Below are 54,461 nucleotides of genomic sequence, written 5' to 3' on the forward strand. Positions count from 1 at the left end.
GTCCATGAGGTGCGTCCTTTCGATGCCTGTGGGCCGGTCGCACGACCGCCCGCACAGGGAGAGAGCGCCCTCCCCGCCATCCATTACGCGACTTCGGGAAAAATATTTCGGGGTGCCCGGAAAGTGGCCCAAACACCGGGACCGGCCCGGTGACAGGCGGGTGTCTGATAGATGTGGACCCTTGTATGAGGACCGGCCGTTCCCCCATTGCCGGCCGGTCCAACGCCTCGAAGAGATACGGGACCACGGTGATGAGCGCCCCAACCCCGGCACCCGGTGACGACCGACCCCGCGAGGGGTACTACCCCGACCCGTCCATTCCCGGATATGTCCGGTACTGGAACGGCGCTTCGTGGGTGCCCGGCACCAGCCGGCCCGCCCCGCAGCAGGGCGAACCCATGCCCACCGCACCCGCCGAGGACGAGGCCGCGCCGCACGCCCCCGCATCCGGCCCCGCCGCGGTGGACGAGACCGGACCGGTCTTCTTCGACGAGGAGCCGTACGAGGGCAACCGCCCCGAGCCCGCCACCGCCTGGCAGGCCGACGCCTCCCGGCAGACCGGCTTCGGCGGCGAACGCGACCGGCGGGTCTCCTGGGGCGGACAGCCCGAACCGCAGGGCGGGCCCGCCGCGACCAATCCGCGGACGCCCGCGGCCGGTTCCCCCGACACCGCCCCGGCGGACCGGGCCCCCGCAGACCCCCGCCGACCCGCACCCGCGGATCCCACCGGCGGGGCGCTGCCGGGCATGCGCGACGGCGGCGGCCAGGCACCCGAGAACACCGTCGCCATCCGGATCGGCCGCCCGGGCCGCCCCGACGCCGGGAGCGGCGACAAGCCGGAGCCACCCTCCGACGGCACCGTCACGATGCGGGCCGTGGGACCCGGCGGCAGGGCGCCCGCCCCGCGCGACGCGCAGCAGCCGCCCGCCGACGGCACGATGACGATCCGTGCCATCACCCACGACTCGGCGCCGGCCGCCCCACAGCCCGCCGCACAGCCCTCCACGCCCGCCGCACAGCACACCCCGCCCACCCCGGCCCCCGCGGAGCTCAACAGCCCGCTCACGCCCGGCCCCGGCGGCGGCTCCACCTCCTGGGCGCAGCAGGTCCACCAGTTGGCCCGGCCCGAACAGGCCGCCCGGCCGCAGCCGCCCGCGCAGCAGCAACGGCCCGCGTTCCCGCAGCAGTCCCAGCAGGCACCGCAGCCCGACCAGCCCGTCGTGCCCTGGAAGCCCCCGGTCGACGACCACTTCCAGCAGCTCGCCGCGGCCCGGACGGCGGCCCGCCCGGCTGCGCTGGGCAAACGGCTCGCCGCCCGGCTCATCGACACGGTGGTGCTCGGCGCCCTCGTCGGGGCCGTCGCCGTGCCGCTCGTGTCCCGGGCCGCGGACCACGTCGACGAGAAGATCGACGCGGCCAAGCTGTCGGGCGAGACCGTCACGGTCTGGCTGCTGGACTCCACGACGGCGGCCCTGGCAGGCGCGGTCCTCGGTGTCTTCCTGGTGCTGGGCATCCTCCTGGAGGCGCTGCCGACCGCGAAGTGGGGCCGTACGCTCGGCAAGAAGCTCTGCGGTCTCGACGTACGCGACATCGAGTCCCACGACGCGCCCGGCTTCGGTGCAGCGCTGCGCCGCTGGCTGGTCTACGGCGTGCTCGGTCTCCTGGTGATCGGCGTGGTCGACGTGCTCTGGTGCCTGATCGACCGGCCGTGGCGCCAGTGCTGGCACGACAAGGCGGCCCGCACCTTCGTCGCGGGCCGGTAACCGTCCGGGGAGCGACCCGCACGGCTGACGGCCCTTCGGGTGAGGGCCGTCGGGCGGATCCCGTTCCCCCGAACGCACCTGAGGCGTTGCGGGGGCCCCTGGGGCGGGGTGCACTGCCCCCATGAGCAACGATCAGCCGACGTCCGGCCAGCCGCCCGAGGACGACCCGTTCTCCAAGAAGCCGCCCGGGTCCCAGCCGCCGCCGTCATCGGGCTCGCCCTACGGCGGCGCGCCGCCTCCGCCGCCGTACGACCCCGGTCCGTACGGCGGTGGCCAGTACGGCGGATCGGATCCGCTGGCGGGCATGCCACCGCTCGCCGAGCCCGGCAAGCGGATCCTGGCCCGGCTGATCGACTTCCTGATCATCTCGATCCCGCTGTACCTGATCTCGCTGCCCTGGGGCGGCGCGGTGGAGATGGCGGACAACAACAACGACGACGACGTCAGCGACGTCTTCGCCCAGACGTACACCGGGCATCAGCTGCTCTGGTCGCTGATCGCCCTGGCGGTCTACGTCGCGTACGACACGTACTTCACGCACAAGGACGGCCGCACCCTGGGCAAGCGGCTGCTGAAGCTGCGCGTCGCGATGCTCAACGACGGCAGGGTCCCGGACACCGGCAGCGCGTTCCTGCGGGCGGTGGTGCTGTGGCTGCCGGCGCTGCTGTGCTGCCCGTGCCTGTGGTGGCTGATCAACATCGTGCTGATGTTCACGGACAAGCCCTACAGGCAGGGGCTGCAGGACAAGGCGGCCAAGACCGTGGTGGTGGTCACCAACTGACGGGCGGCCGGGAGGGCGTCGGCACCCTCCCGGCGGTGACGGTCAGCGCCGCAGCGAGTGCTCGCCCACCCGCTCCGACGCGGCGCGTGCGGCCGGGATCCTGCTCTGTACGGGGTCGAGGGTGCGGCCCTCGGGTTCGGCAGCGGCGGGGACGGTGCCACGGTGTGCGGACACCGCGGCCCCCGTCCTCGCCGCTTTCGCTGTCTTCCTGCGCGCCGGCAGCGGAACGGTGACGGCCACCAGCAGACCGAGCGCGAGCGCGGCCGTACCGATGACGGCGATGCCGATGCCCGATTCGGTACGGGACAGCAGCAGCATGGCGAGGGTCGAGAAGACGACGGTCACCGAACCGTAGGAGAGCTGTGCAGCAGTGGGACGCGGCATGGCGGTATCCGTCCTCGGGACGTCGGATGGGCAGTCTCTCGACACGGTCTCGCTGTCAAGTGACTCTACGACGGTGAATGCCCGAGCGGAACGGGTGGTAAGCGTCACCTAACCCACGGTACCGGTGCACGGGGGGCGCACGGAGTCATGCCGCACGCCTGTGAGAAGCTTTGGCGCGCCGGTCGGGCGTGGAGTGGTCGTCCGGATACCGGAAACGCGCTCCTGCATAGTGCACTTGGCCTGTTCAAGTCAAGGTCTGTCTTTTCTTCCGTAACTCCGGTCGAATGTCGTCACTTGTGACGCGTTACCGCGCGCGGCCCCTTTACACCTCCAAGGCCGTAGCCGCGGGCGCCGGGGAGGACTGCATCACGTGATCATTAAAAGACGGGCGCTTCGCACCGGGGCGGTTGTCGTGGCCATGGCTGCGACCGCCGCCACCGCATCCGCCTTCGCCACCGCTCAGGCAGATGACCAGGCGTCAGGCGCCGCCGCCACAGCCGTAGACCGCCGGGACCCGGGGTCGGCCAAGGGCGACGCGCACAACCTGGAAGGCCCCTTCAGCAAGCAGCAGGACGCCCAGCGTCAGGCCGCCCTGGAGAAGGTCATATCCGGCGACAAGAAGGTGTCGGCGCGCAACGGCTCCAAGGTCGTCAAGCTCGACGACAACAAGTACGTCGAGGTACAGCGCGAGAAGACCGACAAGATCTTCACCGTCCTGGTGGAGTTCGGCGACCAGGTCGACAACACGACCATGTTCGACCCGGACGGCGCGGGCCCCAAGCCCGCCGTCCCGAAGTACGGCGGCACGCCCGGACCGGCGCACAACAAGATAGCCAAGCCGGACCCCGCGAAGGACAACAGCACCGCCTGGCAGGCCGATTACAACCAGGCCCACTTCCAGGACCTGTACTTCGGCGAGGGTGCCGGCAAGAACTCGCTCAAGACGTACTACGAGAAGACGTCCTCCGGGCGCTACTCGGTCGAGGGCGAGGTCTCCGACTGGGTCAAGGTCCCGTACAACGAGGCCCGCTACGGCTCGAACTACTGCGGTTCGACCAACTGCGCCAACGCCTGGGACATGATCAAGGACGGCGTGAACGCCTGGGCCGCCGACCAGAAGGCCAAGGGCCGTACGCCCGAGCAGATCAAGGCCGATCTCGCCCAGTACGACCAGTGGGACCGTTACGACTTCGACGGTGACGGCAACTTCAACGAGCCCGACGGCTACATCGATCACTTCCAGATCGTGCACGCCGGCGAGGACGAGTCCGCGGGCGGCGGCGCCGAGGGCACCAACGCCATCTGGGCGCACCGCTGGTACGCCTACGGCACCAACGCCGGCGCGACCGGCCCGGCCGACAACAAGGCCGGCGGCACGCAGATCGGTGACACCGGCATCTGGGTCGGCGACTACACCGCGCAGCCCGAGAACGGCGGCCTGGGCGTCTTCGCCCACGAGTACGGCCACGACCTCGGTCTGCCGGACCTGTACGACACGACCAACACCGCCGAGAACTCGGTCGGTTTCTGGTCGCTGATGTCGGCCGGTTCCTGGCTCGGCACCGGTAAGAACAGCATCGGTGACCTGCCCGGCGACATGACCGCCTGGGACAAGTTCCAGCTCGGCTGGCTGGACTACGACACGGCCAAGGCCGCGACGAAGTCCACCCACAAGCTGGGTGTCTCCGAGTACAACACCAGCAACAAGCAGGCACTCGTCGTCGAGCTGCCCGACAAGGCCGTCACCACCGCCGTCACGACGCCCGCCGAGGGCGCCAAGCAGTGGTGGAGCGACATGGGTGACAACCTCAACAACACCCTGTCCCGTCCGGTCGACCTGACCGGCAAGTCCAAGGCGTCCCTGGACCTTTCGGGCTGGTGGGACATCGAGGCGGACTACGACTACCTCTACACCGAGGTGTCGGAGAACGGCGGCACCAGCTGGACCGCGATCGACGGCACCGCCGACGGCGTGGCCATCCCGCGCGACGCCAGTGACAAGCCGGCCCTGACCGACGTCTCCGGCAAGTACCAGAAGCTGTCGTACTCGCTCGACGCCTACGCCGGCAAGAAGATCGACGTCCGCTTCCGCTACACCACCGACGGTGGCGCGGGCGGCATCGGCTTCGCGGCCGACACCATCGCGGTCAACGCCGACGGCGCCGCGCTCTTCACGGACAACGCCGAGGGCGACGACAACGGCTGGACCGTCAAGGGCTTCTCCCGCGTGGGCGGGTCCTTCACCAAGGACTACCCGCAGTTCTACCTCGCGGAGAACCGCCAGTACGTCTCGTACGACCAGACCCTCAAGGTCGGCCCGTACAACTTCGGGTTCTCCAACACCCGTCCGGACTGGGTCGAGCACTACCCGTACCAGAACGGCCTGCTGATCTGGCTGTGGGACACCTCCCAGAAGGACAACAACGTCTCGACCCACCCGGGTCAGGGCCTGATCCTGCCGATCGACGCGCACGCCAAGCCGCTGAAGTGGTCGGACGGCACGGTCATCCGCAACAAGATCCAGCCCTTCGACGCTCCGTTCAGCTGGTACCCCACCGACGGCTTCACGCTGCACAACGGTGACGTGGCCACGAAGATCAAGCCGCAGCTCGGCGTTCCGGTCTTCGACGACCACAAGGGCACCTACTGGTACAAGGAGAACAAGACCGGAAGCGTGCAGGTAACTGACACCAACACCCGGATCTCGATCGTCAACGAGCCGCTCAGTGGCTCGACGGTGACCGTCAAGGTGGGTCCGTCGCACAAGTAATTCCGTAAAACCGCAGGTCAAAGCATGATCGGCCGTCGCCCTCTAGCGGGCGGCGGCCGATCGTGTTTAGGTGCCTCTTGTTCGTTTTCTTATTGACACACGATGTCTCACGGGGGAGCACGGAGCATGGCAGGCGGAGGATTCAGCAAATTGCCGAACGGCAGTGTGGTCGTCGCGATCACGCTGCCGAGCCCGGCGGAGGGCGTGGGACCGGACACCCCGGTACGCGTCCTGGTACACGCGGCGAACCGGGCCCGGGCACTGACCCGGCTGCGCAATCTGGGCCTGCGCGCGGTCTACCTCCGCGGCAACGCGGAACCGCCCACCCCGGACGAGATCACCGCCGTCCTGCACCACCCCGACGGCCTGCTGTGGCGCGCGAGACCCGAGCGGGCCCAGGAGCTCTGGCACCCGATACGAGCCCTCCTGAGGCCCGCCCTGCCGGCCCGGCAGAGCTGACCCCCGGCCGTCCCGCCCCTCAGACCACCGGCTTGCCGGAGAGCACCACACCGGCGTCCCGCAGCTCGGCCAGCGCCCGGTCCGTCGTCGCCTCGGCGACGCCCGCGGTCAGATCCAGCAGTACGTGCGTGGCGAAGCCCTCACGGACGGCGTCGAGCGCGGTGGCCCGGACGCAGTGGTCGGTCGCGATACCGACCACGTCGACCTCGGTGATCCCGCGGTCGCGCAGCCACTCGGCCAGGCCCGTCCCGTTCTCGTCCTGGCCCTCGAAGCCGCTGTACGCGGCGGCGTACGCGCCCTTGTCGAAGACGGTGTCGATCGCACCGGAGGCGACCGCGGGGGCGAAATTGGGGTGGAAGCCCACCCCCTCCGTACCGGCGACGCAGTGCGTGGGCCAGGAGTGCTCGAAGTCCGGCTCCGGCGAGAAGTGATCACCCGGGTCCACGTGGTGGTCACGGGTGGCCACGACGTGCCGGTAGCCCGGCTGGGCCTCACCGATCAGGTCGGTGATGGCGGCGGCGACATCGGCGCCCCCGGCGACCGCGAGGCTCCCGCCCTCGCAGAAGTCGTTCTGGACGTCCACGACGATCAAGGCGCGGTGCATGGCGGGTGTCCTTCGGTGGGGGAGTGGGCGGCGGTTACGGGGGTGGCATCGAGCCTAGGGACTCGGGCCTGCGATAGGGAGGGGGCACCCGGGCAAATCGAGCCCGGGCGGGAAAATCAGGCCCGAACGGCAAATCGAGCCCGGGCGGAAAGTCCGGCCCGAGCGGAAAACCGGGCCCGGGCGGGAGAATCAAGCCCGTCGAGGGGGTGCCTACCATGCCCAGGCTACGGGGGAGATCGAGGACGAAGCGATCACCGGGCGCCCCCGGACCCCCGCACCGAACCGCACGCGGACTCACACGTACTCGGTGGGCAGCACCGGCTCCCCACGGGACAACTGCATCGCGGACATCGGCAACCCCGCCCGTGCGGCGATGTGCCGCTCCCGAGCAGCGTCCAGCGGCTCCCGCGCGACCACCTCGCCGCCCCTGACCAGTTCCACCAGCAGCTGCCGGCCGGCCAGCTCCGCCGGGACCGGGCCCGTGCCGATCACCTCGGCCTCGGCGACCCCGTCCTCGTCCAGCCGGCGGGCCGCCCACTTGCGACCGCCCTTCGACGACTTCGCGCCCAGCGACTTCTTCGCCACCGGCCGCAGCTCGTCGGCCGGATCCGCCGAGGCGGCGCGGGCGACCAGCTTGTAGACCATCGAGCAGGTGGGGTGTCCGCTGCCCGTGACCAGTTGTGTGCCCACCCCGTACGCGTCCACCGGCGCCGCGGCCAGTGAGGCGATGGCGTACTCGTCCAGGTCCGAGGTCACCACGATCTTCGTCTCCGTGGCGCCCAGCTCGTCCAGTTGCTGGCGCACCCGGTGTGCGACCAGCAGCAGGTCGCCCGAGTCGATCCGGACCGCCCCCAGCTCCGTCCCGGCCACCTCGACCGCCGTACGGACCGCCGCGGTGACGTCGTACGTGTCGACCAGCAGCGTCGTGTCGCGCCCCAGCGAGTCGACCTGGGCCCGGAAGGCGTCACGCTCGGAGTCGTGCAGCAGGGTGAACGCGTGGGCGCTCGTGCCGACCGTCGGGATGTTGTAGCGGAAGCCCGCGGCCAGGTCCGACGTGGTGTCGAAGCCGCCGATGTACGCGGCACGGGCCGACGCCACCGCCGACAGCTCGTGCGTGCGCCGGGCACCCATCTCGATCAGCCCGCGCCCGCCCGCCGCCGCCGACATCCGCGAGGCCGCCGCGGCGATGGCCGAGTCGTGGTTGAGGATCGACAGGATCACCGTCTCCAGCAGCACGCACTCGGCGAAGGAGCCCTCGACCCGCAGGATCGGCGAGCCCGGGAAGTACACCTCGCCCTCCGGGTAGCCCCAGATGTCGCCGCTGAAGCGGTAGTCCGCCAGATAGTCGAGCGTGGGCCCGTCGACCACGTTCTGGTCGCGCAGGAAGGTGAGCATCTCGTCGTCGAAGTGGAAGTTCTCCACCGCGTCCAGGACCCGCCCGATACCCGCGACGACGCCGTAGCGCCGTCCCTCGGGCAGCCGTCGGGTGAACGCCTCGAAGACCGAGCGCCGGCCGGCGGTGCCGGCCTTCAGTGCGGCCTGCACCATCGTGAGCTCGTACTGGTCGGTGAAGAGTGCGGTCGACGGCACACCGACGCGTCGCCCAAGGTCCGCTGAGTTCATGCCGGGGATGCTACCCCTATTTCGTCAAAGTGACGAGATGGGGGTGCCGGGGCCCCTCCGACGGCCGGGTCCGGCCCGCCGCGCCACCGGCCCCGTTTGTGCGATGCCCCCTCCCGGGTGGCAGCATGGGGTAGGTGAGCGTCGCCCCCGTAGAGATCGAACGTCCTGAATCGGCCGAGGAGAACCTCGTCGTCCCCGAGCCCGACGTCCCCTGGGTGACGCTGGTCCACAACGACCCGGTCAACCTGATGAGCTACGTGACCTATGTCTTCCAGGCCTACTTCGGCTACTCCAAGGACAAGGCCCACAAGCTGATGCTCGACGTCCATCAGAAGGGTCGCGCCGTCGTCTCCAGCGGGAGCCGTGAAGAGATGGAACGCGATGTCCAGGCCATGCACGGCTACGGACTGTGGGCCACCCTCACCCAGGACCGCAACTGACACCCGCACCACCCTCCCGCCCGACCACCATCGGAGAGAACCCATGGCCGGCCACTTCGAGGCCACCCCCGGCGGCGGCGCGGCCGTCGCGCTCGACGAGGTGGAGATCGCGATCCTGCGCTCCCTCGCCGTCCAGCTGCTCGAACTCATCGGTCCCGGCGACGAACCCGCCGAGGGCGAGGACCCGCTTGCCGCGCTGTTCGCCGAGGGCCCCAGCGAACCGCCCTCCGACCCCGCCCTGGCCCGCCTCTTCCCCGAGGCCTACGGCGACGACGACACCGAACTGCGGGCCGCTTCAGCCGAGTTCCGCCGCTTCACCGAGAACGACCTGCGCACCCGCAAGCGCGACGACGCCCTGGTCGTCGTCCGCACCCTGGACGCGCTCGCACCGCAATCGGAAGGGGCGTCGCGCAGCGACTCCGGCAAGCGTGAGGAGGGCGTAGCCGTCCTCACCCTCACCGCCGACGAATGCCGCAACTGGCTGGGCTCCCTCAACGACCTCCGGCTCACCATCGGCACCCGCCTGGAGGTCTCCGACGAGGACGAGGGCGAGAGCGGCTCCCTCTACCGGCTGCCGGACAGCGACCCGCGCAAGCCCATGGTCATGGCCTACCTCTGGCTGGGCGCACTCCAGGAAACACTCGTCGAAACGCTGATGCCGTAAGAGGCCGGCCACCGGGTGTTCGCTCAACGGACGCTCAAATCCGAATAACGATCGCGTCACCTGATCGGTCTTTTTTGCAGCACCCGGCCCCCGTTGTCCGCTTTTTCCTGTGGTCTGCGCCACATAATGTCCGGTGGATCACCGATGTGTCCGTGATAAATCTTCACGACCACTCGGGGACGCCACCCCTGTTCCCGGGTAGGCGCTACGAGCCGGCAACCACCGGCAGCACTCCATCCATATCCGGGGGGATCAGGACCTGATCCGCGGCCGCAAGGCCCGGATCGGCGTGGAGAAAGGCGCAGCACATGACATCGGCGCAGGTCGACGACAAGGGACAGAACCCGCACGCCGCAGCCGCGGATGCCACCACTTCCGCCGAGGGCTACCAAAGAGCACTCGGCGCCCGCCAGATCCAGATGATCGCGATCGGCGGGGCCATCGGCACCGGCCTCTTCCTCGGCGCCGGCAAAGCCATCGCCAAGGCCGGACCCAGCCTCATCCTGGCGTACGCCATCGCGGGCCTGGTCATCTTCTTCATCATGCGGGCGCTCGGCGAACTCCTCATGTACCGCCCGGTCTCGGGCTCCTTCTCGGAGTACGCCCGCGAATTCGTCGGCCCCTTCGCAGGCTTCGTCACCGGCTGGACCTACTGGCTCTTCTGGGTCGTCACCGGAATCACCGAAGTGACCGCCGCAGCCCAGTACATGACCTTCTGGTTCGACATTCCGCAATGGGTGTCCGCACTGATCTTCACGATCATTCTGTACGGCGTGAACCTGATCTCCGTGAAGTTGTTCGGAGAGCTCGAATTCTGGTTCTCGATGGTCAAGGTCACCGCCATCGTCGGCATGATCCTCATCTGTGCCGGAATCCTCACCCTCGGATTCTCCGACGCCGGCGACACCGCGTCCGTCACCCATCTGTGGTCCGACGGCGGCTTCTTCCCGCACGGCATCAAGGGCACCCTGATGACGCTGCAGATCGTGATGTTCGCCTTCCTCGCCGTCGAACTCGTCGGCGTCACCGCGGGCGAGTCCAAGGACCCCAAGACCGTCCTGCCCAAGGCCATCAACACCGTGCCGTGGCGCATCGCCGTCTTCTACGTCGGCGCCCTCATCATGATCCTCTCGGTCGTCCCCTGGACCGAGTTCTCACCCGGCGTCTCCCCGTTCGTCGAAGCGTTCGAGAAGATGGGCCTCGGCCTCGGCGCCGGCATCGTCAACTTCGTCGTCCTGACCGCCGCACTCTCCTCCTGCAACTCCGGCATGTACTCCACCGGCCGGATGCTGCGCGACCTCGCGCTCAACGGCCAGGGACCGAAGTTCTTCACCCGGCTCACGAGGAGCGGCACCCCCCTCGTCGGCACCACGGTCTCCGCCGCCCTCATGCTCGTCGGCGTCTGGATCAACTACCAGTGGCCCGGTGACGCCTTCACCTACGTCGTCTCCTTCGCCACCATCTCCGGCATGTGGGCCTGGATCATGATCCTGGTGAGCCAGCTCCGCTACCGCCGCCTGGCCGACCGCGGTGTCCTCCCGCAGTCCACCTTCCGGGCCCCCGGAGCCCCGTACACCAGCGTCTTCGCCCTCGCCTTCATCGGCGTCGTCATCGTCATGATGGGCATCGACAAGGACGCCAGGATCTCGCTCTACTGCGCTCCGCTGTGGGCCCTGATCCTCGGTGTCTCCTACCTGGTCCTCAAGGCCCGCAACCCCGGGAACAAGGCCTTCGCCGGCCGCTGAACCACAGGCCGCACAGAGGTCGCGTCCACGATGCGGGCCCCCGCGTACCACTCCTCGGTACGCAGGGGCCCGTCGTCCTATCCTGGGCGCCATGCTGACCATCACCCAGGCGCTGTACGACCAGATCGTCGCGCACTCCCGCGCCGACCACCCCGACGAGGCGTGCGGCGTGGTCGCCGGGCCCGCCGGAACCGGCCGCCCCGAACGCTTCATCCCCATGCTCAACGCGGCCCGCTCGCCCACGTTCTACGAATTCGACTCGGCCGACCTCCTCAAGCTCTACCGCGACATGGACGACCGCGACGAGGAGCCCGTGATCGTCTACCACTCGCACACGGCGACCGAGGCCTACCCCTCCCGCACCGACGTCACGTACGCCAACGAACCCGGCGCCCACTACGTCCTGGTCTCGACCGCCGACACCGACGACGCGGGGCCCTTCCAGTTCCGCTCGTACCGCATCGTGGACGGCGAGATCACCGAGGAGGACGTCGAGGTCGTCGCCGCCCACCCCGCACCCTGACCTCGGCACCGGCACCGGAGCGCGGCAGGTGGACAGGGCCTCCCGCCCCTCTCTGTCCACCTGCCGAACGCCAACCATCCATCAGGTGAGATCACATTCCGGATCCCGGACCGGGAATCGATACGATGAGCGCATGGTTCCCCATGACGTGAGCGACAAGACGCCGGGCACGCTGCTCGTGGCGCGCCTGCACGTCGACCTGTGCCGACTCGCCAGCGCGATCTGTACGAACCACCGGACCGCCGGCCGCGAGGCCTGAGCCGGGCCCAGGCCCGGCGCCGCCCCACCGGACGCCACCCGTCACGCACCACCCCCTGCGCGGGGGCAGAGCCGCGCGCCCCACGCCCACCGCCACCACTCCGCTTCGACAGGAGCCCACGCCATGGCCATCGAGGTCCGCATCCCGACCATCCTCCGCACCTACACCGACGGCGCCAAGGCCGTCGAAGGCAACGGGGACACCCTCGCCGACCTCTTCACGGACCTGGAAAGCCGCCACACCGGCATCCGTGAGCGCATCGTCGACGGCGACCAGCTCCGCCGCTTCGTGAACGTCTACCTCAACGACGAGGACGTCCGCTTCCTCGACGGCATCTCCACCAAGCTCAGCGACGGCGACAACATCACCATCCTCCCGGCCGTCGCCGGCGGCATGAACTGATGCGCTACGACAGCCCGCTCGCCGCAGTGGGCAACACCCCGCTCGTCCGCCTGCCGCGGCTGTCACCGTCGGACGACGTCCGCATCTGGGCCAAGCTGGAGGACCGCAACCCCACCGGCTCGATCAAGGACCGCCCCGCGCTCCACATGGTCGAGCAGGCCGAGAAGGACGGCCGGCTCACCCCCGGCTGCACCATCCTCGAACCCACCAGCGGCAACACCGGCATCTCGCTGGCCATGGCGGCCAAGCTCAAGGGCTACCGCATCGTCTGCGTGATGCCGGAGAACACCTCCCAGGAGCGGCGCGACCTCCTCGCCATGTGGGGCGCGGAGATCATCTCCTCCCCGGCCGCGGGCGGCTCCAACACCGCCGTCCGCGTCGCCAAGGAACTCGCGGCCGAGCACCCCGACTGGGTCATGCTCTACCAGTACGGCAACCCCGACAACGCGGGCGCCCACTACGCCACCACCGGCCCCGAGATCCTCACCGACCTTCCCTCCATCACCCACTTCGTCGCCGGCCTCGGCACCACGGGCACCCTCATGGGCGTCGGCCGCTACCTGCGCGAACACGTTGACGGCATCAAGATCGTCGCTGCGGAACCGCGTTACGACGACCTCGTCTACGGCCTGCGCAACCTCGACGAGGGCTTCGTCCCCGAGCTCTACGACGCCTCGGTCCTCACCACCCGCTTCTCCGTAGGATCCGCCGACGCCGTCACCCGCACCCGCGAACTCCTCCAGCAGGAGGGCATCTTCGCGGGCGTCTCCACCGGCGCCGCGCTGCACGCCGCGATCGGCGTCGGCAACAAGGCGGTCAAGGCCCAGGAGAGCGCCGACATCGTCTTCGTCGTCGCCGACGGAGGCTGGAAATACCTGTCGACGGGCGTCTACACCGCACCCACGACAGAAGCGGCGATCGAAACGCTGCAGGGCCAGCTCTGGGCGTAGGCCCACGCGCTGTACGCACCCCGGACGCCGGGGGTTCCCGACCACAGAGGTCGGGGACCCCCGGCGTCCGCCGTTTCGGGGGCTTCGCCCCCGCACCTCCGCTCCTCAAGCGCCGGAGGGCCCTGAAAGGCAGCCTCGCCGACGCTTGAGGAGCGGGGGCCCGGTGGCAGCGGCCCCAGCTACGGGAACGGGCGGGCGGGGGAACAGGCCCGCCGCAGGCGCACACCGCCGCCGGCGCGCCCACCCCCCACCGAGCCCCGAGGGGCGCCCCGCTTCCATCGAACCGGTGACAGCACAGGTGAGTTCCCCCACAACGGCACACTCCGGAGGAGCGACCAGCTCTTTCGCGCCTTACGCTCAACAAACCGCTCAACCGACCGCACGAACCCTCCCCGTTCCCACGTCTCGGAGGTTCACGCTCCATGAAGCTCACCGTCGTCGGCTGCTCCGGCTCGTTCCCGTCCGCGGGATCGGCATGCTCGAGCTACCTCGTAGAGGCCGACGGCTTCAGGCTGCTCCTCGACATGGGCAACGGCGCCCTCGGCGAGCTGCAGCGCCACGTCGGTCTCTACGACCTCGACGCCATCTTCCTCAGCCACCTCCATGCCGATCACTGCATCGACATGTGCGCGTACTTCGTCGTCCGGTACTACCCGCACGGCGGCGGACGCCCGGCCCGCATCCCGGTCTACGGCCCCGAGGGCACGGAGCAGCGGCTCACCACCGCACACGCCGACACCCCGTCCGACCACGCCATGAGCGAGGTCTTCGACTTCCACACCCTGAAGCCCGGCTCGTTCGACATCGGCCCCTTCTCGGTGCGCACGGAGAAGCTCTGCCACCCCGTCGACACGTTCGGCATTCGCATCGAGCACGGCGGCAGCTCGCTCACGTACTCCGGTGACACCGGCACGTGCGAGGCTCTGGACGAGCTCGCGGAGGGCGCAGACCTCTTCCTCTGCGAGGCGTCGTTCGTCCACGGCAAGGAAGACATCCCGGACCTCCACCTCAACGGCCGCGAGGCGGGTGAGCTCGCCGCCCGCGCGCAGGTGGGCCGCCTGGTCCTCACCCACATCCCGCCGTGGACCGACGCCGACCGCAACCTCTCCGACGCCCGCGAGGTCTTCGACGGCCCGACGGAACTGGCGGCACCGGGCGCGGTCTACGAGATCTGAGCCGAACGCACGACGAAGCCCTCACCTTCCGCCGGGAAGGTGAGGGCTTCGGACTGTCGTCGTACGGACTACTTGGCCTCGGCCTTGAGGAGCTCCGCGAGCTCCTCGTCGGACTCACGGCCCGGCGTCGGCAGGTTGAACTTGGTGATCGCGAAGCGGAAGACCGCGTAGTAGACCGCCGCGAAGCAGAGGCCGACCAGCGCGAGCAGCCACGGCTTCTCCGCGATACCGAGGTTCAGGAAGTAGTCGACCGCGCCGGCGGAGAAGCCGAAGCCGTCCTTCATGCCGAGGGCCCAGGTGAGCGCCATCGAGACACCGGTCAGCACCGCGTGGATCGCGTAGAGCACCGGGGCGATGAACATGAACGTGAACTCGATCGGCTCGGTCACACCGGTGACGAACGCGGTGGCGGCGAGCGAGAACATCATGCCGCCGACGACCTTGCGGCGCTCGGGGCGCGCGCAGTGGGTGATCGCGAGGCAGGCCGCCGGGAGGGCGAACATCATGATCGGGAAGAAGCCGGTCATGAACTGGCCCGCGGTCGGGTCACCGTGCAGGAAGCGGGCGATGTCGCCGTGGTAGTCCACGCCGCCGTCGTTGTACGTACCGGCCTGGAACCACGGGAAGGAGTTCAGGAGGTGGTGCATGCCGATCGGGATCAGCGCGCGGTTGGCGACACCGAAGATGCCCGCGCCCACTGCGCCGGATCCGACGAGCCACTCACTGAGGTTGTGCAGCCCGGCACCGAGGACCGGCCAGATCAGACCGAAGATGATGCCGACGACCAGGCCCGCGAAGGCGGAGAGGATCGGAACCAGACGGCGGCCACCGAAGAAGCCCGCCCAGTCAGGCAGCTTGGTCCGGTAGAACTTCTGGTAGAGCAGGGCGACGACTATGCCCATGACCACGCCACCGAGCACACCGGCGTTGACCGGGGCCTCGTTCATGACGATCTTGCCGTCGACCACGGCGGCGACCTTGGGCAGGTTGCTGTCGGTGAAGGTGGCGAGCACCTTCTGGAAGACCAGGTAGCCGGTGACGGCCGCGAGGGCGGTCGAACCGTCCGACTTCTTGGCGAAGCCGATCGCGATACCGACGCAGAACAGCAGCGCCATGTTGTCGAGCAGCGCGCCGCCGCCCGCCGCCATGTAACCGGCGATCTTGTTGATGAAGTCCGGGAAGGACTCCTTGCCGAGCATGTCGCCCTGTCCGAAGCGGACCAGCAGGGCGGCTGCGGGCAGCACCGCGACCGGCAGCATGAGGCTGCGGCCGATGCGCTGCATGACCGCCATCACGCCGGCGCCCTTCTTCTTGGTGACCGCGGGAGCGGTGCCAGCCGTGGACATCAACTTCCTCCATTGGGCAAGGCGCCGCCAGGGACAGGGTGTTTGGGTGGGCGACGACTCGAGAAACGCGCCGCCATGGCGGCGCGTGGTCTGGACCACTGAGTGGTGTAGACCAGTTGTAGCACGGTGAGGGTTAGATAAGGAACCTGCAATTTCCGACTACTTCGCAGTAGCCACCACCCACGCACAGTGACATGCCGAAGGCCCCCGGACCGGAGGTCCGGGGGCCTTCGCCGCCCAGGGTATAAGCCCTGGTCGGAGCAGCTACTTCGTGAGGTCCTTCTCGATCTCCTCCTCCAGTTCGTCGGGCTCGCGGCCCGGCGTCTGGAGGTTGAACCTGGTGATCGCGAACCGGAAGATGACGTAATACACGACGGCGAACGCCAACCCGATCGGGATGATCAGCCAGGGTTTCGTCGCCAGACTCCAGTTGATGACGTAGTCGATCAGACCCGCCGAGAAGCTGAAACCGTCCTTCACCCCGATCGCCCACGTCACCGCCATCGACACACCGGTCAGCAGCGCGTGGATCGCGTACAGCAGCGGCGCGACGAAGAGGAACGAGTACTCGATCGGCTCCGTGATTCCCGTCACGAAAGACGTCAGGCCGACCGAGACCATCATGCCGCCGACCGCCTTGCGGCGATGCGGCTTCGCACAGTGGTAGATCGCCAGCGCCGCCGCCGGCAACGCGAACATCATGATCGGGAAGAAGCCCGTCGTGAACTGACCTGCCGTCGGGTCACCCGCCAGGAACCGGTTGATGTCACCGTGCACCATCGTCCCGTCCGGCTTCGTGTAATCACCGAACTGGAACCAGACGAACGTGTTCAGGAACTGGTGCAGACCGATCACCAGCAACGCACGGTTGGCCACACCGAAAATGCCCGAACCCGCCCAGTCCAGGTCCACCAACCACTTCGAGAAGCTCGTCAGCCCGTCACCGATCGGCTGCCACAGCCACGCACACAGCGCCGCGAACAGCAGACCGACGAACGCCATGATGATCGGGACGAGCCGGCGCCCGTTGAAGAACCCCAGCCAGTCCACCAGCTTCACCCGGTGGTACCGCTGCCAGAACCACGCCGACATCAGACCCATCACGATGCCGCCGAACACCCCCGGGTTCTGGTACTCCGCCGCCGTCACCTGCGCATCACCCGTGACACACGTACCGAACCAGGTGCCACCCGACACGAACGTCGAACCACTGTCGCAGTCCACCGGGAACGCGTGCAGCACCGCGTAATAGACCAGGAAACCCGTCACCGCGGCCAGCGCCGTCGAACCGTCCGACTTCTTCGCCATGCCGATCGCGACACCCACGCAGAACAGCAACGGCAGACCCAGCCCCGAGTCCAGCAGCGCACCACCGGCCGCCGCGAACACCTTGGCGATGTTGTTCCAGCCGAGGCCCTCGTCACCGAACACATCCGGCTGGCCGAGCCGGTTCAGAATGCCTGCTGCCGGCAGCACCGCGATCGGGAGCTGCAGGCTGCGCCCCATCTTCTGCAGGCCCTGGAAGAGGCCGTTCCACCACTTCTTCTGTGGGATCGCTGCGCTGCTTGAGCTCATCGGCGTCCTCCCGGAACAGGCCACGTTTGGCGGGTGTTGCAGACTGGTGTAGACCAGTTGCGGTACGGTGCGGAGCCCGCCCGGAAGACAGGGCGCCGGTGATCGTCATCATTGGTGATGGCCCAGCCACTCGCTCGCGAAGTTGGGCCAACCGTGCGTTACCGTGACGAAACGGACCCAGGGTGGGCCGTCGCACGTACGTGAAGAACCAGGGAGAAGGCCATGGCCAGCAAGGCTGAGAAGATCGTCGCCGGGCTCGGCGGAATCGAGAACATCGAAGAGGTCGAAGGCTGCATCACCCGCCTCCGCACCGAGGTCATCGACCCGAGCAAGGTCGACGAAGCCGCGCTCAAGGCCGCCGGCGCCCACGGCGTCGTCAAGATGGGCACCGCGATCCAGGTCGTCATCGGCACCGACGCCGACCCCATCGCCGCCGACATCGAAGACATGATGTGACCCACCGCTGAACCCCCCCGGGCCCCCGGCCCGGACCCCCTCGGGCCCCGCCCCCCCACCAGGACGGGGCCCGAGGCGTACCACCCCCACACACCGCAACGGCCCACACCCCGCACCCGATAAAGTCGACGCCATGTCTCGTATCGACGGCCGCACCCCCGACCAGCTCCGCCCCGTCACCATCGAACGCGGATGGAGCAAGCACGCCGAAGGATCCGTACTCGTCTCCTTCGGCGACACCAAAGTCTTCTGCACCGCCTCCGTCACCGAAGGCGTCCCGCGCTGGCGCAAGGGAAGCGGCGAAGGCTGGGTCACCGCCGAATACTCCATGCTGCCCCGCTCCACCAACACCCGCGGCGACCGCGAATCCGTACGCGGCAAGATCGGCGGCCGCACTCACGAGATCAGCCGACTCGTCGGACGCTCCCTGCGCGCCGTCATCGACTACAAAGCCCTCGGCGAGAACACCATCGTCCTCGACTGCGACGTCCTGCAGGCCGACGGCGGCACCCGCACCGCCGCCATCACCGGCGCCTACGTCGCCCTCGCCGACGCCATCACCTGGGCCCAGGGCAAGAAGATCATCAAGCACGGCCGCAAGCCGCTCACCGGCACCGTCTCCGCCATCAGCGTCGGCATCGTCGACGGCACCCCCCTCCTCGACCTCTGCTACGAAGAGGACGTCCGCGCCGAAACCGACATGAACGTCGTCTGCACCGGCGACGGCCGCTTCGTCGAGATCCAGGGCACCGCCGAGGCCGAGCCCTTCGACCGCGACGAACTCAACGCGCTCCTCGACCTCGCCACCACCGGCTGCGCCGACCTCACCCAGCTCCAGAAGAGCGCCCTCGCCCTCACCCTCGGCGAGTAGGCCCGGGTAAAGAAGCAACCAAGAACCCCCCGAACGGCGTCGATACGCATACGGGCGCACGGGTCGAACCGTGCGCCCGTCCGCGCATCCGCACCCGGGGAGGGACCCACCATGGCCACGCGCCACCGACGCCACCGCCGCACCGCACTGGCCATCGCCGCCACGCTGCTCGCCGTCACCGCCGCGGCAGGCTGCAGCGCACTCGACAAGACACTCGACTGCGTCCGCACCGCCGACGCCATCGCCACCAGCGTCGACAACCTCCAGCAGGCCGTCGCGAACGCCTCCAGTGACCCCACCCAGGCCTCCGAATCGCTCGACGAGATCGACAAGGAGCTCGGCAACCTCGGCGACAAGACCGACGACGCCGACCTCAGCAAGGCCGTCGACGACCTCCAGGTCGGCGTCGCCAGCGTCCGCGACTCCATCGACAAGGGCGACGCCACCCCCGACATCACCCCCGTCACCAACGCGGCAACGGAGATCGGCAAGGTCTGCACCCCGTAACGGCCCGACCCCGGCGCGGCGATAATCGACCCATGACCCGCCTCATCCTCGCCACCCGCAACGCCGGGAAGATCACCGAACTCCACGCGATCCTCGCCGACGCAGGCCTCACCTACGAACTCGTCGGCGCGGACGCTTACCCGGAGATCCCCGACGTCAAGGAAACCGGCGTCACCTTCGCCGAGAACGCCCTCCTCAAGGCCCACGCCCTCGCCCAGGCCACCGGCCACCCCGCCATCGCCGACGACTCCGGCCTCTGCGTCGACGTACTCGGCGGCGCCCCCGGCATCTTCTCGGCCCGCTGGGCCGGCACCCACGGCAACGACCAGGCCAACCTCGACCTGCTCCTCGCCCAGCTCTCCGACATCGACGCGACGCACCGCGCCGCCCACTTCGCCTGCGCCGCCGCCCTCGCCCTCCCCGACGGCACGGAACGCGTGGTCGAGGGCCGCCTGCTCGGCACCCTGCGCCACGTCCCCGCCGGTGCGCACGGCTTCGGCTACGACCCGATCCTGGAGCCGGAGGGCGAGACCCGCACCTGCGCGGAGCTGACCCCGGCGGCGAAGAACGCGATCAGCCACCGGGGGAAGGCGTTCCGGGGGCTGGTGCCGGTGGTGCGGGAACTGGTGGGCTGACACGCAGGAGGCCGCTACCTTCGAAACGAAGGTAGCGGCCTCTCTTTGCCTGTGGGCCCGGTGGGATTCGAACCCACGACACACCGGACCTAAACCGGCGCCCTCTAGCCAGCTGGGGTACGGACCCGCGCGGCCCACTCTACTGTGCGCCGTTGCGGCGCTTCGAGAAGGTTCCGGTCTGACTGTGGCAGGACGGGCAGAGGTATCGCAGGTTCTCCTGGCGGTTGTTGAGACGGTCGCCATCGATGTGATCGACCTCCAGGACGAGACGGTTTCCCCGCCATGTCTCGCCGGTGTACGCCCCTCCTGAGACGAGCACTCGACGATGTCGGGGTCCCTCGCACATGCGCGAGATGCGGAGGCATCATTGGCGTTCGTCGTCTCGCGAGCCGCTTCCTCCAGCAGCTCGCGCGTGTACCGAACCGTCAGAGTCCCCTCCGCATCCGGCCGCCCGTTCGCGGCCTCGTACGGAGTAACGAACCGATTATCGGGGAGTCACGTCCGATATCCGACAAGATGCGGAATGGCCCGCCCCGCTTCGGCGACAACCGAAGCGGGGCGGGCCATTTCCCGTGCGGGACGGGTCAGAACTTCGGGTCCGGGGTCTGGGCCGCGACCAGTTCCTCCGCCTCCGCGCTCGTCTCCACCGACGGGGGTGACCCCGCCAGCGGCTTGTTCGCGGTCTCCTTCATGCAGGCCACCGCGATCACGCCGACCAGCGCCGCCGCCATCGCGTAGTACGCCGGCATCAGGTTGCTGCCGGACCAGCTGATCAGGGCTGTGATGACCAGCGGAGTCGTACCGCCGAAGATCGACGCCGACAGGTTGTAGCCCACCGACAGGGACCCGTAGCGGACGTTCGTCGGGAACAGGGCCGGGAGTGCCGCGGACATCGTGCCGAGCATGCAGACCAGGGAGAGGCCCAGCATCAGCATGCCGATCGTGATCGCGGGGATGCTGCCCTGGCGGATCAGGAGGAAGGCGGGGAGGGAGAGGATCAGGAAGCCGAGCATGCCCGTCATGAGGAGGGGCTTGCGGCCGAAGCGGTCGGAGAGTTTGCCGACCTGGCTGATGATCAGCATGAGGAACACCATGACGGCGAGCAGGATGAGCAGGCCGTGGGTCTCGCTGTAGCCGAGTTCGTCGGAGAGGTACGTCGGCATGTACGACAGCAGCATGTAGTCGGTGATGTTGTACGCGCCGACCAGGCAGATGCAGAGGATCAGCGTCGGCCAGTAGCTGCGGAAGATCTTGGCGAGGTCGCCCTTGGCGGTGGTCTCGACGCCGTCCGCGGCCTCGGTGGCGTGTGCGGTGCCGCCCTCCAGCTTCTGGAAGGCGGGGGTCTCGTCGAGGCGCAGTCGCAGGTAGAGGCCGACGAGGCCGAGGGGTCCGGCGACGAGGAAGGGGATGCGCCAGCCCCAGGCCTCCATCTGGCTGTCGGTGAGGAGGGCGTAGAGCGCGGTGACGAGGCCGGCGGCGCCGACGTAGCCGGCGAGGGTGCCGAATTCGAGGAAGCTGCCGAAGTAGCCGCGTCGTTTGTCGGGGGCGTACTCGGCGATGAATGTGGAGGCGCCGCCGTACTCGCCGCCGGTGGAGAAGCCCTGGAGCATCCGGAAGACGATGAGAAGGATGGGGGCCCCGACGCCGATGGTGTCGTGGGAGGGGATGACGCCGATGGCGAAGGTGCCGACCGCCATGAGGATCATGGTGAGGGCGAGGACCTTCTTGCGGCCGATCTTGTCGCCCATGGGGCCGAAGAACATCCCGCCGAGGGGCCGTACGAGGAAGGCGACGGCGAAGGTGGCGAAGGAGGAGAGGAGCTGAGTGGTGTCGTTTCCTGACGGGAAGAAGACATGGCCCAGGGTGGCGGCGAGGTAGGAGTAGATGCCGAAGTCGAACCACTCCATGGCGTTACCGAGTGATGCCGCCTTGACCGCGCGCTTGACCGCCTGGTCGTCCGTGACGGTGATGTCCGTCCTGCGCAGTTTGGGGTTCTGGCGCTTACGGATGGCACGGAAGAGGGCAGGGTGGCGTTTGACCGCTTCGGGGTCGGCCGCCTGATGGGGGTCGGAGGCCGCCATGGCCGGGTCCTTTCCTCGGTGGGTGTTCCAGGAAAGGCTTCTGCGCGGACATGGCGGTTGCAAACCGATTCGCCCGGGGATTGGGATGTCCATCACATGTTTTCGGCCATTCGGCTCAATCCCCGGGCGGTGTGCGGGTGGCTCGCGGCAGGTCAGATGCCGAGGTCCTTGATGATCTTGGCGACGTGGCCGGTGGCCCTCACGTTGTAGAAGGCGTGCTCGACCTTGCCGTTCTCGTCGACGACGATCGTGGAGCGGATGACGCCCATCACCGTCTTGCCGTAGTTCTTCTTCTCGCCGAAGGCGCCGTAGGCCTCCAGGGTCTCCTTGGCGGGGTCGCCGAGGAGGGTGACCTTGAGGTTTTCCTCGTCGCGGAACGCGGCGAGCTTCTCCGGCTTGTCGGGGGAGATGCCGATGACGTCGTAGCCGGCTGTGGCGAGGAGGTCGAGGTTGTCGGTGAAGTCGCAGGCTTGCTTGGTGCAGCCGGGGGTAAGGGCGCGGGGGTAGAAGTAGACGATGACCTTGCGGCCCTTGTGGTCCGCGAGCGAGACGTCGTTCCCGTCGGCGTCGGGGAGGGTGAAGGCGGGGGCGGTGTCGCCGGTCGTGAGGCGCTCGCTCATGGTTCTCCTCGTTGGTACGTGGGGTGTACGGGACCGAGGGTAATAGGGGTGCCGCCGGGTGCGGGAGCGGTCGAGCTGACAGACTGTCGATGAAGGTTTACCGGACGAGGACCACGGAGGCGGCGCAGTGTCGGATGCCAGGACCCCTGCGCAGATCGAGGCGGACATCATCAGCAGGCGTGAGCAGCTCGCGGTGGTGCTCGATGAGATCGGGGTGCGGGTGCACCCGAAGACGATCATGGGTGATGCGAAGGCCAAGGCGGCCGGGGCCGTGGACCGGACGGCCGGGCGGGCGTTCGTCGCGGTGAACCGGGCGGTGTCGGACGTGAAGGCGCAGTTCGTGTCGGAGGAGGGTGCGCCGCGTCTGGAGCGGGTGATTCCTGTGGCGTTGCTCGTGGTGGGTGTGGTGGGTCTGCTCACCGTGTCGAAGCGGCGCGAAAGGCGTTGACCCCCGAGGGCGTGTGCTCGCCTCGCGTCCAGGTAGGTTGCGGGGCGTGAGCGAGAACAGCGACGACAAGCTGCCCATCCGGATGCTGCACGACCGTGTGCTGGTCCGGTCCGATTCTCCCGAGGGCGAGCGGCGTTCCGGCGGGGGCATTCTGATTCCGGCGACGGCTGCGGTCGGGCGTCGGCTGGGTTGGGCCGTGGTGGTCGCGGTGGGGCAGAACGTGCGGACGGTGGAGCCGGGGGACCGGGTGCTGTACGACCCCGAGGACCGTGCCGAGGTCGAGGTGCGGGGCGTGGCGTATGTGCTGATGCGGGAGCGGGATCTGCATGCGGTGGCTGCGGACCGGTTCGAGGGTTCGGTGGATTCGACCGGCCTGTACCTGTAGCGCGGATTGTGGTGTGCGGGGCCTGGTGACCGTGGTCACCAGGCCTTTTGCCTGTCCTTTGCTACGGTGGTGGGACCCCGACGAGACGCGCCGTACCGGGCTTCGAAAAGACGACGCATCCGTGTTGTTCGCGTGTTGTGTCGTCGGAGGTGTCGTCGTGGCGTGGGTCTTGTTGGTGGTCGCGGGTCTGCTGGAAGTGGCCTGGTCGATCGGGATGAAGTACACCGAGGGGTTCACCCGGCTGTGGCCGAGTGTGTTCACGGGGCTGGGGATTGTCGCGAGCATGCTGTTGCTGTCGCATGCGGCGCGGACTCTGCCGATCGGTACGGCGTACGGGGTGTGGGTCGGTATCGGTGCGGCGGGTGCGGCGGTGCTGGGCATGGTGGTGCTGCATGAGCCGGTGACGGCGGCCCGGATCTTCTTCGTGTGTCTGTTGTTGGTGGCTGTGGTGGGGCTGAAGGCGACGTCGGGTCACTGACGGGCGGGGGTGGCGGGGGCGCGGGTGCCGCGGGCGCCTTCGAAGAAGCCTGTGCCGCCGTTGTTGTCGCCGCCTCCGTTGTTGTTGCCTCCTCCGTTGTCCTCGCCGCCCGTGCCGCCTCCGTTGTTTCCGCCTCCGGTTTCTGTGCCGCCGTCCGTGATGCCGCCGATCAGGTTGTCGGTGGTGCCGGGGGTGGTCTGGGGGGCGGACGGGGTGGTGGGCGGGTTGGCGGAGGGGGTGGTGGGGGTGGTGCCGGAGGGGGTCCGGGAGGGTTGCCCGGTGGTGCCGGGGGCGGTGTTCTCCTCGGTGGGGAGTTCGGTCTCGTCGGTGCCGCTTTCCAGGTCGAGGTGGAAGTTGGCGACGGGTGTGCCGCGCAGGGCGGTCCGGGTGTACTGGGCCCAGGTCTGGGCGGGGGCGCCGCCGCCGTTGATGCGGGGCAGGCCGAGGGCGCCGTAGAGGGGTTTCTGGGCGCCGGTGTCGGGGTTCTGGCCCATGACGGCGATGACGGTGGCCAGGTCGGGCGTGTAGCCGGCGAACCAGGCGGCCTTGTCCTCCTCGGCGGTGCCGGTCTTTCCGGCGGAGGGGCGGCCGGAGCCCTGGGCGGCGGTGCCGGTGCCGCCGTCGACGACGCTCCGGAGGATCGAGGTGGTGGTGTCGGCGGCTTCGCGGGTGACGGTCTGTTTCGTGGTGCGGTCGGGGAGCTTGACGGTCTCGCCGTCCTTGGTGATGTGGTCGACGAGGGTGTGGTCGCGGTGCTTGCCGTGGTTGGCGAGGGTCGCGTAGGCCTCGGTCATGTCGAGGACGCTGGCGGTGGAGGGGCCGAGGGCGATGGAGGGGGAGGCGGTGAGGTCGGGGGTGTCCTTGGGGATGCCGAGGTCGATGGCGGTGGCGCGGACCTTCTCGGGGCCGACGTCTTCCGCCATCTGGGCGTAGACGGCGTTGACGGATCTGTCGGTGGCGGTGCGGACGGTGATGGGGCCGTAGCTGACGTCGTCCTCGTTGGCCGGGGCGTATCCGGTGGGTCCGTCGGGTCCCTGGACCATGCGTTTGTTGGTGCCGTCGTAGATGGTGCTGGGGGTGATGCGGCGGCCGTCCTGGGTGGTGGAGCGGTTGGCGACGGCGGAGGTGAAGACGAAGGGCTTGAAGGTGGAGCCGACCTGGTAGTCGCGGCGGGTGGCGTTGTTGACGTACTGCCGGGTGTAGTCGATGCCTCCGTACATGGCGAGGACGCGTCCGGTGGCGGGGTCGATGGAGGTGCCGCCGACGCGGACGTTGCGGTCGGCCTTGTTCTTCTTGCTGGTCTTGGACATGACGTTGTCGTCGACGGCTTCGACGAGGGCGTCCTGCTTCTTCTTCTCCAGCGTGGTGGTGATGCGGTACCCGCGGGTGGCGAGGGTCTTCTCGTCGAGGATGTCGTGCTGGATGAGGTAGTCCTCGACGGCCTGGACGATGTAGCCGCGCTGGCCGGAGAGGCTGTTGGCGGGCTTGACGGGGCCGGGCAGGGGGAAGGTGAGGGCGGCGCGTTCGCCGGCGCCGAGCCACTCCTCCTTGACCATGCCGTCGACTACGTAGTTCCAGCGGGCGAGGACCGCCGGCCTGTTCTCGGGGTGGGTGATGACGTCGTAGGCGCTGGGGGCGTTGAGCAGGGAGGCGAGGTAGGCGCCTTCGGCGGTGGTGATGTCGCCGACGTCCTTGCTGTAGTAGGCCTGGGCGGCGGCCTGGATGCCGTAGGCGTTGCGGCCGAAGTAGCTGGTGTTGAGGTAGCCCTCGAAGATCTGGTCCTTGGTCTCTTCGCGGTTGAGCTTGATCGCGATGAAGAATTCCTTGATCTTGCGGACGATGGTCTGTTCCTGGCCGAGGTAGTAGTTCTTGACGTACTGCTGGGTGATGGTGGAGCCGCCCTGTTTGCCCTTGCCGGTGAGCGTGTTCCAGCCGGCGCGGGCCATGGCCTTGATGTCGACGGCGCGTTCGGAGTAGAAGTCGCGGTCCTCTGCGGCGAGCACGGCGTGCTGGACGGCGCGGGGGACCTGGGCGAGTCTGACGTTCTCGCGGTTCACCTCGCCGTCGCGGGCGATGACGCTGCCGTCCTTGTAGAGGTAGACGTTGGACTGGGCGGTTGCGCTGGCGTTGGCGGGCGGGATGTCGACGAGTTGGTAGCCGGCGATGAAGCCGCCGATGAGGACGAGGGCGATGAGGAGGATGCCGCCGAGGACCATGCGCCAGGTGGGGATCGCGCGGCGCCAGCCGGTGCGTTTGGGGCGCTTGGGCTTCTTCTGTCTTCCTGTGCCGGTGCCACCGGTGGCCGGGGTGCCCTGTTCCGCGGGGGCGGCAGCGTCGGCAGACAGGTCTCTGGGGGTCCAGCCCCGGTCTGCCGGGTCCCCGTTCTGCTGCTGTGGCTCGTCGCTCATGTCGGTGCAGACTCCTCGGCCGCGGTCAGTTCTCCCATACTGCACTTTTCTGCGGAATAACTACCGGATCGACCTTCGAAAAGCGGTCGCGGCGGGTCCCTCGGCTGGACTAGGCTCCTGCGCTTTGGTGTCCGCGCACGGCGGGGCACCCCGATGGTGGGGGGTGGTTGTGGTGCGGCTCTACGCGGTGGTGGCGGCGGGCGGGTTCCGGCGCTATGCCACGTACCGGATCGAGACGGCAGCGGGAGTCTTCACGAACACCGTCTTCGGTTTCATCCTGGCGTACACGTACGCGGCGTTGTGGGACGAGCGTCCGCAGCTCGGCGGCTACGACATGTCGCAGGCGCTCACGTATGTGTGGCTGGGCCAGGCGTTGCTGATGACGTGCGTGATGATGGGCGGCGGTTTCGAGGACGAGCTGATCGAGCGGATCCGTACGGGTGATATCGCGGTCGATCTGTACCGGCCGGTCGATCTTCAACTGTGGTGGCTGGCCGGAGATCTGGGCCGGGCGGCGTTTCATCTGCTGGGGCGGGGCATCGTGCCGATGATCCTCGGCTCGCTCGCCTTCGATCTGGCGATGCCCGCCTCACCGGGGGTCTGGGTGGCCTTCCTCGTCGCGGTGACGTTGGGGGTCGTGGTGAGTTTCGCGATCCGCTATCTGGTGGCGCTGTCGGCGTTCTGGCTGATGGACGGGGCGGGGGCGGCGCAGATGGCGTTCCTGGCGGGGATGTTCTTCTCGGGGATGCTGTTGCCGCTGAATCTGTTTCCTGGGCTGCTGGGTGAGGTGGCGCGGGCGCTGCCGTGGTCGGCGCTGCTCCAGGTGCCGGCCGATGTGTTCCTCGGGAAGCACACGGGCTGGGGTCTGGTACGGGTGTACGCCTTCCAGGCGGGCTGGGCGCTGGCGTTGCTGCTGGCCGGGCGGCTGTTGCAGTCGGTGGCGACGCGGAGGGTGGTGGTCCAGGGTGGCTGAGGCGGTGGACGTGGTGGAGACGGCCGTGGGGGAGGCGGCGTCCGGGGTGGTGTTCGTCCCGCGGTCGAGGGTGGTCGAGGGGGTCCGGGCGTACGGGCTGATCGTGGCGATGTGGCTGCGTTCGACGATGGCCTACCGGGCGTCGTTCGTGATGACGACGTTCGGGAACTTCGCGGCGACGGCGTTCGACTTCGTCGCGATTCTGCTGATGTTCTCTCACATCGACGTCCTGGGCGGGTACACCCTGCCGGAGATCGCCCTGCTGTACGGGGCGGCGGGCACGTCGTTCGGTCTGGCCGATCTGCTGATGGGGTCGATGGACCGGCTGGGCCGCCGGGTGCGGGACGGCACGCTGGACACACTGCTGGTGCGGCCGGTCCCGGTGATCGCGCAGGTGGCGGCGGACCGGTTCGCGCTGCGCAGGCTGGGGCGGGTGACGCAGGGTGCGCTGGTGCTCGGCTATGCGCTGGTGACGCTGGACATCGACTGGACGGTGGCGAGGGCGGTGCTCGTGCCGCTGATGGTGCTGAGTGGTGCGGCGATCTTCGCCGCGGTGTTCGTGGCCGGGGCGGCGTTCCAGTTCGTGGCGCAGGACGCCTCGCAGGTGCAGAACTCCTTCACGTACGGAGGGGCCACGCTGCTCCAGTATCCGCCGACGGTCTTCGCGACGGATCTGGTGCGCGGGGTGACGTTCGTCGTGCCGCTGGCCTTTGTGAACTGGCTTCCGGCGCTGTATGTGCTGGGCCGGGACTATCCGCTGGGTCTGCCGGACTGGGTGGCGTTCCTGCCGCCCCTGGTGGCGGGTGTGTGCGGGGCGGCGGCGGGCCTGGCGTGGCGGGCGGGCCTGCGGGCGTACCGGAGTACGGGAAGTTGACGCGGGGCGAGCGGGAAGAGGTGGCGGAGATGGGCATGGACACGGACTTCATCGAGCTCGACGGAGTGGAGAAGGTCTTCGACGTCCGCCGCAGGACGGGTTTCCTGCGCAGTGAGCGGCGCGAGGTGCGGGCGGTCGACGGGATCAGTTTCCGTGTGGCGCGGGGTGAGATGGTCGGCTACATCGGTCCGAACGGGGCGGGGAAGTCGACGACGATCAAGATGCTGACCGGGATTCTCACTCCGAGCGCCGGTTCGCTGCGGGTGGCGGGCATCGACCCGTCCCGGGAGCGTACGAGGCTGGCGCACCGGATCGGTGTGGTCTTCGGGCAGCGCACCACGTTGTGGTGGGACCTGCCGTTGCGCGACTCGTACCGGCTGATGCACCGGATGTACCGGATTCCCGATGACCGTTTCCGGCTCAACATGGACCGCTGCATCGAACTCCTGGACCTGGCCGAGCTGTTGGATGTTCCGGTGCGTCAGTTGTCTCTGGGGCAGCGGATGCGCGGTGACATCGCGGCGGCGTTGCTGCACGATCCGGAGGTGCTGTACCTGGATGAGCCGACGATCGGGCTCGATGTGGTGTCGAAGGCCAAGGTCCGTGGTTTCCTGCGGGACTTGAACGCGGAGCGGGGGACCACGGTGCTGCTGACCACCCACGACCTCACCGATATCGAGCAGTTGTGCAAGCGGGTGATGGTGATCGACCACGGGCGGCTGATGTATGACGGTGCGCTCGCCGGGCTGCACGAGGTGGGGGAGAGCGAGCGGACGCTCGTGGTGGATCTGGAGCGTGAACTCCCGCCGATCCGGCTGGAGTCGGAGCCTTCGGTGCGTACGGTGAAGGTCGAGGGGGTGCGGCAGTGGCTGGCGTTCCCGGCGTCCGCGTCGGCGGCGCCGCTGGTGGCCCGGATCGCTGCGGAGTACCCGTTGATGGACCTCTCGGTGCGGGAACCGGACATCGAGGCAGTGATCGCGAAGATGTACGCGTCGGCTTCCGGCCTGTAGCTCGGTGACGGGAGCGTACGCGTTCAATAGGCTGCGCGGTATGACAAGCGAACTTCCGGATATGCGTGCTTCCGATGCCGAACGTGAGCGGGTCGCCGAGGTTCTGCGTGAGGCGGTGGCCGAGGGCCGTCTGCAGATGGAGGAGTTCGAGCAGCGGCTCGACGCCACCTACAAGGCCCGCACGCACGGCGAGCTCGAACCGCTCATCCGTGATCTGCCCGCCCCCGGTGGTGCGGCGGTGGCGCCGGTGGCTGCGGGGCAGCGCCGGACGGGTTCGATGGCCCGTTGGGCGGACCGGATCGGCAGGCCCGCCACGTCGAAGGGTGCCTTCGCGTTCTGGGGCGGGTTCTCCCGTCGGGGGAACTGGACGATCAGCCGGGTGTTCACCGCGTTCGCGATGTGGGGCGGCGGTGAGATCGATCTGCGCGAGGCGAACTTCGAGGACGGCGAGGTGGTCATCCGTTGTTTCGCGATCATGGGCGGCATGCAGGTGACGGTCCCGCCGGAGCTGAACGTGGACGTCCGCGGCATCGGCATCATGGGCGGTTTCGGGGAGCACACCAAGGACGACGGGGTCCCGGCGCCGGATGCTCCCCGGGTGCGGATCACCGGCCTCGCGCTGATGGGCGGCGTCGGTGTGGAGCACAAGCGGAGCAAGGCGGAGAAGCAGCGCCTGCGGGATGCGGAGCGGCCGCGGCTGGAGAAGGGCGAGGGCTGAGGACTGAGGGCTTGCGGAGAATCACCCGAGGCGACGGGTCGGTTCTCCGGAGGCCCTCGGGGCCCCGAGCCGGCGCCCGCTCTCCTTCACAGCGCGTCGGACGCCGGCCGGGTGCGCAGCAGGTTCCGCACGTCGGCCAGGGTGCCCACGCGCTGGTAGCCGGCGTCGTTCAGGTGGAGGTGGTCCCCGGAGTCGTAGGCGGGCAGCAGCCGGTCCGGCAGCGACGGGTCGCGCACCGCGCGGTCGAAGTCGAGGACCTCGTCGAAGACGCCGCCGGCGCGGATCGTCTCGTTGACGCGGGCGCGTACGGCGTTCTGGGCGGGGGTCCAGTTGCGGTAGCCCTCGTACGGCATGAGGGTCGCGCCGATGACCCGCAGCCCGCGGGTGTGTGCGCGCTCGGTCAGGGAGCGCAGGGCGTCCGTGATGTGTGTGGGGTCCGTCTGCCGGGGGAAGGCCTGGATGTCGTTGATGCCGAGGTCGATGACGACCGTCTTCGCGCCGGTGACGGCCAGGACGTCGCGTTCGAAGCGGTCGAGGGCGCGTGGCCCGATGCCGTCGAGCAGGATGCGGTTGCCGGCGATGCCCTGGTTCACGACCGCGTACCGGCCGTTCAGCCGGTCGGCGAGGACGTCGGGCCAGCGGCTGTTCGCGTCCGTGGTGGAGCCGCTGCCCGCGGTGAGTGAGTCGCCGAACGCCACGAGCGTCCCGCCGGCGTTCTCTCCCCGCACGTCGACGGCGGTGAGGTAGCGCCAGTTGGTGGTGCTCCAGGTGCCGTTCGTGTCCTCGGTGAAGGACGTCTGGTGGCTGTTGGGGTGGACGGTGACGGGGCCCCGGGCGGTGGGGGTGCGCAGGGTGACGACGAGATCGGCGTCGGCGGCGACGGGGACGGCGACGGGGTCGCTGACGATCTGTCCTCCGGCGGCGACGGTCACGGCGGGCGCGTTGCGGAATGTCACCGGGCGGGTGTTCACGGTGACGTGGTCGATGCGCAGCGGATGCGTACCGAAGAGGTTGGAGAGGGTGATGCGGGCCGCGTCGCCGCCGATGCTGGTGTGCACGATGTTACGGATGGTGCGCAGCCCAGGGTCCGTGCCCTGCTCGGGGCCAGTCTCCCCGCGGACGGGGGCCGCGGCCCAGGTGGCGAGCCAGTGGCCGGTGGAGTGCGCCGCTGCGGCGGGGGTGCGGGCCACGCCCTGCGGGCCCGGGGCGGCGACCGCCTTGGCGCGCGTCCCGGAGAACAGCAGGGACCCCGTGAACGCCACGACGGCGGCGAGCGCGGCGGTGCCCGCCACTAGGGCTATGAGCAGGGCGTATCCCTGGCGCCTGGGCATGGACGGTGTGTCTCCTCATGTTTTCGGGGGCCGGACCCATGATGCGGCAGGGCGCGGGGAACTCGACGTGCGGCCCGGGAGTAGGTCAGGTAGGGACAATGCGTACGGGGCGCCGGGGGCGACGGTTACGCGGACGGGTGGAGCGGATGGAACGGATCGAAGGCACGGCCGAGGACGCTGCGGCCGGTGCGGCAGGCACCGGCGCGGGCGGTCCCGGGGTGGGGCCGGGGCGCGGGGCGGGCGTGCGCCCGTCGGCGTCCCTCGCCTCGTTCGCGTACACGGCCGCCGACGAGGAGAAGCGTCGTGGCGTACGCCGTATGAAGACCACGGCCACCGGCCTCCTTCTGCTGGTCGCGCTGGTGTACGTCCTCGCCACCTGGGCGAAGAACGAGGGGGTGGGCGGCTGGCCGGGCTTCGTCGCAGCGGCTGCCGAGGCGGGCATGGTGGGTGCGCTGGCCGACTGGTTCGCCGTCACTGCTCTCTTCAAGCGTCCGCTCGGTCTGCCGATTCCGCACACCGCCATCATTCCCACCAAGAAGGACCAGCTGGGGGCCTCCCTCGGTTCCTTCGTCGGGGAGAACTTTCTGTCGGGCGGGGTCGTGCGCGACCGCATCCACTCCCTGGCCATCGGCGGCAGGCTGGGGGCGTGGCTCGCGGAGCCGGAGCATGCGGACCGGGTCACGGCCGAGCTGGCGACCGCGCTGAGGGGTGCGCTGACCGTGCTCCGCGACTCGGATGTGCAGGCGGTGGTCGGTGAGGCGATCACCCGGCGGGCGAATGCGGCGGAGGTCGCCCCGGGGCTCGGCAAGATGCTGGAGAAGGTCGTGGCGGACGGCGGCCACCGCAAGGTGGTGGACCTGGTCTGTGTGCGGGCGCACGACTGGCTGGTGGAGCACAACGACTCGGTGATGGACGCGGTACAGGGCGGGGCGCCCGGCTGGACCCCGCGCTTCGTCGACAAGCGGGTGGGCGAGCGGGTCTACAAGGAACTGCTGCGGTTCATCACCGAGATGCGCGACATGCCGGGGCATCCGGCGCGCGCTTCGATCGACACGTTCCTGACGGACTTCGCGGCGGACCTCCAGACGGATTCGGACACCCGGGCCCGGGTGGAGCGGCTGAAGTCGGAGGTCCTGGGGCGTGGTGAGGTCCAGGACGTCATCGCTTCCGCGTGGTCGTCCGTCCGCCAGATGGTGCTCGCGGCCGCGGAGGACGAGCGGAGCGAGCTGCGGCTGCGGGCCCGTTCCTCGCTGATGTCCCTGGGTGCCAGGCTGGCGACGGACGGGCGGCTCCAGGCGAAGCTGGAGGGCTGGCTGGAGGACGCCGCGGTCTATGTCGTGACGACGTACCGGACGGAGATCACGTCACTGATCAGTGACACGGTGGCCGGCTGGGACGCGGACCAGACGTCGAAGAAGATCGAGGCACACATCGGCCGTGACCTGCAGTTCATCCGGATCAACGGCACGGTGGTGGGTGCGCTGGCGGGTCTGGTGATCTATTCGGTGTCGCGGGCGTTCGGAGCCTGAGGGCCGCTCCCGGGGACCGGGTGCGTATCCGCCCTGTCGATGGTTCGGATACGCACCCGGGTTTCGCGGGGGAGTGCCCATGAATACGCGCGCCGCGCCGGCCGCGTTCACCCCGTACGGAAGTTTCTCCCGCCGGCCGAAGTCAGGAGGCGCGGCGGGTGACGGCCCATGAGGCGGCGGCCATGGTGCCCGCCACGGTGAACACCGCGGGCCAGGCGCCGACCTTCTTGGCCAGCGGGTGCGATCCCGCGAAGGCGGCCACGTAGGCGGAGGTCAGGGCGGCGGCGGCGCGCGGCCCCGCCTGCCGGTTCCACTCGTACGCGGCGACGCCTCCCGCGGCGGCGAGGGCGACCCCGCCCAGCGGCCGCTTCCTGGTCCACCGCGCGACGGCGTAGCCGCCGACCAGTCCGCCCGCCGCCACCGCCGCTGCCGGAACCTTCGCCATCGCAGCCACCTCAGCCTTCTCGTAGTCCGTCGCCGGGCACGTCGTGTCCGCCCGTACCGGCTCTCGGCTCCGAGGCTAACGCGGACTTCGGGCTTCCCGTCGCCGAGGGGGTGCACAAGCGTTTACCCTGGGGGTGAACGCGCGTGCACCCCCGTTGTCCCCGCCCTCGCGCAGCCGAGCACCGTACGGAGTCACATGTCCGCGGACATACCCGTCCCAGCCGCCCCCGTGCCCTCCGGCGTCCGGCCCCGGCACCCCCGCTTCGCCGTCGGTGTGCTGGCCTTCTGCGGGGTCGTCGTCGCGGTCATGCAGACGATCGTCGTGCCGCTGCTCCCGCACATCCCCGAGCTGACGGGCGCCACCCCGGCCGCCGCGAGCTGGCTGGTCACCGTCACGCTCCTCACCGGCGCGGTCTTCACCCCGGTCCTCGGCCGGGCCGGCGACATGTACGGCAAGCGCCGGGTGCTGGTGGCCTCGCTCGCCGTACTGGTCGTGGGCTCGGTGCTGTGCGCGGTCAGCTCCCACATCGGGGTGCTGATCACCGGCCGCGCCCTGCAAGGCGCCGCGATCGCCGTCGTACCGCTGGGCATCAGCATCCTGCGCGACGAACTGCCGCCCGAGCGGGTCCTGTCCGCCGTGGCGCTGATGAGCTCGACGCTCGGGATCGGCGCGGCCATCGGCCTGCCGGTCGCCGCGCTCGTGGTGGAGAACTTCGACTGGCACACGATGTTCTGGGTCTCCGGCGTGATCGGCCTCCTCGACATCGTGCTGGTGCTGCTCTGCGTGCCGGAATCCCCGCTCCGCTCCCGCGGCCGCTTCGACGCGGTCGGCGCGCTGGGCCTGTCCGCCGCCCTCGTCTGCCTGCTGCTCGCGGTCACCCAGGGCGCCGACTGGGGCTGGACCTCGACGCGGACGGTCGGCCTCCTCGCGACCGCCGTGGTCGTGGCACTGCTCTGGGGCGCGTACGAGCTCCGCACGGCGAGGCCCATGGTCGACCTGAGGGTCTCGGCGCGCCCGGCCGTCCTGCTCACCAACATCGCAGCGCTGCTGATCGGCTTCGCGTTCTACGCGAACTCGCTGGTCACCGCGCAGATGGTGCAGGAGCCCAAGGCCACCGGCTACGGCCTCGGCGCCTCGCTCGTCGTCAGCGGACTGTGCCTGCTGCCGGGCGGGGTCGCGATGGTGGCCCTGTCGCCCGTCTCGGCCCGGATATCCGCCGCGCGCGGACCGAAGGTCAGCCTCGCCCTGGCCGCCGGGATCATCGCCGTCGGATACGGGGTGCGGTACTTCACCAGCCACAGCCTGTGGCTGATCATCGCGGGCGCCACGGTCGTCGCCTCCGGTACCGCCATCGCGTACTCGGCCCTGCCCGCCCTCGTGATGCGCGGGGTCCCGGCCGGCGAGACCGGCGCGGCCAACGGTCTGAACACCCTGATGCGGTCGATCGGGCAGGCCTTCTGCAGTGCGACGGTCGCCGCGGTGCTGGCCAACCTCACCTTCCGGGTGGGCGGCAGGACCGCCCCGACACTCCACGCGTACCAGCTCGTCTTCGTGATCGCGGCAGGCGCGGCACTCGCGGCCCTGGTCGTGACGCTGTTCCTGCCGGGCGGCCGGCGGGCCGGGGCGGGTACGGTCGAGGAGAGCCGCAAGGCGCCGGACACCCGCAAGGAGGGTGTGCGGACGGAAGAACTCCAGGAGGGCGCATGACCGGCGGCCGGGCCATCGCGGCGGCCCCCGTCCCCGCGGAGACGGGCAGCGGCCGGGACGCGATCCTGCTCGCCGCGCGACGGGCGTTCACCCAGAGCCCGTACGCCGAGGTGACGATCCGGAAGATCGCGGCGGATGCCGGGGTGAGCCCCTCCCTCGTGGTCAAGCACTTCGGCCGCAAGGAGGACCTCTTCAACACCGTGGCCGACTTCGGCCCGGCCGCCGCGGAACTCTTCGACGCCCCGCTGGACGTCCTGGGCCGCCACATGGTCGTCGCGCTGGTGACGTATCGCCGCGCGTTCAAGTCGGACCCCCTCCTGCGCGTCGTCTTCTCCCTCGGCAACCAGGACGAACGCTCCCTGCTCCGCGAACGCTTCCACGAACAGGTCACCGACGCGCTGACCGCCCGGCTGCCCGGCGAGGACCGTGCCCTGCGCGCCGAACTCCTCGCCGGTCACCTCCTCGGCCTCGGCGCTACGCTCAGCCTCCACCGCGAGGGCGCAGGCGCGCACGCCACCCCGGAACGCATCGCCGACCTCTACGCCCCCGCGCTCCAGAGACTGATCACCGGCTGATCAAAGGGGGACGGCGCGGTATGGTCTGGGCCAACCGACCAGGGGGCCTCACATGTCTGTTCGCGTCCGCATGTCCACCGCCGCACTGACCGTGGCAGCCGCCCTGGTCGCCCTGGCAGGCTGCACCGCAGCGGACACCTCACAGGGCCCCGGGGGCGACGTCCCCTACGTGGCGCCGTCGGTGGACGCGTCGGCGGCAGCCGACGCCATCACGAAGGCCGAGGCCGACGCGAAGGCGTCCGGGGCGGCCGCGACGGCCGACGCGGGTGCCAAGCTGAACGGACCGGAGGCCGTACGCGATGCCTTCGCCGGCGTGCAGGCCACGCTCGACGAGACCTGCACCCCCGGCGCGGGGGACTGCGGCTACTTCCTCGGCCGGGTGTACGAGGAACTCACCTCCCTGGACAAGGCCATGAAGGCGGACAGTGCGGGCCCGGCCCACTTCCAGGAGCCCCTGGGCCGGCTGAGCACCCTGCGCACGAAACTGGGGGGCGACACGTCGACGGCCAACCTCGAGAAGCACTTCAAGGACCTGGTCGGCACGCGTGACCGCATCAACACCTGGATGCAGGGCCACCCGGAGGACTACCGCTGACCGGCCGCCACCCCTGGCCGCTCACCGGTCGGAGGAAGCCAGCAGCGTGAGCACCTCCGCGATCCGCTCGCGCGCCCCGGTGTCCGTGATGCGGTTCGGCACACACCCCGAGCCTTCGGCACGGCCGGCCCCGGGGCCTACGTCAGTTCCAGCTCCGCGACGCTCTGGTCGCCGCTCAGCTCGCCGGTCGGGCGGAAGCCGAGCTTGCGGTAGAACTCCTCGGGTCCGTGCGAGCCCGGCACGTACGTGACGGTCGTACGGGTCTTCCCCCGCCGCCGCAGCTCGTCGTTGACGGCCTCCACGGCGAACGTCCCGTATCCGCGGCCCTGTTCCGCGGCGGCGATGTTCAGCCGCCACAGTCCGGAACGGAAGGGGTCATCGGGTTCCTCGGGGGCGAACCGCACATCGAGGAAGGCCATGACGAAGCCCACGAGCGTCTCGCCGTCGGCGATGAGACGGGGCCACGCGATGTCGGGGGTGGCGTAGGCCTGGGCGAGTGACCAGGCGACGGGCTTCACGAGCGTGTCCTGGCCGGGCCGGACCTTGAGGGCGCAGGCTGCTTCGACGTTGTCGGAGGTGACCGGCACGAGCCGGAGTGATGAGGACATCCCCGCAACCTACCTGCGGGCCCGGACCGTGCCCGGCACGAGGTCCCGAGGCGTTCCCGCGGACCGTGTGGTGTCCACGGCGGGGAGGGACGGGACGACGGTCGCGGTGTTCACGACGGCCGCCGCCCCGCAGGGCGCGCGTGTCACCTGGTCGCGTTGCGCCAGACGGTCACATCGATCGTCATGTAGTCACTGGGCGAGTCGTCGGAGGAGTGGCCCTGGTACTTCAGGAGCGCCAGGTGCCCCGTGCCCGTGGTGATGCAGACCTGCCGGCCCTTGGAGAGCTTGTCCACACCGATCTTGTCGGTGAACCGTGTCTCGGTGCGGCAGATGTCCAACGACCCCTCCTGGCCCGGGTCGAGCAGGACGAGCTTTCCGCCGTCGGCCTCCGCTTCGAGGTAGCCGCCGGAGTCGTAGGTGAGTTCGTACCCGGCGTCCTCGCCGTCCTGCGGGCGGACTTCCTCGTCGCCCAGCGTCAGGTGGTAGCCCAAGGTGAGGTTGATGCCCGTGAAGTCGACGGGATCGGGGTTCGTCGTCGCAGAAGGCAGCGGTTCGGTCGTGGTACCCGAACCCTCCTCCTCCGCAGCGGGGGTGGGGGTCGAGCTGTTCTTCTTAGGAGTGCTGCTGCCCTTGGGCGAATCGCTGCTCTGCGACGACTTCCCGTCATCCTTGAGCAGGAAGTACGCCGTCCCGCCGCCGGCGACGCCGACGACGAGCGCCACGGCGATCGCGATCGCGGCGACCCGGCCACCGCGGCGCTTCGCGGGCTGCGGCGCAGCGGGCCCCTGGGGCGGGAGATGCCCGGGGTGCGTCTGGGCCTGCATGGGGTAGGCGGCGGGGAACGGCGCCGGGGTGTGCGCCTGCGAGGCGTGCCCGGCCGGCTCCTGAACCGGATACGGGTTCTGCGGAGCCTGCGGTGCCCGGCCGGGCGGCGGGGTGACCGGCGGGCCGAATCCCGGGGGCGGAGTGCTCGGGGCCGCCGGGGTCGTGGGCGAGTAGCCGACCGACGGGGCGGCGGTGGGTGCGGCAGAAGGGGGCGGCGGGGTCTGGACCGGGGCGGGGGCCGCCGCCCGCACGGTGATGTCGGCCGCCACCGGGCTCGGCAGCCAGTCCTCGGGGCGCCGCAGCACCGTCTCCGCGTTCGCGGTCTGGCACAGCGCGATGACCTCGGCGACCGAGGGCCGGGCCTCCGCCTCCTTGGCGAGGCAGCGGCCGACGAGGTCCATCAGCCGGTCCGGTACACCGGTGAGGTCCGGCTCCTCGTGGACGATCCGGTAGAGAACCCCGTGCGAGGTCCCCTCGCCGAACGCCGGGGAGCCCGTGGCCGCGTACGCGGCGACCTGCCCGAGCGCGAAGATGTCGGTGGCCGGGGTGACCCGGCGCCCCGCGGCCTGCTCCGGGGCCATGAACGACGGGGTACCGATGGTGACGCCGCTGCCGGTGAGCGACGTCGCGTCGGCCGCGTACGCGATGCCGAAGTCGATGACGCGCGGACCGTCGGCGGCGAGCAGCACGTTCGACGGCTTGAGGTCGCGGTGCACGATGCCCGCCCCGTGGATGACGTGCAGCGCCTCCGCCATCCCGGCGATCAGCAGCAGCACGGCCTCGACCGGCAGCGCCCCGTGGGCGAGGACCGCGTCGGCGAGCGAGGGACCCGGCACGTAGGCCGTGGCGAGCCAGGGCTGCGCCCCGTTGGTGTCGGCGTCGATGACGGGCGCGGTGAACAGTCCCTGCACACGCTGGGCGGACTGCACCTCCTGCGCGAACCGCCGCCGGAATTCGGGGTCCTCGCCGAACTCGGGACGGATCACCTTGATGGCGACGGGCCGCCCGCCGGGCGTGTACGACAGGTACACCTTGCCCATGCCGCCCGCACCGAGCTTGGCCGCGAGGCGGTATCCGGCGATGGTGGACGGGTCGTCGGCCGTCAGTGGCTGGAAGATCTGGGAGGCGCTGCCGCGCTGTGGCTGCTGACCGCTCATGAACTCATAACTCCCCCGGAGAGCACTGCTGTAGAACCGGCACCCTATCCAAATCCCGGCGGGCACAGTACGCGCGTTCCGGACGGTTCGTACGTTCCGGCGGGCCGGTCCGTGAGAAGGCCGGCCCGCCGTCCCTGGTTGCTCCTGCCGTCCCCGCAGGTTCGATGGCCGCCACCGGTCATCCTGCCCTGCCCTGTGGGGGACGACGTGCTGCCGCGTCCCGCGCGTGCAGATCGGAACGGTCCTGCGCCCCCTGCTCGGCCGGCACGCCTTTCGGTACGTCAGGTGCAATGGCCGATGACCTGGAACCGGAGGTGGAACGGCGTCGCGGCTCGTCTTCGATTGCTCAACGGGCTTTGCTGGCAACCGAATTACTCAATGGACCTGACGTTTCGGCTACGGCATGATCACCTCTTCGAGGGGCGGCAGGATCAGCAGCCCCGATGGGGAGGGGTACAACCTGATGCGTATCGGCTCGAAGACCAAGGCGATCGGCACAGTCGTGGCGAGCGGTGTTCTCGTGCTCGGGATGTCGACGGCGGCCTCCGCGGCCACGACCATCCCGGCGGCCGGCTACGGCTACGCCGAGTGGAACGCCGACCCGTCCGGTTCGACGCCCGGCGACTCGCTGAGGGTCTGCGACGACAACGCCGATGGTTTCGGCGTCACGGCGAAGTTGATGAACTCGCAGTACGTGGTCATCCGAACGGTGACCACGGCGGGACACAGCGCCAAGTACTGCAGCCCCTGGAAGAGCGGCAATCTGACGGAGGGCGACAGGTTCCTGGTCTACACCTACCGGACCAAGGGCGGCGACGAGGTCATGATCGACTCCAGGTTCGTCGGCGCCTGACCGCTCGGCCCACAGAACACCGTGGCCCTCAACGCACTTCGGGGGCCGCGGTGTTCCGGTGCGAACGGTCCTCTGCGAAGGCCGGGGACGCGCCTTCGCGCGGAAGGCGTCGTTCCCGTTGCGCGGCGGGGCACGTCTGTTTGATCATGACTGCCGACGGATGCCGGGCCGGCGGCGTCCGGATCCACGGACGAAAGGCCCTTCGTGCGCAAGCTCGTGTACTACATCGCCTCCACCCTCGACGGCTTCATCGCCGGGCCGGACGGCGCCGACCCCACCGGACCGGACGGGTTCTGGCCGATCCCGGAGGACTACATCGCGCACATGATCGCGGAGTACCCGGAGACCCTCCCGGGACCGGCTCGTGCCGCATTCTCGATCACGGCGGAGGGCACGCACTTCGACACGGTCGTCGAGGGACGCCGCTCCTACGAGATCGGCATCAAGGCCGGTGTCACGGACGCCTACCCGCACCTGCGGCACCTCGTCTTCTCCCGCACGCTGGGCGAGAGCCCGGACCCCGCGGTGGAGATCGTCGCCACCGACCCGGCCGCGCGCGTACGGGAGTTGAAGCAGGAGCAGGGCAAGGACATCTGGCTCGTCGGTGGCGGTGAGCTGGCCGGCTCCCTGTACGCGGAGATCGACACGCTGATCGTCAAGCTGAGTCCGATGACGATCGGGGCGGGCATCCCGCTCTTCTCCCACAAGGCCACGTTCCGCCCGGACGCCTGGACGCTCGCGGACCACAGGATCCTCGACAGCGGCGTGGCGTTCCTCAGGTACGAACGTGCCACGACCACCGCCACCGCCACGGCCGGCGAGTAAGACCGACCGGGGGTCACCCGCCCGCGCATCGCGCCCGGGAACGCGGAGACCAGTTGTGCGGTACGCCGCTCCGCTCGGGCGCACCGCATACCGGCCGGGGCGAAGGACCCCGGCCGGCATGCCCCACGGTGCTACGCCGTCACGCCGCGGCGCAGGTGGCGCCGCTGAGGGTGAAGGCGGCCGGGGCCGCGTTCGTCCCGCTCTGGGCGCCGGTGAAGCCCACGGTGACCGAGCCGTTCGCGGCGATCGTGGCGGTGTACGACGCGGGGGCGACGCGCACCGAACCACCGGTCTGGGCGGGGGTGCCGCCCCACATGTTGGTGATGGTCTGGCCGTTGGCGAAGGCGAAGCCCAGCGTCCAGCCGTCGATCGTGCTGGTACCGGTGTTGCGAATGGTGATCTCGCCCTGGAAGCCACCCGACCACTGGTTGACGATGCGGTAACCGACGGAGCAGCCGACGCCCGGCGTGCTGCCGCCCTTGTCCGTGGTGACGCCCACCGTGGCCGAGCGTGCCGAGCGGTTTCCTGCCGCGTCCCGGGCGTACACGGCGAACGTGTACGCGGTGTCCGCGGTGAGACCGGTGACGGAGACGCTGTTGGTGGCGGAGGAGGCGACGGCCGTCTCCGAGGTGCCGTTGACGCGGACGACGTCGTAGCCGGCTACGGCAACGTTGTCGGACGACGCGGTCCAGGTCAGGGTGGCGGAGGTGGCCGTCACCGCGGAGGCGGTCGGGGTGCCCGGAGCGGTCGGGGCCACGGTGTCCTCGGAGGCGCCGCCGTAGACGGTGGCCTCGCGGGAGGTCTGGGCGATGCCGTTGGCACCGTGGAAGATGCGCTCACCCCAGGAGCTGAGCTGCGTGGGGTCGAAGCCGATCGTCAGGTCGAGGATCGGGTCGGTGTTGCCGCTCCAGGACCAGGCGATGTAGCCGAGCTCCAGCCTCTCGGCCTCGGCCATCATGGTGTCCTCGTCCGGGTCGCCGTACTGGTCGGCAGGCCCCCCGAACTCGCCGATGAGCAGCGGCAGTCCGGCGTCGACGAAGGCGTTCAGATAGTCGGTGACCTTCTGGGCGGTGTTGTAGACGCTGTACATGTGGATCGAGAAGATCAGGTTGCCGGTGGGGTCGGCGTCGTACACGGCCTGGGCGTTGTCCCGCATGACGCCCTGCCAGTCCTGGCCCCAGTTGGGCGCGTCCACCATGATCGTGTGCGCGAACCCGGCGGCCCGCAGCTTCTGGATCGCGGCGGTCGTGGGGGCGGTCCAGCCGGCCGGGTTCGTGTTGCCCCAGGGCTCGTTGCCGATGTTGATGACGACGTAGTCCTCCTGGCCGGCGAGGACGTCCTTCAGGCTGATCCAGTAGTCGGCGGCGTGATCGAGCGTGCCGGCCGCGGAGTCCTCCCCGTAACCCGTGGTGTCGTGCACCTCGAGCACGCAGATGAGCCGGTTGGCCTTGCACTGGGCGATGACGGCGGTCACGTCGGCGGGGCTGTTCCTGCTCCAGCGGAAGCCGTCGGAGAGCACGACGCGGACGGTGTTGGCGCCGGTCGCCTTGATGTCGGCCAGCGACTGGGTCTCACCGGGGTACCAGGTGTGGGCGTGGTTGACCCCGCGCATGACGAAGTCGTTGCCGTTGGCCTCGACCAGGCGACCGTCGTCGATGTGCAGTCCGGTCGCGGCGGCGGCGGTGGCGGCCTGTGCCGGGGCGAGGCCGCCGAGGGCGAGGAGCCCGAGGAGGGTGACCAGGGCGGTCAGGAGGGCGGTGACGGGACGCTTGCGCGCTGGGTTCTTCGTCGTGCTTCTTGCTGTTCTCACTGCGGCTCCAGGGGTGGGCGGGATCAAGAGCTGAGCATCGACAGACGTTCCACAACTTCATGGGAGCGCTCCCACGTCTTGCGCGCTCCCATGAAGCCATCCAGTCAGGGGCACGTCAAGACATCGGACGGATTCGGGTACGTGGACGGGATGACGCGACACCCCGGCCTCGGGCCGGGCGCCACGTCGCCGGGGTGCGGTGGCCGTGCGTCGGTCGGCCGTGTTCCCGGTGGCAACGGGCGACGGGCACGCCTCATGCCGGTGGGTCCTACGATGCGCGGTATGGACATTCCCTGCCGTGAGCTGACAGCCGAGGACCGTGAACTCATCGGCTTCGCCAAGCGCATTGTCGACGAGAACACCGATGGCGAGGACGGCGCCCACACCATGGGCGCAGCCGTCCGGGGAGCCGACGGAACGATCTACGGCGGCATCAACCTGTACCACTTCACCGGCGGCCCGTGCGCCGAACTCGTCGCGCTGGGGCACGCCCGTGCGTCCGGTGCCAGGGAGCTCACGACGATCGTCGCGGTGGGGAACCTCGAACGAGGTGTCTTCGACCCGTGCGGCCGGGACCGCCAGGTGCTCTTCGACTACCACCCGGGCATCCGGGTCATCCTTCCCACGCCCGATGGTCTGAGGAGCGTCCGGATCCAGGACCTCATGCCGCTCGCCGCCGGGTGGACCATCGACGGGGGCGCGCACCCCCTCTCCGCGAAGGCCGGCGAGGACGCCGGGGCAGGCCACCCGGCAGCCTGACCGACGGCGTCCCTTCCGGGCTGCGGCGGACGGTCCACGGCCCGGCCGTGGCCCCGCCCGCCGTGGTCAGGGGACGAGGACGAGCCGCCCCCGCAGCCCGCCCTCGGCCAGCCGGCGATGGGCCCGGCCCGCCTCGTGGAGGGCCATCGTGTCGGCGACGCGCGGAGTGAGCTGCCCGCTGCCGGCGAGGGAGGAGAGGCGGGCGAGAGCGGCACCGTCGGCGGCGACCCACTGCTGGTGCACGTCGATCCCCCGCAGCGGGAGAGGCGCAGCACCTCCGATGACAGCCGCGAAGGCGCCGTGACTGCGGACGGCTCCCAGTGCCGGCAGCCCGACCACGGCAGCGTCCAGGGCGCAGTCCACCCCGCCGGGGATCAACTCACGGACGGCCTCGGCGAGATCGGCGGTCCGTGGGACGAACCACCGGGCTCCCGCCTTCCGCAGGAACGTCTCGTCCTCCACCGCGGCAGCCGCCACCACCCGCACCCCGCGCAGCGCCGCCAGCTCCACCGCGTAGCCGCCCACCGCCCCTGCCGCGCCCGTCACCAGCAGGGTGGCTCCCGGCTCCGGGGCGAGCAGGTCCAGGGACTGGAGCGCGGTGAGCCCGTTCAGCGGCAGGGTCGACGCCTCGACGGCGGTCAGCCCGGAGGGGGCCGGTGCGACCGCCGTGGCGTCCAGCACCACGTACTCGGCACAGGTGCCCAGCGGGACGTCCAGTCTGTCCCGGAGGCCGATGACCCGGTCCTCCTCGGCGAACGCCGTGACGCCCGGGCCCACTTCATCGATCCGCCCGGCGACGTCCCATCCGATGCCGATGACGTCACGAGGTGCCATCAGGCCCGCCGCGATCAGGTCTCCGGAACGGGTCGCGAGATCCACCGGGTTCACGGCCGCGGCCTCGACCCGTACACGCACCTGCCCCACACCAGGGACCGGCACCGGTACGTCCATCACCTCCAGGACCTCGGGCCCACCCACCGCTCGCACCACGACCGCGCGCATGCGCGACTCCTTCCGTTCCGGTCCATCGATGGGCACGACCTTATGGAGAGCTACTCTCCATAAGGAAGAAGGCACTTCAAGGTGCCTATCGCACCGGAAGGTGAGCCATGACGACGACCACCCGCTCCGAGGCCGCTGCCGCGTACGACGCCTATCTCGCCCAGTGCCCCGCCCGGAACCTGCTGGACCGGATCAGCAACAAGTGGGTCAGCCTGATCATCAACGCGCTGGGCGAGGGGCCGCAGCGCTACACCGACCTGTCGCGCACGCTGGTGAGCGTCAGCCAGAAGATGCTCACCCAGAGCCTGCGCGCCCTCGAGCGCGACGGCCTCGTCACCCGGACCGTCACCCCGTCGGTGCCGGTCCGCGTGGACTACGCCCTGACCCCGCTGGGCGAGAGCCTGGTCCCGGTGATGCGGACGATCAAGGCATGGGCGGAGCAGAACATGGACGAGGTCCTGGCGGCCCGGGCCGGTTACGACGCGACGCCCTGACCGCGGCGTGCGGCGTACGAGACGACAGCCCCGGCCTCGTCCGCCTGCCGTGCGGGATGCCACCGAGGCCTACGCCGCATCCAGGCTCGGCTGGGCGGTGGCGCGGACGTCCGCCCGGACGGGGGCGCGGAGGCGGCTTCGCCGATGTGCCCTCGGCGCCCCTCAGACGCGGAGGTCGGACGGAAAGCAGGCCGAGCGCAGCTCGGCCGGCAGATGTCCCGTGTCGTTGTAGAGGAGTACGGCGGCGGGCCGGCCGGGGGCGTACCGGATGACGGTCAGCGCGGCGTTGGCGTGGTAGAGGCCCATCCAGCGCCACCTCGGAGCGTCGAGGGCGGCCCGGACGAGCCAGCCGGTGAGGAAGTTGTGGGTGACGACCAGCTCGTGCCGCGGCTGGTCGCCGGCCACGGGGCCCGTGAACCGGAGGAGCGCCTCCCGGGCCAGCTCGGGGCCCTGTTCGCGCTCCGCGGCGGGGAACTCGGCCAGGCGGGCGAGCATGGCGTCGGCCGACTCCGGCGGCAGTTCGTGCCGTTGGGGCACGTACGGGATGTAGTCCCCGGCCTGGTCCGAGAGTTGCAGCGGAACGCCGTCGAGCTGCTCGCGGATCAGCCGGGCGGTCTGAGCCGCCCGGGGGAGGGGGCCGTGGTGGATGGCGGTGAGAGGGCTGTCGCGGAGCCGCTCACCCAGCAGCACCGCTTGCCGGCGACCGTTCTCCGTCAGCTCGCTCTCGTCCGGCGAAGCCTCGCCGTGTCGCGTGAGGTAGAGGTAGCGGGTGGCTGTTCCGGGCATGGGGCGAGGCCTCCGGCAGCGTCGGTGATCTTACGAGTGCCTGGACGGACGCCACCACGCGCCTGCGCGGTTCCCGTCGCGTATGACGGCACCGCGCAGGGCGCCCCCGTACGAGCGCATCACCCTCGTCATCCGTGACGGCGCGGTCGAGCACGTCTTCTCTCAGGTCTTCCCGCCGAACACGTAGGCGCGGCAGGCATTCGGACGGCTCCGGGACAACCCGGTGCAGCCGCTGCATGCCCCCTGACGTGGAGCGGCCGTCACCGGCTCAGTCTTGCCCGTCGACGGTTCGGCCGCCGCCGAAGAGTCCGGACCCTAGCGTTCCGGCCCATGACCACAGCGGCACACACCTCCTCGCACATCGCGATAACCCCGAACATCCTGTACTTCGGTACCCCTGTCGCCCTGCTGACCACGGAGAACGAGGACGGCTCGGTCAACCTGGCCCCCGTCTCCTCCGCCTGGGCACTCGGGCAGACCGTGGTGCTCGGCCTCGGCACCTCCGGCCGGACGGCGGCCAACCTGGCCACCCGGCCGGACCTCGTGATCAGCCTCCCGAATCCCAGCCTGTGGGCCGCCGTGGAGCGGCTCGCGCCGCTCACCGGAGCAACCCCCGTGCCCGCCGCCAAGCGGGCCCGCGGCTACCGCTACGAGCCCGACAAGTTCGCCGCGGCCGGGCTCACGCCCGTACCGTCCGAGACCGTACGCACTCCGAGGGTCGCCGAATGCCCGCTCCAGCTCGAAGCCAGGGCCCGGCGCATCTCACCGGATGCGGAGGGCCATTTCCTGATCGTGGAGTGCGGGGTCACCCGCGTCCACGCCGACCGGAACATCGTCGTGCCCGGCACCCAGCACATCGACCCCACCCTCTGGAGCCCGCTCATCTACAACTTCCGCCACTACCAGGGCCTCGGCCCCGAGCTCGGCCACTGCTTCAACTCGGAGACACCCACCGAGCGATGACGGGTGGGGGTGCGGCGGGAACCGCCCCTGGCCGGATCGGTCGCACGCGTGCAGGCCACCGGCCCGGTCGGCCTGCTGCTCCTGCCGGTGGGCGTGCTCGCCCTGCGCGGCTGCCCGTTGTGCTGGGCCATCGGCCTGATGCGGACCGCTTCGCGGGGCCGCCTGCGCAGGTCCTGCGGGGGCCGGTCGGTGCAAGCTGTCCGTCGCGGACCGGACGGCTTCCGCCTGAGCTCCCGGCGAGGTCGCCGACCCGCGCTCGCCGTTCCGTGACCGAATCGGTCGTCGTTCGTGCTCCCCGCGAGCGCCGCACCCGTACAGGCTGGTGCGGGGGATTCATGCGCAGAGTGTTCGGACTTCTGGTCCTGCTTCCGTTGCTCGCCGGCTGCTTCGCGTCCGGCCCGCCACGCATGGAGGCGTACAAGGACGTCGAAGACGCCTTTCGCGTGCCCCTGCCCGTGCCGACCGATGCCTCGGGCGGCTGGGCGCTGGTCGACCGTCGCCTGGGGATCATCGGGCAGGGCACGGTGGCGGCGAGGATCGACGAGAACGGGAAGGTTCTCTGGCGTACGACGCTGCCGGCTCGGTTCGCACTCACCGGACGACGGCCGGGGCAGGCCCGCACCGCCGCCCACTCGTCCGACAGCGTGGTGACGCTCATCGGCGCCGCCGCGCCCGGCCGGCTGCCGTCCATCGCGACACTCGATCCCCTGACCGGCCGCTTCGCGGAACTCGCCCGCCCTCCGGCCCGCACCCCCGGGGAACTGCGGCTCGTCACCGTCACGTGGACATCGGGAACGCGTATGGCGGTGGCCGCCACATGCCTGCCGTCATCCTCCTGCACGCTGACCGCCTGGGACGCCGACACCGGCAAGGTCCTGTGGACGCACCGAACCCGCGGCCCGGCCGTCTTCGCCACCCCCTGCGGCCAGGACGTGGCGGAGGAGCGCGGAGCCGGCCGCCTCCTGCGGAGATGCGATCCACTGGTCTTCGTCGCCGACGGCCGCCTCGTGACCCTGTGGAGCGGGGAGGACCGGCTGCGGTCGAGGCCCGTCGAGTTGCCCGGAGGTGAGATCGCGCAGGTGATCCCCACCCTCTACCGCATCGTCGTGGTGACGGCCCCGCACGGGCCCGGCTGCCACGCGCGAGCAGCGGCGTACGACATCGGCGAGACGGCCGCCCCGGTCTGGCAACGCGCCTTCACCTGGGAGCAGCCCCAGGCCGCCGTCCGTGAAGGCTGCCGCAGGGATCCGTCGATCCCGCTCCGCGTGGGCTACCGCCTGGCCCTGCCGGACTCGGCGGGCGCCCTGGTCGGGGACGACTACCACGGCACGTTTCCCCTGCGCCTGAATCCCGGGGAGTACCCCGTCGCCTACGGCGGCAGCGTGCTCGCCTATCGCGTGGACGGCAGTCACCGCGATCCGCAGCCCGTTCCGTCCACCACCCGCCGGCCCCGCCCCGCAGCGCTCGACCCCACCGCACAGGAGCTGGGGCAGGGTGCGTGGTACGTCCCGGGGAAGGGGCGCAGCGGCGAGATCATCGCGGTCGACCCCTACGGGAAGATCACCTGGCGGCGCGCCACCAGTGGTCCCGCGTTCTTCCTCGCGGCCAACCGCCTTGTCTACGTACGCGGTTCGAGCCTGGTCGGGGTCCGCCCGTCCGAATGAACCGCCCGCTTCGGGGACCGGGTGCGGCAACGCGACTGCTTACGGGAGCACGACGCGGTAGTGGGTGGTCAGCCGCCGCTCGTCGTCGAGGACGTGGAACGCGAGGCCCGGCGGCTGGTCCCGGTCCGCGGCCCGGTCGCCCTCCCAGGGCATGCGCAGGGTCCAGGTGACGGCCGGTCCGACGATCAGCGGACGTGCGGCGAAGATCGAGGCGGCAGCGGTGTGGGCGTGGCCCGTGAGGACGGCGGCGACCTGCGGGTGCGCGTCGAGCAGGTCGGCCAGCTGCCCGGGCTCCTGGAGCATGCCGGAGTCGGGCAGCGGGTGATGGAGGGCGACCGGCGGCTGGTGGAAGGCGATCAGGGCCGGGGTGTCCTGCGGCAGTTCGGTGAGGGTGGTGTCGATCCAGGCGAGCGTCTCGGTGTCGAGGCGCCCCTCGTCGCGGCCCGGGATGGTGGAGTCGCACATCAGGACGGCGGTGCCGGAGATGTGGTGAACCCGGTTGACGGGGCCGTGCTCCGCCGCTTCTCCGAGCAGCGCCTTGCGGTACGCCGGCCGGACGTCGTGGTTCCCGGGGCAGGTGAGCACGGGGAAGGGGGCGGTCAGGATCCGGGCAGCTTCCTCGTACTCGGCCTCCTCGCCGTGATCGGCGATGTCCCCGGTGACCAGGAGCGCGTCGACCGGGCGGGGCAGGGCCCGCAGGTAGTCCATGACGCGGGTGGCGCGTTCGGTCGCCCTCTCGCTGCCGTCCAGGTGCAGGTCGCTGATCTGTGCAAGCAGCGTCATTTCCGCAGTCTCCTTCAATGGCGGTTCAACCGACGGTCCTGTGCCGGGACGGGCACCTTCACCCACCCCACCTCTAACGGAAGTTTTCAGCTTTTCCGTTAGAGACCATAGGGTGTGCGCAGGGATGTGATCAAGCGGTCGACGACCGGTACCGAGACGGAAGGGGATGTCCTGTGGAGCGCTGGCCGGCACTGGAACTGGCGAGCACGGTTCGCCATGACGGCGACGGCGGCGTCGCCGACGACCTCGCCACGGTCGAGGGAACGACGCGCTGGATCCATGGGCAGGCGGAGCTCCTGGCCGGTCACGTACCCGATGCCGGAGAACTGGCCGCGGACGACGACCTCAGACGCCGCCTCATCGAGCTCCGGCAGGCGGTCCGAGCCCTGTTCGCCCAGGCGGTCAGCCCCGCTCCGCCCAGCCCGGCGGACGCCCACCGCCTGATGCCCGCCGGCCGGGCCGTGAGCCACCTCAACGCGGTCGCCGCGCGCGAACCGGTGACCCCTCAACTCCTCTGGCCGTCCGGGGGAGTTCCCGACACCCGGCTGCTGTCCGCGGAGAACGATCCGTACGTACGGCTCGTCGCCGCCCTGGCCCGGTCCGCCATCGACTTCCTCGGCGGCCCGCAGCGCGAGCAGCTGCGCTCCTGCACCGCGCCCCGCTGCGTGCGCTACTTCGTGAAGAGCCACGGACGCCAGGAATGGTGCAAGCCGTCCTGCGGAAACCGCGCCCGGGCGGCCCGCCACTACAGCCGCCGGCGCACGGCGGGGGACGGCGCTTCCGGCCCGTCCTGATCACCGGCGCCGTCCCGGGCGGGTCAGCGGGCGATGAACGGATCGGTCAGGTGCGGGGTCGCGAGGTAGAGGGTGTCGGCGCCCATGCGAAGCACCTGTTCCCTGGATCCCCTTGCCTGGCCGGCGTCCATCTCGTGGGCGTAGGCGAGTTCGGGGTGGAGTACCTGGATCGCGTGCACGAGCAGGTCGCCGGTGACAGCGACCAGTTCGCGCCCGGACGCGACGAGCACGCTCTGGTGCCCGGGGGTGTGACCGGGCGTGGCGACCACGCGCTCGCCGCCGCCCAGCGGGGTGTCGCCGTCGAGGAGCCGAAGCTGACCGGTCGCCCGGAGCGGAGCGATCACCGAGGACCTCAGGTGCGGGTTGATCTCCTCGATCGCGTCGAGCTCGGCCTGCTGCAACAGGTACGCGGCGTTCGGGAAGAACGGCCGTGCCTGCTCGCCCCCGACGACGGCCCAGCCCACATGGTCGGTGTGGAGGTGCGTCAGCACCACGGTGTCCACTTCGGCCGGGTCGATCCCCGCAGCGGCCATCGACGCGGGGAGCGCCCCGGGCACGGGCGCCCACGAGGCCGCCGGACTGTCGGCCGGGCCGATCCCCGCGTCGACCAGCGTCACGCCCCGCTCGCTGCGGACCGCGTACGCGCGGAACTGGAGCCGCCAGCCGCCCTCGGCGTCGAGCGCACCGGGATCGAACCGGTCGGCCGCCGCCCACTGTGCGTCGGTGGCCTCGGGGAACGCCTGCGACCTGGGGGAGAAGAAGGGGCCCTCGCCGTCGGTGAGCGCGGTGACGGTGTAGGGGCCGATCTGAAGGGAGGGAGGCATCGCACAGATGGTGCCACCGGCGGTCGCTTCATGACCAGACGCCTTGCCCATTGCCCCGACAATCGATCCAGGGCGGGGCACCTCGCGGATCAGGCACGTTCTCACATGAACACCCGCTACAGAACCGAAGATGCTCGCGTCCCCGTTCTGATCGCCCGGTGCGCCCTCGGCCCTTGCCGGCGCGGCCGAGGATCCTTCAGCCGCGAGGACAAGGCGTTCCCCACGGCCGCCGAGTGCCCCGCACCGAATGCGTCGCTGCGCGACAGGCGATCTCATGGACGGGGGACTCTCGAATGCGCGATCAAGTCAGTCGGAGACGGCCGAACGCCGATTACGCCCAGCTGACGGACCGTTGGCCCCTAGGCTGGCTCCGTGACAGATGCAGACCGCCGAATTGGCGCTGAGATCACGCCCCTTCCGCCCTTTCTGAAGATCACCACCACCGATGTGGGCGCACTCTTCAGGCGACGTAGGCGCAGCATCACGGAAGACGGGCCGTTCTTGATCATATCCGTGGATTCCGGGCTTGCCCTGGACACGGCCTTCCACCATGAAGACGGTTCACATCCACATCTGTGGTCGGCGCACGGTCATGTCCATCAGTTGTGGCGACTGGTCCCCTCGGGTCACGAAGGCGAAGTGCGCATCCTCTCGAAGAGCAACAACCTGTTCCTGGACGGGCATGGCAGCCACGAGGGAGACCACCCGCAGATGCGGGCCGAGACCAGTGAGCCGCGGCAGCGTTGGCGACTCAAGCCCGCCCCCGGAGGCCGCGCGCACTATCTCCAGAACGTCGCCACCGGATTGGTGCTCGACAGGCCGCATGAAGCAGAGCGCGGTACGTGGCCGGTGTTGTGGAGCCGGCATTCCGGCGACAACCAGCACTGGCTGCTGGTGATGCCCTTCATGGCGCCGAGTGTCTGAACCGGCCGGGCACCGGGTCCGGTTCGTACGGCGGAAACGGACGAGGAGGCCCGGCCGGCCCCGGCCCGCACTTCGGGTGGTGTCGCCAACTGCTCGACCGCCCGTGCGTCTGAGGCGGGAGCGCGGGCGCAGCCGCAGCCGGGACGCGACGTCTGTCGTGGCGAGGCGAAAGGGCGGCGACGCCAAGGACGAGGGCGTCGGCCGCCCGGAAGACGGTGTCGGGACTCACCGACTCTCCCGACCAGCCGAAGCGCGTGTGACCGCGTAGCCGCACAGGCGGGTGCCGTAGAGATCCAGGGCGTCGTCGGGGTCCGTGGCGTAATGGTCGGCGATCTCCACCCAGCGGTCCCAGGCGTAGAGGCGGGCGTGGCGCCGGTCGTCGTCGGTGCGCTGCGGTTCTTGGAACTCCGTCGCCAGGGGACGCTGCCGGAGCCATGCCTGCCACGCGGGGTTGCCGGTGGGCCCGGCGGTCCGTAGGTGAGCCTCGATCGACAGGTCGTCGTGCTCGCCGACAGCCGTCCGGTCACGGAGCCGCGCGGTGATGTACGCGGCGGGGCGCGCAGGACGCCAGGCGAGCCACCAGGAGGTCAGCTCGGTGGAGATGTCGTGGGCGTCGAGCCCTTGGTCGATCAAAGGCCTCAGCGCGTAGGCGAGTCGGCGTAACCCTTCGCTCTGGGCCCACGGGAGGTGCGGCCGGACCTGAGCGGCGATCCGGATGTCACCGGCGACCTGGAGCGGGCTCCTCGGCGTCGAGTTGCGGGTGCGGGAGGCGGCGCGGGGCCTCGCGTACCTGCGCGGGGTGTCGTTACACCTCTCCTCTGCCTCAGCTGTACGTGTGCGGGGGCGGGCCGCAAGAGATTGGGGCTCACGCGCCCGGCAATCCTGGCTTCCGGTAACCGAGTTGTCGGCGGACGGCACCGGCATCCCGACCACCCTGGCGCTGAAACCCCGGCCGTCGATCCGGTTGCCGTGCGCGTGGTCGTAGACGTACGGGACGGTGGCCGCGTAGACCGTCGCCGTACCCGCGTACGGACGCCCGGGAAGCCGCAGATTGCGTCGCGACCCGTGGCGCACCCACACCAGCGCCCCCAACTCCCTCAGACAGCCGACGTGACGCTTGACCGTCGCCCTCGACAGCCCGCAGCGCGTGGCCGTTCCTTCGAGGTCGTACAGGACGGTCCCGGCGGTGAAGTCCATTCGCCGGGCGAGATCCCGAGCGATGCGCAACGTCGCCTCACCCGCCCTCGGATGGATCCCGGCCTCCTCGACCAGCCACACCACAGCCCGCAGCCACGCCCGTGGCTGCGCATGCCGGGCGACGGTCGTGGACACCTCCTGCGCCGGGCCTGGGACAGGCTGCCAATTCGGTTCCGGGCATGGCTGGGAGACGCGGCGCGAGGCCGCGCCGAGAACACGGCGCATCACTGTCCAGGGGAGCGAAGGAGGAATGGGGGGATGGGGCAGGCTTGGGCGGAAGCGCCGGACTCGGGATGGAGGCACGGCAAAAGATCGGGGTACTGGCGACTCCCAACACCGCAGACGTGCCACTCCGAGTGTGTAGGTGAATGACGGAGCGTCAGCAGTCGGCTGATCTCGGATGACTTCCGTGAGTTGGGCGGTCTGTTGTACCGGCGTCCTGCCCCTCGGGGTGGATCACATGGGTGAGCTCATGCTGTAGAGCCGAAGCGAGTGCCTCTACGGCTGCTGCGCTCAGAATCCCGAGGTAGACGTATGGCCTGCCTGTGGAGGTCATCGCGGGCCGGATGCTGCGGTAGCTGCGCTCCGGGACGCCTAGACCAGCGAGGGCTGCCCTTAGGCCCTCGCTTGCCGCGCGGGCAACTGCGTAGCCTTCGCGCCACTGCGGCAGGTCAACGCCAGTCACTGGATTCCTTGAACCGCGTGAGGATGCCTACGGATCTCTACGGATGCGTCGGTAGCGCGCGAGTAGTCGCCCACGCTTCTGGCTGCCTGCCGTTGCTCGGCTAGGCCGAAGCAGACGCTGCAGTTGCCGGACGGTTCCGGTGGCGGAGCAGGAAGGGGGAGTTCGAAGGGCTGGGAGATCGCCGACCTTGGGGTCTTCATGCGGCAAGGGTGGCTGCCCCTATAGGACGTATCTTCGCGAACTGCAGCGACGGTTGGGCGGTCCGTCGCTATGGTCCAAGAAGGCCCAAACGTCGCAGGGGGAAGTCTTGAATGTCGCTCTACGATCGGCTATGTCGGATGCCCAGCTTTCGCCTCGCAGACTGGCGGCTCGCATTGGGGTCGCGCCGAAGACTGTAGAGCGATGGTTGGCAGACGCTGAGCTGGTTCCCCACGCAAGAAACCGTATTGACGCCTGTCAGGCACTGAAGGTGGATGAACAGATGATCTGGCCGAAGGCTGTGCAGGACCGGGTGAAGTCGGGCCATGACCGGGAGCTCGTCCAGGCCTACCCCTACAGGTCCGCGTGCCCGTCGACCGTGTGGGGTGGCTTGATCGAAGGGGCCGCGGAGGAGATCTACCTGGCCGGATACACCAACTATTTTCTCTGGCTTGAGCAGCCGGCCTTTGTCGAGACCCTTCGCCGGAAGATCGATACAGGCTGCCGCGTCCGGTTCCTGTTGGGGGACCCGGACGGAGAGGTAACCCGTCAGCGCGAACTGGTCGAGGACGTAGCTCTGAGCGTTTCCACGCGCGTCAGGATCACCCTTGAGTACTTGGGGCGCCTGGGTGCCACCAGTCGCGTGGAAGCCCGCTTCAGTAACCCTGAGGACGCTGTCAACCACGTATCGCTGTCCGTGTTCCGCTTCGATCAACAGGCGCTGGTCACGCCACACCTTGCGCGACTTGTCGGACACGATTCACCGTTGCTCCACCTCCGACGTCAGGGCGACGGCGGAATGTTCGACCGGTTTGTCGAACACGCCGAAGAGCTGTGGAGTCGCGGCGTGGCGGTGCCGGCCTGAGCCTGGACCCTTAGTAAAGGAGGCACCGATGTGCTGGCGGCATGTTTCCGGCACAGACGCACCAGGCACTGATGAGAGTGGCCGGCGCGATAGATGCGCCCTTGAAGAGCCAGTGCTGTCTGAAGATCGTCGAGTTCCTGGGATCTGCCGAGGCCGCAGCCAAGGCGCTTGACGGGCAGACGGGACGCGGTATCTAGATCTGACGGGACGCGGTATCTAGATCTGGAGGTATGCCTGGATCGGGGTGGGTTTCCAGTTTCGCGCTCCCAGTCCGCAGAGCCCGTAGCGTGATCGAGGCGGTCAGCCTGCGGACCGCGTGGCTGCCGTGAGCATGAA

56 protein-coding genes, 1 tRNA gene, 1 pseudogene and 1 riboswitch (2 of these 59 running past the window's edge) are annotated in these 54,461 nt (G+C 69.8%); of the genes and pseudogenes, 36 read left to right on the forward strand and 22 right to left on the reverse strand.

Going from position 1 to position 54,461, the window contains the following annotated elements:
* Positions 1-6, reverse strand: partial view of an SsgA family sporulation/cell division regulator gene (locus tag ABZ434_RS11585; RefSeq protein ID WP_359134356.1) — the beginning only. The gene continues 471 nt to the left of window position 1, outside the view; the window shows 6 of its 477 coding nt (coding positions 1-6); the start codon lies at positions 4-6; its stop codon lies beyond the left edge, outside the window.
* 245 nt (positions 7-251) lie between these two features.
* Between ABZ434_RS11585 and ABZ434_RS11590 the strand changes: the two genes are divergently transcribed.
* Complete coding sequence (locus ABZ434_RS11590) at positions 252-1,763, forward strand: RDD family protein (protein WP_359134358.1); 1,512 nt, start codon at positions 252-254, stop codon at positions 1,761-1,763.
* A gap of 121 nt (positions 1,764-1,884) precedes the next feature.
* The gene (locus ABZ434_RS11595; RefSeq protein WP_359134360.1) at positions 1,885-2,544 is read left to right on the forward strand and encodes an RDD family protein; all 660 of its coding nucleotides are present in this window, start codon (positions 1,885-1,887) and stop codon (positions 2,542-2,544) included.
* Between the two features lie 42 nt (positions 2,545-2,586).
* Here the strand turns inward: ABZ434_RS11595 and ABZ434_RS11600 are convergent, their stop codons facing one another.
* Positions 2,587-2,928: a hypothetical protein gene (locus ABZ434_RS11600; protein WP_359134362.1), complete on the reverse strand. Its 342-nt coding sequence runs from the start codon at positions 2,926-2,928 to the stop codon at positions 2,587-2,589.
* 370 nt (positions 2,929-3,298) lie between these two features.
* On the opposite strand from ABZ434_RS11600, the gene ABZ434_RS11605 reads away from it, so the two are divergent.
* Entirely contained in the window at positions 3,299-5,698 is a 2,400-nt protein-coding gene (locus tag ABZ434_RS11605; protein WP_359134364.1) for an immune inhibitor A domain-containing protein, read from the forward strand.
* Positions 5,699-5,824: 126 nt separating this feature from the next.
* On the forward strand, positions 5,825-6,157 hold the full coding sequence (locus tag ABZ434_RS11610) for a hypothetical protein (protein ID WP_187285161.1): 333 nt from the start codon (positions 5,825-5,827) through the stop codon (positions 6,155-6,157).
* Between the two features lie 19 nt (positions 6,158-6,176).
* Here ABZ434_RS11610 and ABZ434_RS11615 read toward each other — a convergent pair whose 3' ends face one another.
* Positions 6,177-6,761, reverse strand: a complete 585-nt coding sequence (locus ABZ434_RS11615) for an isochorismatase family protein (protein ID WP_359134366.1) — start codon at positions 6,759-6,761, stop codon at positions 6,177-6,179.
* A gap of 294 nt (positions 6,762-7,055) precedes the next feature.
* A complete protein-coding gene (locus ABZ434_RS11620) occupies positions 7,056-8,384 on the reverse strand; it encodes a nicotinate phosphoribosyltransferase (protein WP_359134368.1) in 1,329 nt (442 codons plus the stop codon).
* A gap of 134 nt (positions 8,385-8,518) precedes the next feature.
* Between ABZ434_RS11620 and clpS the strand changes: the two genes are divergently transcribed.
* The 8 genes from clpS (at position 8,519) to ABZ434_RS11660 (ending at position 14,542) form a co-directional block, all read left to right on the forward strand.
* Complete coding sequence (gene clpS, locus ABZ434_RS11625) at positions 8,519-8,824, forward strand: ATP-dependent Clp protease adapter ClpS (protein ID WP_018555894.1); 306 nt, start codon at positions 8,519-8,521, stop codon at positions 8,822-8,824.
* A 43-nt stretch (positions 8,825-8,867) separates the two neighbouring features.
* The gene (locus tag ABZ434_RS11630) at positions 8,868-9,488 is read left to right on the forward strand and encodes a DUF2017 domain-containing protein (RefSeq protein WP_359134369.1); all 621 of its coding nucleotides are present in this window, start codon (positions 8,868-8,870) and stop codon (positions 9,486-9,488) included.
* A 308-nt stretch (positions 9,489-9,796) separates the two neighbouring features.
* Positions 9,797-11,233: an amino acid permease gene (locus tag ABZ434_RS11635; RefSeq protein WP_359134371.1), complete on the forward strand. Its 1,437-nt coding sequence runs from the start codon at positions 9,797-9,799 to the stop codon at positions 11,231-11,233.
* Positions 11,234-11,324: 91 nt separating this feature from the next.
* Positions 11,325-11,756, forward strand: a complete 432-nt coding sequence (locus ABZ434_RS11640) for a M67 family metallopeptidase (protein ID WP_359134373.1) — start codon at positions 11,325-11,327, stop codon at positions 11,754-11,756.
* A 133-nt stretch (positions 11,757-11,889) separates the two neighbouring features.
* The gene (locus tag ABZ434_RS11645) at positions 11,890-12,015 is read left to right on the forward strand and encodes a putative leader peptide (protein ID WP_261991849.1); all 126 of its coding nucleotides are present in this window, start codon (positions 11,890-11,892) and stop codon (positions 12,013-12,015) included.
* 123 nt (positions 12,016-12,138) lie between these two features.
* Positions 12,139-12,417, forward strand: a complete 279-nt coding sequence (locus ABZ434_RS11650; RefSeq protein ID WP_266779301.1) for a MoaD/ThiS family protein — start codon at positions 12,139-12,141, stop codon at positions 12,415-12,417.
* On the forward strand, positions 12,417-13,367 hold the full coding sequence (locus tag ABZ434_RS11655) for a cysteine synthase (RefSeq protein ID WP_359134376.1): 951 nt from the start codon (positions 12,417-12,419) through the stop codon (positions 13,365-13,367). The genes ABZ434_RS11650 and ABZ434_RS11655 overlap by 1 nt, the downstream gene beginning before the upstream one ends.
* Positions 13,368-13,789: 422 nt before the next feature.
* Positions 13,790-14,542, forward strand: a complete 753-nt coding sequence (locus ABZ434_RS11660; RefSeq protein WP_359134377.1) for an MBL fold metallo-hydrolase — start codon at positions 13,790-13,792, stop codon at positions 14,540-14,542.
* A gap of 68 nt (positions 14,543-14,610) precedes the next feature.
* On the opposite strand, the gene ABZ434_RS11665 is transcribed toward ABZ434_RS11660, so the two are convergent.
* Positions 14,611-15,888 carry a PTS transporter subunit EIIC gene (locus tag ABZ434_RS11665; protein WP_359134380.1) on the reverse strand — a complete coding sequence of 426 codons (1,278 nt, stop codon included), beginning with the start codon at positions 15,886-15,888 and terminating at the stop codon, positions 14,611-14,613.
* A 264-nt stretch (positions 15,889-16,152) separates the two neighbouring features.
* The gene (locus ABZ434_RS11670; protein WP_359134382.1) at positions 16,153-17,463 is read right to left on the reverse strand and encodes a PTS transporter subunit EIIC; all 1,311 of its coding nucleotides are present in this window, start codon (positions 17,461-17,463) and stop codon (positions 16,153-16,155) included.
* Positions 17,464-17,685: 222 nt separating this feature from the next.
* Between ABZ434_RS11670 and ABZ434_RS11675 the strand changes: the two genes are divergently transcribed.
* The 4 genes from ABZ434_RS11675 (at position 17,686) to rdgB (ending at position 19,932) form a co-directional block, all read left to right on the forward strand.
* Positions 17,686-17,919 (forward strand): PTS glucose/sucrose transporter subunit IIB, encoded by a 234-nt coding sequence (locus ABZ434_RS11675; protein WP_018517946.1) that lies wholly within the window; start codon positions 17,686-17,688, stop codon positions 17,917-17,919.
* Between the two features lie 133 nt (positions 17,920-18,052).
* Positions 18,053-18,790: a ribonuclease PH gene (gene rph, locus ABZ434_RS11680; RefSeq protein ID WP_359134384.1), complete on the forward strand. Its 738-nt coding sequence runs from the start codon at positions 18,053-18,055 to the stop codon at positions 18,788-18,790.
* 111 nt (positions 18,791-18,901) lie between these two features.
* Positions 18,902-19,297: a hypothetical protein gene (locus ABZ434_RS11685; protein ID WP_359134386.1), complete on the forward strand. Its 396-nt coding sequence runs from the start codon at positions 18,902-18,904 to the stop codon at positions 19,295-19,297.
* A gap of 32 nt (positions 19,298-19,329) precedes the next feature.
* Positions 19,330-19,932 (forward strand): RdgB/HAM1 family non-canonical purine NTP pyrophosphatase, encoded by a 603-nt coding sequence (gene rdgB / locus ABZ434_RS11690; RefSeq protein ID WP_359134388.1) that lies wholly within the window; start codon positions 19,330-19,332, stop codon positions 19,930-19,932.
* A gap of 52 nt (positions 19,933-19,984) precedes the next feature.
* Here rdgB and ABZ434_RS11695 read toward each other — a convergent pair.
* The 4 genes and pseudogenes from ABZ434_RS11695 to bcp all read right to left on the reverse strand — a co-directional run bounded on the left by ABZ434_RS11695 (position 19,985) and on the right by bcp (position 22,633).
* Positions 19,985-20,059: transfer RNA gene (locus ABZ434_RS11695), tRNA-Leu, on the reverse strand.
* Between the two features lie 12 nt (positions 20,060-20,071).
* Positions 20,072-20,227, reverse strand: a pseudogene (locus tag ABZ434_RS11700) (HNH endonuclease signature motif containing protein); the annotation flags it as partial.
* Between the two features lie 289 nt (positions 20,228-20,516).
* Positions 20,517-22,013, reverse strand: coding sequence for a glycine betaine/L-proline transporter ProP (proP, locus tag ABZ434_RS11705; protein WP_359134390.1), 1,497 nt, complete (start codon positions 22,011-22,013; stop codon positions 20,517-20,519).
* A 152-nt stretch (positions 22,014-22,165) separates the two neighbouring features.
* Positions 22,166-22,633, reverse strand: coding sequence for a thioredoxin-dependent thiol peroxidase (gene bcp, locus ABZ434_RS11710; RefSeq protein ID WP_359134392.1), 468 nt, complete (start codon positions 22,631-22,633; stop codon positions 22,166-22,168).
* Between the two features lie 127 nt (positions 22,634-22,760).
* Here bcp and ABZ434_RS11715 point away from each other — a divergent pair, with 127 nt between their 5' ends.
* The 3 genes from ABZ434_RS11715 (at position 22,761) to ABZ434_RS11725 (ending at position 23,944) form a co-directional block, all read left to right on the forward strand.
* Positions 22,761-23,081 carry a DUF3618 domain-containing protein gene (locus ABZ434_RS11715; RefSeq protein WP_359134395.1) on the forward strand — a complete coding sequence of 107 codons (321 nt, stop codon included), beginning with the start codon at positions 22,761-22,763 and terminating at the stop codon, positions 23,079-23,081.
* Positions 23,082-23,127: 46 nt separating this feature from the next.
* Positions 23,128-23,466 (forward strand): co-chaperone GroES, encoded by a 339-nt coding sequence (locus ABZ434_RS11720; protein WP_136325477.1) that lies wholly within the window; start codon positions 23,128-23,130, stop codon positions 23,464-23,466.
* Positions 23,467-23,515: 49 nt separating this feature from the next.
* Positions 23,516-23,586, forward strand: a riboswitch (guanidine-III (ykkC-III) riboswitch).
* Between the two features lie 37 nt (positions 23,587-23,623).
* On the forward strand, positions 23,624-23,944 hold the full coding sequence (locus tag ABZ434_RS11725) for a multidrug efflux SMR transporter (protein ID WP_018555875.1): 321 nt from the start codon (positions 23,624-23,626) through the stop codon (positions 23,942-23,944).
* On the opposite strand, the gene ABZ434_RS11730 is transcribed toward ABZ434_RS11725, so the two are convergent.
* Complete coding sequence (locus tag ABZ434_RS11730) at positions 23,938-26,352, reverse strand: transglycosylase domain-containing protein (RefSeq protein ID WP_359134397.1); 2,415 nt, start codon at positions 26,350-26,352, stop codon at positions 23,938-23,940. The two genes, ABZ434_RS11725 and ABZ434_RS11730, sit on opposite strands and share 7 nt — an antisense overlap.
* 172 nt (positions 26,353-26,524) lie before the next feature.
* On the opposite strand from ABZ434_RS11730, the gene ABZ434_RS11735 reads away from it, so the two are divergent.
* Genes ABZ434_RS11735 through ABZ434_RS11750 form a run of 4 tightly spaced genes read left to right on the forward strand, consistent with a single transcriptional unit; the run spans position 26,525 to position 29,927 of the window.
* Entirely contained in the window at positions 26,525-27,325 is an 801-nt protein-coding gene (locus ABZ434_RS11735) for an ABC-2 family transporter protein (RefSeq protein WP_359134566.1), read from the forward strand.
* The gene (locus tag ABZ434_RS11740) at positions 27,318-28,199 is read left to right on the forward strand and encodes an ABC transporter permease (protein ID WP_359134399.1); all 882 of its coding nucleotides are present in this window, start codon (positions 27,318-27,320) and stop codon (positions 28,197-28,199) included. Before ABZ434_RS11735 ends, ABZ434_RS11740 begins: the two co-directional genes overlap by 8 nt.
* A gap of 29 nt (positions 28,200-28,228) precedes the next feature.
* Entirely contained in the window at positions 28,229-29,209 is a 981-nt protein-coding gene (locus ABZ434_RS11745; RefSeq protein WP_359134401.1) for an ATP-binding cassette domain-containing protein, read from the forward strand.
* A 40-nt stretch (positions 29,210-29,249) separates the two neighbouring features.
* Positions 29,250-29,927, forward strand: a complete 678-nt coding sequence (locus tag ABZ434_RS11750) for a DUF1707 domain-containing protein (protein WP_359134403.1) — start codon at positions 29,250-29,252, stop codon at positions 29,925-29,927.
* 86 nt (positions 29,928-30,013) lie between these two features.
* Here ABZ434_RS11750 and ABZ434_RS11755 read toward each other — a convergent pair whose 3' ends face one another.
* Positions 30,014-31,258, reverse strand: a complete 1,245-nt coding sequence (locus tag ABZ434_RS11755; protein WP_359134405.1) for an SGNH/GDSL hydrolase family protein — start codon at positions 31,256-31,258, stop codon at positions 30,014-30,016.
* Between the two features lie 98 nt (positions 31,259-31,356).
* Here ABZ434_RS11755 and ABZ434_RS11760 point away from each other — a divergent pair, with 98 nt between their 5' ends.
* The gene (locus ABZ434_RS11760) at positions 31,357-32,787 is read left to right on the forward strand and encodes a DUF445 domain-containing protein (protein ID WP_359134407.1); all 1,431 of its coding nucleotides are present in this window, start codon (positions 31,357-31,359) and stop codon (positions 32,785-32,787) included.
* A gap of 142 nt (positions 32,788-32,929) precedes the next feature.
* Here the strand turns inward: ABZ434_RS11760 and ABZ434_RS11765 are convergent, their stop codons facing one another.
* Positions 32,930-33,232, reverse strand: coding sequence for a hypothetical protein (locus ABZ434_RS11765; RefSeq protein ID WP_359134409.1), 303 nt, complete (start codon positions 33,230-33,232; stop codon positions 32,930-32,932).
* A 195-nt stretch (positions 33,233-33,427) separates the two neighbouring features.
* Here ABZ434_RS11765 and ABZ434_RS11770 point away from each other — a divergent pair, with 195 nt between their 5' ends.
* From ABZ434_RS11770 to ABZ434_RS11780, 3 genes are read left to right on the forward strand one after another with little or no spacing between them, the layout of a single operon-like run.
* Positions 33,428-34,939, forward strand: a complete 1,512-nt coding sequence (locus ABZ434_RS11770) for an MFS transporter (RefSeq protein ID WP_359134411.1) — start codon at positions 33,428-33,430, stop codon at positions 34,937-34,939.
* Positions 34,936-35,514 (forward strand): TetR family transcriptional regulator, encoded by a 579-nt coding sequence (locus ABZ434_RS11775; RefSeq protein WP_359134413.1) that lies wholly within the window; start codon positions 34,936-34,938, stop codon positions 35,512-35,514. Before ABZ434_RS11770 ends, ABZ434_RS11775 begins: the two co-directional genes overlap by 4 nt.
* Positions 35,515-35,566: 52 nt before the next feature.
* Positions 35,567-36,109, forward strand: a complete 543-nt coding sequence (locus ABZ434_RS11780; protein ID WP_359134415.1) for a hypothetical protein — start codon at positions 35,567-35,569, stop codon at positions 36,107-36,109.
* Positions 36,110-36,246: 137 nt separating this feature from the next.
* On the opposite strand, the gene ABZ434_RS11785 is transcribed toward ABZ434_RS11780, so the two are convergent.
* Positions 36,247-36,717, reverse strand: coding sequence for a GNAT family N-acetyltransferase (locus ABZ434_RS11785; protein ID WP_359134417.1), 471 nt, complete (start codon positions 36,715-36,717; stop codon positions 36,247-36,249).
* A gap of 143 nt (positions 36,718-36,860) precedes the next feature.
* Positions 36,861-38,699: a serine/threonine-protein kinase gene (locus ABZ434_RS11790; protein WP_359134419.1), complete on the reverse strand. Its 1,839-nt coding sequence runs from the start codon at positions 38,697-38,699 to the stop codon at positions 36,861-36,863.
* 403 nt (positions 38,700-39,102) lie between these two features.
* Here ABZ434_RS11790 and ABZ434_RS11795 point away from each other — a divergent pair, with 403 nt between their 5' ends.
* Positions 39,103-39,552: a hypothetical protein gene (locus ABZ434_RS11795; RefSeq protein ID WP_359134421.1), complete on the forward strand. Its 450-nt coding sequence runs from the start codon at positions 39,103-39,105 to the stop codon at positions 39,550-39,552.
* Between the two features lie 204 nt (positions 39,553-39,756).
* Positions 39,757-40,377, forward strand: a complete 621-nt coding sequence (locus ABZ434_RS11800) for a dihydrofolate reductase family protein (RefSeq protein ID WP_359134422.1) — start codon at positions 39,757-39,759, stop codon at positions 40,375-40,377.
* Between the two features lie 139 nt (positions 40,378-40,516).
* Here ABZ434_RS11800 and ABZ434_RS11805 read toward each other — a convergent pair whose 3' ends face one another.
* Positions 40,517-42,187 (reverse strand): cellulase family glycosylhydrolase, encoded by a 1,671-nt coding sequence (locus ABZ434_RS11805; RefSeq protein WP_359134423.1) that lies wholly within the window; start codon positions 42,185-42,187, stop codon positions 40,517-40,519.
* Between the two features lie 282 nt (positions 42,188-42,469).
* Between ABZ434_RS11805 and ABZ434_RS11810 the strand changes: the two genes are divergently transcribed.
* Positions 42,470-42,946 (forward strand): cytidine deaminase, encoded by a 477-nt coding sequence (locus ABZ434_RS11810; RefSeq protein ID WP_359134425.1) that lies wholly within the window; start codon positions 42,470-42,472, stop codon positions 42,944-42,946.
* A gap of 66 nt (positions 42,947-43,012) precedes the next feature.
* Here ABZ434_RS11810 and ABZ434_RS11815 read toward each other — a convergent pair whose 3' ends face one another.
* Complete coding sequence (locus tag ABZ434_RS11815) at positions 43,013-43,948, reverse strand: NADP-dependent oxidoreductase (protein WP_359134426.1); 936 nt, start codon at positions 43,946-43,948, stop codon at positions 43,013-43,015.
* A 107-nt stretch (positions 43,949-44,055) separates the two neighbouring features.
* Between ABZ434_RS11815 and ABZ434_RS11820 the strand changes: the two genes are divergently transcribed.
* Positions 44,056-44,442, forward strand: coding sequence for a helix-turn-helix domain-containing protein (locus ABZ434_RS11820; RefSeq protein ID WP_359134428.1), 387 nt, complete (start codon positions 44,056-44,058; stop codon positions 44,440-44,442).
* Between the two features lie 162 nt (positions 44,443-44,604).
* Here the strand turns inward: ABZ434_RS11820 and ABZ434_RS11825 are convergent, their stop codons facing one another.
* Complete coding sequence (locus ABZ434_RS11825) at positions 44,605-45,228, reverse strand: histidine phosphatase family protein (protein WP_359134430.1); 624 nt, start codon at positions 45,226-45,228, stop codon at positions 44,605-44,607.
* A 330-nt stretch (positions 45,229-45,558) separates the two neighbouring features.
* Here ABZ434_RS11825 and ABZ434_RS11830 point away from each other — a divergent pair, with 330 nt between their 5' ends.
* Positions 45,559-46,191, forward strand: coding sequence for a flavin reductase family protein (locus ABZ434_RS11830; RefSeq protein ID WP_359134432.1), 633 nt, complete (start codon positions 45,559-45,561; stop codon positions 46,189-46,191).
* A 335-nt stretch (positions 46,192-46,526) separates the two neighbouring features.
* The gene (locus ABZ434_RS11835) at positions 46,527-47,855 is read left to right on the forward strand and encodes a hypothetical protein (protein ID WP_359134434.1); all 1,329 of its coding nucleotides are present in this window, start codon (positions 46,527-46,529) and stop codon (positions 47,853-47,855) included.
* A 39-nt stretch (positions 47,856-47,894) separates the two neighbouring features.
* Here ABZ434_RS11835 and ABZ434_RS11840 read toward each other — a convergent pair whose 3' ends face one another.
* On the reverse strand, positions 47,895-48,638 hold the full coding sequence (locus tag ABZ434_RS11840; RefSeq protein WP_359134436.1) for a metallophosphoesterase: 744 nt from the start codon (positions 48,636-48,638) through the stop codon (positions 47,895-47,897).
* 173 nt (positions 48,639-48,811) lie between these two features.
* On the opposite strand from ABZ434_RS11840, the gene ABZ434_RS11845 reads away from it, so the two are divergent.
* Positions 48,812-49,432, forward strand: coding sequence for a CGNR zinc finger domain-containing protein (locus tag ABZ434_RS11845; protein ID WP_359134438.1), 621 nt, complete (start codon positions 48,812-48,814; stop codon positions 49,430-49,432).
* Positions 49,433-49,455: 23 nt separating this feature from the next.
* Here the strand turns inward: ABZ434_RS11845 and ABZ434_RS11850 are convergent, their stop codons facing one another.
* Positions 49,456-50,256, reverse strand: coding sequence for an MBL fold metallo-hydrolase (locus tag ABZ434_RS11850; protein WP_359134440.1), 801 nt, complete (start codon positions 50,254-50,256; stop codon positions 49,456-49,458).
* Between the two features lie 372 nt (positions 50,257-50,628).
* Between ABZ434_RS11850 and ABZ434_RS11855 the strand changes: the two genes are divergently transcribed.
* Positions 50,629-51,180, forward strand: a complete 552-nt coding sequence (locus ABZ434_RS11855) for an RICIN domain-containing protein (RefSeq protein WP_359134441.1) — start codon at positions 50,629-50,631, stop codon at positions 51,178-51,180.
* Between the two features lie 225 nt (positions 51,181-51,405).
* Here ABZ434_RS11855 and ABZ434_RS11860 read toward each other — a convergent pair whose 3' ends face one another.
* The gene (locus tag ABZ434_RS11860) at positions 51,406-52,512 is read right to left on the reverse strand and encodes a cell wall protein (RefSeq protein WP_359134443.1); all 1,107 of its coding nucleotides are present in this window, start codon (positions 52,510-52,512) and stop codon (positions 51,406-51,408) included.
* A 1,031-nt stretch (positions 52,513-53,543) separates the two neighbouring features.
* Here ABZ434_RS11860 and ABZ434_RS11865 point away from each other — a divergent pair.
* A complete protein-coding gene (locus ABZ434_RS11865; RefSeq protein WP_359134569.1) occupies positions 53,544-54,125 on the forward strand; it encodes an XRE family transcriptional regulator in 582 nt (193 codons plus the stop codon).
* Positions 54,126-54,425: 300 nt separating this feature from the next.
* Here ABZ434_RS11865 and ABZ434_RS11870 read toward each other — a convergent pair whose 3' ends face one another.
* Positions 54,426-54,461, reverse strand: partial view of a hypothetical protein gene (locus ABZ434_RS11870; protein ID WP_359134445.1) — the end only. Its footprint extends 777 nt past the window's final position; only the last 36 of its 813 coding nucleotides appear in the window; its start codon lies beyond the right edge, outside the window; its stop codon occupies positions 54,426-54,428.

It is taken from the genome of Streptomyces sp. NPDC005761 (assembly GCF_040630635.1).
Classification (GTDB): domain Bacteria; phylum Actinomycetota; class Actinomycetes; order Streptomycetales; family Streptomycetaceae; genus Streptomyces.

What these genes read in the sequence shown, in the direction of transcription:
- ABZ434_RS11675 (WP_018517946.1), top strand. Translation starts at nt 17,686, where the DNA reads ATGGCCAGCAAGGCTGAGAAGATCGTCGCCGGGCTCGGCGGAATCGAG.
- ABZ434_RS11590 (WP_359134358.1), top strand. Translation starts at nt 252, where the DNA reads ATGAGCGCCCCAACCCCGGCACCCGGTGACGACCGACCCCGCGAGGGG.
- ABZ434_RS11865 (WP_359134569.1), top strand. Translation starts at nt 53,544, where the DNA reads ATGATCTGGCCGAAGGCTGTGCAGGACCGGGTGAAGTCGGGCCATGAC.
- ABZ434_RS11825 (WP_359134430.1), bottom strand. Translation starts at nt 45,228, where the DNA reads ATGCCCGGAACAGCCACCCGCTACCTCTACCTCACGCGACACGGCGAG.
- rph (WP_359134384.1), top strand. Translation starts at nt 18,053, where the DNA reads ATGTCTCGTATCGACGGCCGCACCCCCGACCAGCTCCGCCCCGTCACC.
- ABZ434_RS11840 (WP_359134436.1), bottom strand. Translation starts at nt 48,638, where the DNA reads ATGACGCTGCTTGCACAGATCAGCGACCTGCACCTGGACGGCAGCGAG.
- ABZ434_RS11755 (WP_359134405.1), bottom strand. Translation starts at nt 31,258, where the DNA reads ATGCCCAGGCGCCAGGGATACGCCCTGCTCATAGCCCTAGTGGCGGGC.
- ABZ434_RS11730 (WP_359134397.1), bottom strand. Translation starts at nt 26,352, where the DNA reads ATGAGCGACGAGCCACAGCAGCAGAACGGGGACCCGGCAGACCGGGGC.
- ABZ434_RS11685 (WP_359134386.1), top strand. Translation starts at nt 18,902, where the DNA reads ATGGCCACGCGCCACCGACGCCACCGCCGCACCGCACTGGCCATCGCC.
- ABZ434_RS11640 (WP_359134373.1), top strand. Translation starts at nt 11,325, where the DNA reads ATGCTGACCATCACCCAGGCGCTGTACGACCAGATCGTCGCGCACTCC.
- proP (WP_359134390.1), bottom strand. Translation starts at nt 22,013, where the DNA reads ATGGCGGCCTCCGACCCCCATCAGGCGGCCGACCCCGAAGCGGTCAAA.
- ABZ434_RS11600 (WP_359134362.1), bottom strand. Translation starts at nt 2,928, where the DNA reads ATGCCGCGTCCCACTGCTGCACAGCTCTCCTACGGTTCGGTGACCGTC.
- ABZ434_RS11790 (WP_359134419.1), bottom strand. Translation starts at nt 38,699, where the DNA reads ATGAGCGGTCAGCAGCCACAGCGCGGCAGCGCCTCCCAGATCTTCCAG.
- ABZ434_RS11670 (WP_359134382.1), bottom strand. Translation starts at nt 17,463, where the DNA reads ATGAGCTCAAGCAGCGCAGCGATCCCACAGAAGAAGTGGTGGAACGGC.
- ABZ434_RS11780 (WP_359134415.1), top strand. Translation starts at nt 35,567, where the DNA reads ATGTCTGTTCGCGTCCGCATGTCCACCGCCGCACTGACCGTGGCAGCC.
- ABZ434_RS11750 (WP_359134403.1), top strand. Translation starts at nt 29,250, where the DNA reads ATGACAAGCGAACTTCCGGATATGCGTGCTTCCGATGCCGAACGTGAG.
- bcp (WP_359134392.1), bottom strand. Translation starts at nt 22,633, where the DNA reads ATGAGCGAGCGCCTCACGACCGGCGACACCGCCCCCGCCTTCACCCTC.
- ABZ434_RS11770 (WP_359134411.1), top strand. Translation starts at nt 33,428, where the DNA reads ATGTCCGCGGACATACCCGTCCCAGCCGCCCCCGTGCCCTCCGGCGTC.
- ABZ434_RS11835 (WP_359134434.1), top strand. Translation starts at nt 46,527, where the DNA reads ATGCGCAGAGTGTTCGGACTTCTGGTCCTGCTTCCGTTGCTCGCCGGC.
- ABZ434_RS11775 (WP_359134413.1), top strand. Translation starts at nt 34,936, where the DNA reads ATGACCGGCGGCCGGGCCATCGCGGCGGCCCCCGTCCCCGCGGAGACG.
- rdgB (WP_359134388.1), top strand. Translation starts at nt 19,330, where the DNA reads ATGACCCGCCTCATCCTCGCCACCCGCAACGCCGGGAAGATCACCGAA.
- ABZ434_RS11815 (WP_359134426.1), bottom strand. Translation starts at nt 43,948, where the DNA reads ATGCGCGCGGTCGTGGTGCGAGCGGTGGGTGGGCCCGAGGTCCTGGAG.
- ABZ434_RS11645 (WP_261991849.1), top strand. Translation starts at nt 11,890, where the DNA reads ATGGTTCCCCATGACGTGAGCGACAAGACGCCGGGCACGCTGCTCGTG.
- ABZ434_RS11655 (WP_359134376.1), top strand. Translation starts at nt 12,417, where the DNA reads ATGCGCTACGACAGCCCGCTCGCCGCAGTGGGCAACACCCCGCTCGTC.
- ABZ434_RS11765 (WP_359134409.1), bottom strand. Translation starts at nt 33,232, where the DNA reads ATGGCGAAGGTTCCGGCAGCGGCGGTGGCGGCGGGCGGACTGGTCGGC.
- ABZ434_RS11650 (WP_266779301.1), top strand. Translation starts at nt 12,139, where the DNA reads ATGGCCATCGAGGTCCGCATCCCGACCATCCTCCGCACCTACACCGAC.
- ABZ434_RS11635 (WP_359134371.1), top strand. Translation starts at nt 9,797, where the DNA reads ATGACATCGGCGCAGGTCGACGACAAGGGACAGAACCCGCACGCCGCA.
- ABZ434_RS11785 (WP_359134417.1), bottom strand. Translation starts at nt 36,717, where the DNA reads ATGTCCTCATCACTCCGGCTCGTGCCGGTCACCTCCGACAACGTCGAA.
- ABZ434_RS11820 (WP_359134428.1), top strand. Translation starts at nt 44,056, where the DNA reads ATGACGACGACCACCCGCTCCGAGGCCGCTGCCGCGTACGACGCCTAT.
- ABZ434_RS11795 (WP_359134421.1), top strand. Translation starts at nt 39,103, where the DNA reads ATGATCACCTCTTCGAGGGGCGGCAGGATCAGCAGCCCCGATGGGGAG.
- ABZ434_RS11610 (WP_187285161.1), top strand. Translation starts at nt 5,825, where the DNA reads ATGGCAGGCGGAGGATTCAGCAAATTGCCGAACGGCAGTGTGGTCGTC.
- ABZ434_RS11595 (WP_359134360.1), top strand. Translation starts at nt 1,885, where the DNA reads ATGAGCAACGATCAGCCGACGTCCGGCCAGCCGCCCGAGGACGACCCG.
- ABZ434_RS11620 (WP_359134368.1), bottom strand. Translation starts at nt 8,384, where the DNA reads ATGAACTCAGCGGACCTTGGGCGACGCGTCGGTGTGCCGTCGACCGCA.
- ABZ434_RS11615 (WP_359134366.1), bottom strand. Translation starts at nt 6,761, where the DNA reads ATGCACCGCGCCTTGATCGTCGTGGACGTCCAGAACGACTTCTGCGAG.
- ABZ434_RS11850 (WP_359134440.1), bottom strand. Translation starts at nt 50,256, where the DNA reads ATGCCTCCCTCCCTTCAGATCGGCCCCTACACCGTCACCGCGCTCACC.
- ABZ434_RS11745 (WP_359134401.1), top strand. Translation starts at nt 28,229, where the DNA reads ATGGGCATGGACACGGACTTCATCGAGCTCGACGGAGTGGAGAAGGTC.
- ABZ434_RS11630 (WP_359134369.1), top strand. Translation starts at nt 8,868, where the DNA reads ATGGCCGGCCACTTCGAGGCCACCCCCGGCGGCGGCGCGGCCGTCGCG.
- ABZ434_RS11830 (WP_359134432.1), top strand. Translation starts at nt 45,559, where the DNA reads ATGACCACAGCGGCACACACCTCCTCGCACATCGCGATAACCCCGAAC.
- ABZ434_RS11810 (WP_359134425.1), top strand. Translation starts at nt 42,470, where the DNA reads ATGGACATTCCCTGCCGTGAGCTGACAGCCGAGGACCGTGAACTCATC.
- ABZ434_RS11665 (WP_359134380.1), bottom strand. Translation starts at nt 15,888, where the DNA reads ATGTCCACGGCTGGCACCGCTCCCGCGGTCACCAAGAAGAAGGGCGCC.
- ABZ434_RS11760 (WP_359134407.1), top strand. Translation starts at nt 31,357, where the DNA reads ATGCGTACGGGGCGCCGGGGGCGACGGTTACGCGGACGGGTGGAGCGG.
- ABZ434_RS11660 (WP_359134377.1), top strand. Translation starts at nt 13,790, where the DNA reads ATGAAGCTCACCGTCGTCGGCTGCTCCGGCTCGTTCCCGTCCGCGGGA.